We start from the raw sequence: 57671 nt of genomic DNA, 5'->3' as shown, positions 1-57671 counted from the left end.
ATGATCCGCAAGGGCTTCGAGGGGAAGTCCTGCGCGCGCTCGCCCGCCTGCGCCGTCGGCGCGTAGGCGAGCAGCGTGGCGGCCACCCCGGCCAGCATCGTCTTCAGCCATGTCATGGTSTCTCCCCGTGTGTCGTCTGAAGGCTAGGCCGCCGCGGCGGTCAGGTCCGCCCACAGCGCATCGCCGCCGCGCGCAATCGCACGCCGGCCAATCTCGGCCGCCCAGTACGCCTCGGTGCCGCACTCGGCACGCCAGGCCCACACGCGCCGCGTGGATTGGTGCAGCGAATGCTCGTGCGTGAAGCCGATCGCCCCATGCACCTGATGCGCGATGGCCGCCGCGCGGCCGGCGGACTGCCCGCAGATCACCTTGGCGACCATCGCCGCCTGGGTCCAGTCGCCGGCATCGACCGCCGCGCAGGCGGACGCCACGGCCATGCGCGCGGCCACGGTCTCGTTGGCGAGGATGGCCAGTTGCTGCTGCACCGCCTGGAACTTGCCGATCGGGCGGCCGAACTGCGTCCGCTCGTTCGCGTACTGCACGGTCTGGTTCAGGATGCGCTCCAGCAGGCCAGCGATGCCGATCGCCCGCGTCAGCGCGCCGAGTGCCTGTGGCGCCGCTGGCCATCCCGCCGGATCGCCGCGCACGGCCGCGCTGTCCGGCACGCGCTGGAAGGTGAGCCGGTCGCGCGGTTCGTTGGCGAGGTTCACGCCGGTCTCCACCGCAGCGGCGCCGGTCGCGGCGAGCAGCCAGAGCGGCGCCTTGGTCTCGGCATCGATCGCGCGGATCAGCACATGGCCCACGTAGCGGCCCCACGGCACCGCTACCGCGCCATCGAGTGCCCATCCATCGTCATGCAGRCAGGCGCTGACGGGCGCGRCGAGATCGGCAAGGCCGATGGGGCCGCCCGGCATCGCCACGCCAAGCTGGTTCAGGACCCAGCCTGCCACTGCGGTGTCCAGGAACGGCGCCGGGGCGTTGGCGCCGGCCAGCAGCACCGGCAGGCCCTCGGTCCAGCTGGCCTGCGCGCCCTCGTCCGCTTCCGGCACGAAGAGGCGGGTCAGGCCGCTGGCCTCCACCTGGTCCCACAGTTCGGCCGGCCACAGGCCGTGTTCCATCGCGTCGATCCGGGCCGGCGTCACGGCATCGGCAAAGAGACGGCTGGCGCTGTCCGCCAGCATGCGTTCGAGTTCGTTCATCGGACCCCCAGTCCCTTGGCAATGATGCCGCGCAGGATTTCGCGGGTGCCGCCGCGCAGCGAGAAGGACGGCACAACCTGTGTCAGATAACGGTGCGTGGCCGCGAACGGCGACGCGCTCCCCTGCAGGGCATCCCCGAACAGCTGGTGCGCCACCTCGGGAATTCGCTGTTCGAACAGCGCGCCAAGGTCCTTGACGTTGGCGGCGGCCACCTGCGGGTTTTCCCCGCGATTCAGCATGGCCGCAATGCCGCGCGACATCTGCCGCAGGGTGGTCAGTTCCGCCACCAGCAGGCCCAGCTCCGTGGCCTGGCGGCTGTCCGCGGCGTCGGCGTGATCGAGCATCTGGGGCAGCAGCGCGTAGCTGCTCAGGTAGCGCTCGGGGCCGCTGCGCTCGAACGTCAGCTCGGCCGTCACCTGCGCCCAGCCGTCGCCTTCCTTGCCGATCAGCATGCGGTCCGGCACGAAGACGTCGGTAAACACCACCTCGTTGAAGCCCTCCTCGCCGGAGAGGCTGCGGATCGGCCGCACCTGCAGGCCCGGCGAGTTCATGTCGACGAGGAACTGCGACATGCCCTTGTGCTTCTCGTCGGCGCCGCGATCGGTGCGCACCAGCGCAATCATGTAGTGCGAGCGGTGCGCGTTGGAGGTCCAGAGCTTGGTGCCATTGATGACCCAGCCGCCTTCCACGCGGTCGGCGCGGGTGCGGATCGAGGCGAGGTCGGAGCCCGAGTCGGGCTCGCTCATGCCGATGCAGAAGTAGACCTCGCCACGGGTGATGCGCGGCACGATCTCGGCGGCGACGGCCGGATCGGCGTAGCGCATCAGCAGCGGTCCGCTCTGGCGCTCGGCCACCCAGTGGCCGCCGACCGGCGCGCCGGCGGCGAGCAGTTCCTCAAGGACCACGTAGCGTTCGAGCATCGAACGCCCCTGGCCGCCGAACTCGCGCGGCCAGGTCATGCCGATCCAGCCCTGCGCGCCGAGCGCCAGGCTGAACTCGGCATCGAAGCCGCTCCAGCTCTTGGCGCGCAACGGGCGCGGCCGGTCCGGCATGACCCGGGCGAGAAATGCCCGCACCTCGGCCCGCAATGGTGCCAGCGGCCCATCGGGCTCGGCTGGGCGGATCACTATCCTGGCGGCTGTGTCCACGCTGTCTCCTGTCGTTATCATGTGTCGCGTTGCCGGGGGCCCCGCGAAAGTGACGACGAGATTAGCAAGCCGCAGACGCCGCACCTATCGCACGGACGGCATATCCGAAATGCGTGCGATAGGTGCGGCGCGCCCGAGGCATGGTTTTCCCGTAGCCGGACCTATGCCTGCGCGGCGCATACCGGCCCGCGCATAACGGATATGCCCCGCCGAGCCTTGCCTCGGTGCGGCGCGAGCCAGTAGGCTCTTCCTCCATCAAACGACGACGGATCACCGTTGCGGAGGAGACCACCATGAGACACCGACAGGACAAGGTTCGCGCCATCCCTCACCAAACCCGGCGTCGTACGCTGCACACGCTGGCCACCCTGGCGGCGGCCATCGGGCTRGCGCCGCTGGCTGCCCTCCCCGCCCTGGCGCAGGGCGATGCCGCCAGCTTCCCCAACCGGCCCGTGAAGTTCATCGTGCCGTTTCCGCCGGGCAGCGGCACGGACACTGGCGCGCGCATCTTCGCCAAGAAGATCGGCGACCTCACCGGCCAGCCGGTCACGGTGGAGAACAAGCCGGGYGGCAACGGCTTTATCGGCGTGCAGACCGCGCTCAACGCGCCGGCCGATGGCTACACGGTCTTCATCGGCAGCAACTCCACGCTCTCCACCAACGCCGCCACGTTCCGCAAGCTGCCCTATGACCCGCTGACCGACTTCGCGCCGATCAGCCTGCTGACGCGYGGCCCGTGCCTGATCATCGTGCCGCCAAACTCGCCGTACAAGAACGTCGAGGAGCTGGTGGCGGACGGCAAGAAGCGCCCCGGCGCGCTCAACTACGCGAGCGGGTCGATGTCGTACACGCTGTATTCGGAATGGCTCAATGACATGACCGGCATGCGCTCCACCGGCATCAACTACAAGGGGGCGGGCGATGCGATCAACGTGACGCTCTCCGGCACCGTGGACTTCGCGGTGGTGGACGCCAGYGGCGCCATCGAGCTGGTGAAGAGTGGGAAGCTGCGCGCGCTGGCGTACACAGCCCCGCAGCGCACCCACCTGCTGCCCGATGTGCCGAACGCGCAGGAGGCCGGCATTCCGCAGTTCCTGGCCTACAACTGGGTGGCCGCGGCAGTCTCGGCCAAGACGCCGCCGGAGCTGGTGCGCCGCTGGGCCACGCTGTTCCACCAGGCGGCAGAGACACCGGAACTCAAGGACTACTACAAGCGACAGTCCACGACGGTCATCATGTCCAGCCCGGCCGAGATGCGCCAGTACCAGCAGGAGGAAATCCAGCGCTGGAAGCAACTGGCTTCCCGCGCTGGCATCCCCCTGCAGTAAGGGTCGCAGTCAGGGCCGCTGTACGGTCCTTTAGCGCTCCAGGTTCTTGCGCTCCGTGGCGGTGAGCATGCGCAGCTGCGATTCGCCCAGGTCCATCTGCCCCAGCACCTGCACCACGCCTTGCGGATCGTACTTCGGCGGCGTGGCGCTGGCGCCTTCGCGTCCTCGCGGCGCGTAGGCGCCGGCGCTGCCGTCGCCCTCATTGCCGTTGCCGAGCACCCGCACCGTGAACACCGACGGCAAGCCCTGGCGCGCCGCCGCGCGGTCGCGCTGCACGGCATCCTGCGCCGCGCTGGCCGCCTGCGACGCCGCCGCGCTGGCGTTGCTCAACGCCCCCACGTTGATCGCCGCCACCACCGGCATGCCCGCCGCCTTGCCCTGCACCTGGATGTTCTCCGCATTGACCACCCGCAGCGCCGCCAGATTGACGTTGCCCGAGACCCGGATACCGGCCTCGCCCGCGTCGATGGTGCCGAGCGGCGCAATCAGGTCGATATCGCCCGGCGGTACTTCCGGGATCGGGTTCAGCGTGGCGATACCCGCGCCCGTATTCGGCGTGGTCGGTGACAGCGCCACCAGMCCGATRTCGTCATASGTRCGCCGCTGCGGCGTGTAGACCACGGTGGACTTGGARCCGCGCCCSGCGTTGATRTCGCCCTGCGCCGACCAGCCGAGGATATTGCCGCCGAAGGTCGTGAAGATGCGGCTCTGGCCCAGCAGGATRCTGTCGCGGGCATACATCTGGATCTCGCCCGCGCCCTGCGTCAGCACGCCGGAACCCTCGCCCGGCACGAAGCCGCCGTCCACGCCGACCAACGTACGGCCACCCGGCGTGAACACGCTGATGTCGCCGCCGAAGTCGGTGTGGATGCCGGCATCGAGCACGTCGTAGAACGGCACGCTGCCGGGGCTGCCCGCAGCCAGCCACTCGGCCTTGCTCAGGTACTTCGTGCCCGGTTTGGGACGCGTGGTGAAGCGCCCGTCCAGGTTGTCCTGCCCGCTCTGGTAGAACCGCGCGCTGCTGAACATCGTCAGGTCGCCCTGATAGTCACCCTGAGCGTCCGCCGCCTGCCCCGGGAACAGCGTGGCGATGGCCTCGCGGCCMCGCAGGTAGCTGCCCGCGCGCGGACCGGTGGCGTCGTTGAACTCGCGGCCCGAGGCCTTGAGTTCCGCGTAATACACGTTGCGCAGGTAGGCGCGCTGCTGTTCCGGCGGCAGCGCGGCGAGGAACTGCCGCGCGTCCATGGTGGCGGCATCGAAATGCACGCCCAGCCCGTTGCTGCCGCCGAAGCGGTCCGTCAGCCAGTTGACCAGGTGTAGCTGGCCGGCCAGTCCGTATTCGCGCTGCAGGTCGCGGCTGGGCGCCGCGGTGCCGGCGGCCAGCGCCGCCTTGCGCGACTGGTCCAGCTCGGCCTGCCGGGCGGCCAGGAAGGCCGGGGCGCCGGCCTCGTCGCCGGTGTAGCCGAACTCGGCGCGCAGCCAGTCACCCAGCGTCAGCTTGCCGCCGTAGGTGGTCACGGCCTTGCCCGGCTGATCGGCCAGCGGGCGCCCGCTGTCGGCCTGATTGGCCGCATCCAGGTAGCGCGCGGCGAAGGCGTCGAAGCCCAGCCCGTCGAGCCCCTTGGCGCCCACGCCGGCGGCCACGGCAATCGCCGCGCCGTTCGAGCGGTCGTGCTGCGCCGAACCAGCCACCGCGCCGATGCTGCGCAGCTCGCCCTTGTCCGCCAGGTAGAGATCACGCCCGGCGGTCACTTCCAGCAGGCCGGGGCCCGCCACATAGAAGCTGCCGCCCCGGATGTCGCGGCCCGCCGAGATCACCGAGATGTCATCGTCGTTGCCATGCACGATCAGGTTCCCGCGCGTGGTGGCGATCGTGTTCCGGGTGGGCCGCAGCGGCGCGTCGGGCTCGGAGCTGTAGTACTGGCCGAACCAGCCCAGCGCGTCTTCCGGTGCCATCGCAAAGGTACCCAGCGGCGTGCCGGCGTTGACGATATCGCGCCCCGCGCGGATCGCCACCGGCCCGCCCCCCTCGTACAACGGGCTCTGGGTGCCTACCGTGCCCGTCAGGCTGCCCACGTAGATGATGGTGCCGGTGCGCAGGCCGACGATATCGCCCGCGTTCGCATAGAAGCGCGCGGGCGGCTGCCCCTCGCGGGTATAGCCGGATGCGGTGGGCGACGTGAGGCTGAACAGCGGATACGCCTGCTCGCTCTCCACCCCCTTCGAGAACAGCACGCTGGGCGCCAGACCCTGCGGGTCGATATTGCCGACCACGTGCTGGCCGTACCACGCGGTACCGACCACGCCGAGGAAGCCGGGGTTGAACGGGCTCGGCAGCAGCGTGGGATTGGCGCCGGACTGGGTCACCGAGTAGCCGGCGGCGTAGATCGAATCGCCAGCCAGCAGCTCCAGCGCGCCGGTGCCCGTCACCGCGAAATGCGGGCTCACCGGCGAAGGTGCCAGGATCAGGCCGACCGGCGACTGCTCCGGACTGTTGTTGCTGACCCGGCCGGAACTCGCGTTGCCGTAGTACAGGCTGCCGTTGGGCGCCGCCGCGCGCAGGATCGACGGCATCACGAAGCGGCCGTCGGTGGCGCTGTGGTTGCTGCGGTCCCGGTCGTCCGTCCACGACGTGGACGGCGTCAGGTTGCCGCCGGCGCTGAACAGGTCGATGGCGGTGGACGGCGTCCACAGCGAGAACCAGCTCCAGCCCTCGCCATCCTGCGCGGTGCCGTCGAGCGTGAACGGCGTGCCGTTGTGGAACTGGGCCACGCGGCCCGGATCCGCCACGCCGCCGATGACSAGGTCSCCGCGCGACTCGATGCGCACGCCGGCATCGCCCACCACCAGCACCGGCCCGCCGCCCGCGATGGACGAGGTGGCCACATAGGGCTGGTAGGCGCGCGTCTCCATCGGATCGGCACGGTCGTAGCGCAGCTSGATGCCGCCCACGGCSCCGGCTTCCAGCCGCAGCGCGCCGCGCAGGTTGACGAACGTGCTGTTCAGGTCCAGGCGCGGATTCGAGAAGCGGGTCAGCGGCGTGATCTCGCCATTGCTCTCGGGCTGGTTGCGGACTTCCGCCACCGGGTTCAGGCCGCCGCCGATGCGGATGTCGAGGTCGCCCCCGCCGGTCTGCGTCAGCGTGCTGCCATCGGCCGAGACGCGGCCCGTGCTGCCCACGGCCAGCACCAGACCCTGGCTCCGCGAGAGCACCGRCSCGCCATTGCCCATGCGCGATTCCAGCATGCCGGCGTTGCCGCCGGCTTCCATCACCAGRTTGCCGCCGCCGAGCGTGCCGATACCGGTGAAGCCCACCAGGAACGGCAGGGTGCCCTGCACCGCGTACTGGTCGTCCTTGGCCGCCACATAGCTGCCGAAGTTGACCCACCACGCCGTGGGCACGCCCTCGCCGRGCGCTGCCGCGCTGCCGGTGCCCTGGCGCCACAGCCAGCCGCCCACGGCCGAGGTGTCGAAGTGGATGCGCATCTGGCCSAGCGCGTCGTCGKTGCGGATGGTGCCCGGCTTGGTGCCGATGATGTCGCCGCGCACATCGCCCTGCGCGCGCACCAGCACGTTGCCGCCGTGCTCGGGATACCACGCCTGGTACGTGCTCTGCGCGCCGCCGTTGATAAACGGTTCGAGGTAGGCGCCGTYAGCGCCCAGCAGCGTGCCGTCCGCRCCCCTGGCGCGCGCCTGGTTATAGGCSGCACCCACGCCGGCCGCCTGCGTGCCGGCGGTATAGACGCCGAACGGCGAGGTCATGGTGAAGTCGGCCGCGGCCAGCAGGTCGAGGTCGCCGGTGCCGGTGCGCAGCACGCTGAACATYTGCTGGCGCCCCGGCATCATCTTGTCCTCATAGACCGGCGGCGTGCCATCGGCGATCTTCTCGACGAGGATGCCGAGGCCCAGGTCGTTGAGCCCCGCCACTGCTTCCTCACCGCCATACGCCTCGAGGTTGATCGGCGTGCCCGGCACTTCGCCGAACATCCAGGCCTCCGGCCCCCAGATGTACTGGCCCGGGATGCCCGTGCCCGGCTTGAGCACGGTCTGCTGGGCCAGCCCGTAGTGGGTATCGGCCAGCAGGAGCTGCCCGCGCGTGCTGCGCGGCTGCAGCGCGCGGGTGTCGGCCGCCGTGAGGTCGGCGCCGCCTACCAGCCGCATCGACCACGCCTGCGAGCCCTGCTCCAGCATCGGCGCCAGCGCCCAGGTGCGGCCCTGGTTGCCGCTGGCATCCGCGTCGCGCATCAGCACGGTGGTGGCGTCGCCGGGCAGCTTCACCACGGTTTCGGCCGGGATCATGGCGCCCTTGCGCAGCATCAGGTCACCCGCCAGCACCACGCCGTTGACCGGGCCGTAGGTGGGCATGTCCACCACGGCGCCATCGGGGAACGGCAGCGGCACGCCGGCCGGCCACGTCATGGCCGCCACATGCGCGGCGCCCGGCAGGCGGTTGCCCGCGTCGAGCTGCATGCCGGTGGTCAGCGTGAGCGCGGCAGACAGTACCGTGCCGGCCGGATGCACCACATTGCCCGCGCCGTCGCGGATGGCGCCGCCCAGCACGGTGCCGGCCGGCAGCACGAGGTCCGCTGTCAGCGTGGCGCGCGTGGGCAGCTCGGTGCCGGCGCGCAGGCTCATGGCCTGGATCGGCAAGGCGTAGTTGAGCGCGCGGCCCGGCTGGAAGAAGGTGCCATCGGCCAGCGTGACCTTGCCGTCGGTCGGCACCACCACGTCGCCGCCCCAGGGCACGCGGCCCTTGACCAGCATCCASCCGTTGTCGTCCGGCGTGACGGGCAGCGCGGCGCCGTCGAAGCCATCGGACACGCTGCCAAAGATCTTGAAGTCCCCGCCGGCACGCATCACCAGCGCGCCCGCCTCGCCGGAGCCGCGCACGCCGGTCTGCTGCGTATGCGGGTTGACGCTCGCGTAGCGGTAGCCGGACAGGTCGATATCCCCGTCGATATGCAGGTCGCCATCGGGCGTGATCGAGACGATCTCCACGCCCGGGCGCAGGTGGAACGCGTCCGCGTAGGTACGCAGCCCGGCCAGCCTGCGGGTCATCAGGTCGCCGTTGGCCAGCGCGTTGCCCATGAAGGTCAGGCTCTCCGCGTGCTTCTGGTCCAGGTAGCCCTGGGTGATGGACTGGTAGTCGCGCCCATCGGCCGTGCCGCCGGAGACCAGCGGCGCGTCGTTGTAGGTCTGGAASGCGTTGACGGTGATCGCGCGCGCGCCGTCGATGCGCACGCTGCCTGATGCGTCGATGTCGACGTCGTTGCCGGTGGCGCCGCCCAGCCGGCGGGCGCTCAGCTCCACCGTGCCGAGCGACAGCGGCGTGCCGTCGGTGCCGGCGCGCACGTCCATGCGCGCGCCGTCCGCCAGCGTCAGCCGGCCTTGSCCCGCGTTGATGTCGATCAYGGCGCGGTTGGGCGCCTCGATCACCTGCCCGTAGCTGTCCACGCGCAGCACGCGGCCATGGGCGTCCAGCAGCGCGCCGCCGCCRATCGTCACGCCATCGCGCGCGGCCAGGCGGATGCTGCCGACCTGCTCGCCGCTGGCGTCCACGRTGCCGTTSACTACSAGSCGGCCGCCATCCACCGAGACGCTGATCTCGCGCGCCTTCAGTTCGTCGCCCACCGTCAGGTCGCCCTGCTTGATCTGGAAGTTGCGGCCGCCGGTGACCCCGCCCGCCGTCAGGCGCTGGTTGAGGCCSRTGAAGTCGGCCACGTGCTGGCCGCGAATGTCGGCGCCGCCGGCCGCGTACGGCACCCACGTGCCGCCCGCATCGTAGTAGCCGGTGCTGCCGCCGGCGATGGCACCGCGCAGGTCCACCGTGCCCGCGCCAGCCCCCACCGCCACGGCGGTGAGCTTGCCGGCGCGGTTCTCCAGCGCGGAGAGGTCGATGCGCGAACCAGCCGTCTGCAGGATGTTGCCGGACTGGCTTTCCAGCACCACGTCGCCGCCCCAGCTGTACTTGCTGACGTCGAAGAAATCGACCTTGCGGCCGGCGAGGTCCAGCCGGGCGCCATCGCCGAGCACGACATCGCCCTCGGCGGACACCGTGAGCTTGCCGCTGGGCAGCGCCACGGTGGTGTCGAGTGCCACGCTGCGTCCGGCGAGCGAGACTTCCGCGCCCAGCGCGGCAATCAGCKCCGCATTCGTCAGCGCGGGCGCGGTAGCCCCGGCAGGCGCGGCCACGTTCACCGCGCCGCCCGCGCGGATCTTGTTGACCGAGCCTGCCGCGCCGGTCAGCAGCGGCGTATGGATGGTCAGGTCGCCGCCGCTGTAGGCGTAGGCGTTAGTGGCTGCATCCCAGGCGCCGCGCGTCTGGTAGACCGCGAGCGAGCCGGTCTGGTTGGCCGTGACGCGTTCGCTGGCGTTCAACTCCACGCCGCCGAAGCCSAGCACCAGCCGGTCCATATCGTGGATGGTGTCCGGRCGGGTGCCSGGGCCGTAGCCGAATTCGATCTGGCGGGCATCGACGATGAACTGCCCGCTGCCGTTGCCKGCGCCACCGGCCGCCACCTGCCCCGGCGCGGTGTTGGTGCCGTTCCAGACCAGCGTGTCGGTACGGATGCGGGCGCGGGCGTCGGCGTCTCCCAGGCCGTAGATGGCCGGGGTGGTCAGCACCAGCCGTTCCAGCGAGGACTTGCCGGTGGCAGGATCGATGGTGGACAGCTCGATCGAATCGTAGAAATTGACCGCGTCGCGCGCCGTCAGCACCAGATTCTCCAGTGCCGGCGCGCCCGCGCTGGTGTCGCCGCGCAGCAGGCGGTCCAGCACGCCCTGGTTGAGGGTCAGCCCCGGGGTCAGGGCATTGCGCGCGGCCACGGCGGCCAGCGACGCCTCGCTCCCCACGTTGATGCCGCCCACGGCCAGCGTCAGGTTGCGCGTGCCGTAGCGCGCCGTGTCGCGCAGCTCGAAGGTCTGGTCGGTGGCCGCCGCGATGGTGCCTTCCGAATAGAGCTGCGTGGTGCCGTTGCAGACGGCGCCCGCCGCGCAGGCGCCAATGTCGATGCGGCCCGGGCCCTGCGCCGGGTCATTGCCGATGGCAGGCGGCAGCAGGTCCAGCCAGCCGTTGGACACCGCCAGCACGGACAGCCGGGCCGGATCGTAGACGTAGCCGTCCATGGAATCCCACGCGGCCTTGCCCTGGCCGAGCGTGTTGATGCCCGCGCCCTGCTCGATGACGATGSCGCCAGACTTGRSGCCGGTGACGAGGAACACCTCGCCGGCCTTGAGCACCGCGCCTTCGCGCAGCACGATGTTCCGCGCGTTGCCGGTGAAGGTGGCGATGTTGTCGCGCTGCGAGTTGGTGGTGGCGCGCACCACGGCGGGCAGGCCGCCGATGCCGAGGCGGTTGGCGCCGATGGCATTGAGGTCGTCCGCGTRCAGCGAGATCTGGTTCAACAGATCCCCGCCGGGCAGCGCCCGCGGCGTCGCGCCGGCCGCCAGGATCTCGTAGTCGCCGGAGTTGCTGACGACCAGCGCGCTGCCGCCATAGCCGCCCGTCGGCGTGCCGTAGGCGGTGGTGCCGCTGGCAAAGCGCAGCGCGGGCGCGTCACCGATCTTGCCGGCCTGGATATCGGCGATGAATTCGAGCTGAAGGCCCTTGGCGTCGCGCTCGAGCATGGGCCGTGGCACGCCGTTGAGCGCCGCGTTCGCCAGCCCGAATTCGGCGTAGCTCGTCTCGTTGTACTGCGACAGCCGGCGCAGCCTGTCGGCCGAGGTCAGCAAGACCTGCGTCGGCAGCGCATCGCGGAGGGTCGTGTTGGCCGTGCCGAGCTGCGCGGAGGTGGCGTACGAGCCATTGCGCATGGCCAGCGCCGGTCCCTGCCCCAGCCCAGCCTGGCTGGCGCCGTTGAGTTCCACGCGGAACGCGCCCGGTAGCAGCGCGAAGGTCGAGGGCAGCAGCGTGTAGGTGCCGGCAGGCAGCCCCGGCACGCCCGCGCCGATGGTGATCTGGCGGCCGATGGCCGGGTCGCTGGCGCCGTGCTCGGCCACGATCGGCGCATAGCCGGCCTGCGCGCCCGGCACGATGGCGTAGATGGGATTGGTGCCCAGGCCCGGCAGCGTGAAGCCGCCCTTCGGCGACACCTGCACCAGCGGATTCATCCGCGCGTCAGTGGAGCCGCCGCGCCCGGCCAGGAAGGCCGCGCCGGTCAACTCGCCGCCGCCGGTCATGTCCAGCAGCGCGCCCGGCTGCACGTCGATGGCGTGGCCGGTCAGGTTGATGGTCGGCCCCGCGCCCACGCCGGGGAACACCACGTCCGTGCCGTCGTGCATATAGCTCAGGCCGTCCAGCGTGCCGCCGTAGGGCATCACCAGCCCGTTCGCGCTGACCGACGTCACGCTGCCGGGCAGCACGTTGACCACGCCGGTTTCCGTGCCGTTGCCGCTGGTCCCGATCGAGACCGAGCCGAGCGGGGCCCGCACGACGCCGCCCTGGTTGACCGTGGGGCCGGAGAGACTCAGGGTGCCGAAGACCGAATACGGCGTGGCGGGGAGCACGTCACCCACCCGCTCGATGTTCAGCACGCGGGTCGGATCGAAGGTGCGGATGGGGCTGCCCCACTGGTTGACACCGTCGATCTGCCCGACCAGGACCCTGCCGCTGTCCTGCATGGCCGGGTAGATCTGCGAGGCGGCCAGCGTCAGGTCGCCCGGCTGATACAGCAGCGCGGCGCCGGACATGCGGATGTCCGAGGCGCTGCGCAGCGTCATCTGGTCGAAGGCATCGCGCTCCACCTTGAGCGGATCGACGGCGTTCTGGATGATCTCGCCGCGCGCGCCAACGCTCACCTCGCCCACGATGTCGAGGAACTGCGCATCGGCCAGGAAGCTGGTGCCGTCCGCCACCAGCGGCACACCGAGCGTGCCGCCCGCCGCGCCGGAATTTTTGGAGCCGCGCACCGGGTTCGGCATGATGCCGTTTTCGCCCTGGCTGCGCGTGGTGCCGGCGAGGCGCATATAGGGCGCCGCCAGGCTGACACGCGTGCCGGCCGCAGCCTGTTCGGCCAGGCCGACGGCGCTGGCGGTCAGGCTCAGGCTCTGGCCCATGGCCAGGTTCACGTCGCCATCGAAGCTGATCAGGCCGTTGGCGAGCAGCGCCAGGTTGTCGAAGCCACCGGCCGCCACACGGTCCACGCCGATACGGGCGGTGCCGTAGCGCAGCGCGGCGTCACGCATGCCGGGGCGCAGCGCGTCGGAGAGGCCGCTATCGCCCTGCACCTGCGCCACCACCAGTTCACGCGGCACACGCACCGCGTCGTCCACGGCCGCGCCCTTCAGGGTGTTGCGGTCCACGCCGAGGTAGGACGGCGTCTCCAGGTTGATCGCCAGCGTGCCACCGGCCGCGCCCGCGCCACCGGCTGCCGCGCGCAGGTCGCCATCCACGAACAGGCCGCGCATCGAGCTGAGCGCGATCACCCCGCCGTTGCTGGCCACGTTGATCGGGCCGACGCCGGCTACGTCCACCACTGCCGACGCCCCGGAGGCGTCCAGCCGCGCACCGGGCCGCACCACCACGAAGGCATCGGCCGCATCGACCTCCCGTGCGCCGTCCACGTGGCGCGCGCCGATCTCGATGGTGCCGCCGTTGGCGACCTCGCCATAGGCCCGGCCCTGCACGTCACGCGCGGTGACCGCACGGCCTGCCACGTCGATCACGGCATCGCCGCCGATCCAGATCGAGCGGCCATCGGGCGTGCCGCTCGGCGACGCCGCATTGCCCACGCCCAGCGCGGTCTGCAACACGGCGACGCTGCCGCCCCAGGCGTTCAGCGTACCGTCGATGGTGATCTGGCCGTTGCCCTGCAGCGTCAGCGCGTGGCCCGGATCGACCGTGACCGTGGCGCCCTGCCCCACCGTCACCGGCGCCTGGCCGTAGACGTTGCCGCCACCCAGCACGAGGTCGGCGCCGCGCCGCTGCGTCAGCACGCCATGGACCGGATCTTCCTCCCACAGCGGCGGCAGCCAGCGCTCCAGCGCCTGCGAGGGGTCCGCGCCGGTGGGCACCCTGTGCGCCGCCGTGGTGTCGTGGCGCAGCACCGGCATGATGACGTCGACGGTGGCGCCGTTGGCGATCTGCGAGCCCTGCTGGCCCGATACGTCGTACTTCGAAAAGCCGGTCTGGAACAGGTCGGTATCCAGCACCAGCAGCGGCTTGACCGCTACGTCGGTGGAAAGCACCGCGCCAGCCGGCAGGCGGTCTCCGGCGGCCATCGCATGGTCGGTCTGGAACGCCGTGCCCGCCTTGACCGTGGTGCTGTACATCGCCACCGGCATGCCGTTCGGGAACACGTTGCCCGGCACCACGTAACCGGCGCCCATTTCGCCCTGCGTGCGCACCAGCACGGTCCCAGCAGGCACCGTGGTGCCGCTCGCGTACCAGGCGCCGTTCGTGTCGTACACAACGAACTGGTTGAAGCCGACGCCCGGCGGCACCACCCACCCCTGGGTGAGCGTGAGCGGCCGGCTCGGCGCGATGGCGATGGTGCCCGGCGACACCTGGCCCGGCGCAGCGGTGTCGGACGTGAACGTGTAATCCACCGGCAGCACCGTGCCCGCCTTGATCGTGAACGGCTGGTCCAGCGTCAGGTGCACCGGCACCGATTCCCCGGCGCGCAGCACGCCGGATTCGGCCAGCAGGCCGCCGCCGATGGCGACGCCCAGCCCCGAGTCGATGGTCAGCGTACCGCCGCCGTTCACCCCGTAGCCGCGCAGATCGCCATCCATGCGCAGCGTGCCCGAGCCGGTGCCGGCCACGTCATACTGGTTCGAGCGGAGCGTGATATTGCCGCCGCGCCCGCCGCGCAGCGAGCCGTCCGCCATCAGCGCCGCACCGGACGACACGTCGATCAGGCTGCCCGCGCCGAGCGTGACGTCGCCCGAGCTGCTGACCGTGACCGAGCCGCCGTTCACATAGGGCAGGCCGTCGATGTTGCCCGGGTCCTGCTTGAGATTGGTCCACAGGCCGCGCGCATCGAGGGTGACGCCGGGCGCCACGGTCACGGTTGCCGTGCCGGTGGGCGCGTCGGTGACGGGCCGGTCGATCCAGTTGCCCGGGCTGCCCCGGCTGACGATGTCCCCGAGCGCGATGGTGCCGCCACGCGCGGTAAGGTCCGCGCCGATGTCCACCGTGGTGGCATGCAGCCCCAGCGCGCCGCCCGTCGCCACGGCCAGCGGCGCATCCACGGCAATGCCATCCTTGGCGAAGACCGTGAAACCGCCGAGTTCCAGCCCGTTGAGCCAGCCGGCGTCGAGACGGATGTGGCCGCCGCTCTGRTCCGCCGGCAGCGCGTCTTCGAGCGCGATACCCTGCGCGATGCCCTGCACCGCGCCAATGTCGACCTGCCCGGCCACCGCCGTCGGGATTTCCCGGATCGTGTTGGTGGCGGGGTCGAACAGCGGCGTCAACTTGCCGATCACCAGCTGTCCGCGCCGCGGCGCGGCAATCTGGGACTGCTGGTAGCCGTCCAGCCCGGCGTCGCGCGCCTGGCCCTGGCGCSGGCCCTGATAGACGGTGGCGTCGATATCGCCCTCCATCACAGCCGAGGCGGTGGACACCACCACGCGGCCGGCATCGCGGCCCACGGTGTAGCCGTTCTCCAGCCGCTCGCGCGGCGCGATCAACGGGTTGTAGAACTGCTCGGTGGCCTTGGCGCCCCAGCGCTTGTGCGCGGCCTCAAAGCCGCGATACACGCCCTCGTAGGTCATGTCGCCGGGCGCGGTGGCGAGGTTGTAGAGCTGGCCGTCGCTGCCGCGCAGCCAGGTCTGCTTGATCTTGCCGGTCTGCACGTCCAGCGAGCCGCCCGCCACATTGATGGTCGAGCCCGCCCGCGAGACCAGCTCGCCGCCTTCGAACAGCACGGTGCCGCCCAGCGCGGCCCATTCGCCGATGCCGTGGCCGCTCGTGTTCAGGTAGCCGCTGACTTCCAGCAGGCCGCCGCCGGTGTACCAGCGGTCCGTGGTGGCGCCGTTGGTGCCGGCCGGCACGCGCACGAGGTAGCGCCGGTCCACCCACATGGTGGTGTTGTTCAGCTTGCCGGAATCGCGGTTATTCGGGGCGTCGCGCTGCTCGTTGCCCTGGACGTTGATCTCGACGTTGTTGGACTCCATCGCCACGCGCACGCCCACCGCGCCCGACACATCCAGCACGGCGCGATCGGCCAGCAGCGTGCGTCGCGCGGCATTGACCTGGATCTGTCCGCCGGTGGCCAGCGCCAGCGAATCGGCGTCGAACAGCACGTCCCCGCCCGAGGCGATCTGCACCAGCGACTGGTCGCGCCGGTTGTAGCCGCCCTCGCTGGCGGTGGCGGAATCCTTGATCAGCGCGTCGCGCTGCACGTCGAGCGCGGTCTCGTTGCTGTCGGCCAGCAGGATGGCGGTGACGCTCCCCGGGGCCAGCGTCACGCGGCTCTTGTCATCGCCCTCGGCGCGCAGGTGCACCGTGCCGCGCGTGGTGACCGAGCTGCTGGAGAGCAGCACGCCGCGCTGCTCGACCGTATGGCCCTTGAGCGTGATGTCGCCGGTGGCGGCCTGGATCAGGCCGGCGTTGGTGACCAGCCCGGCCGTGCTGCCCGGGTTGCGCAGCACATCCACCTCATTGCCGCGCGTGGTGGACGTCTTGTTCGCGTCGGTGCCCATGCCCCGGCGAATCACAAAGCTGTCGCCGGCGGCCAGCGTAGTCTGGCCGTTCGGCGTGACGATGGTGCCCCGGTTGTGCGCCTCGCGGCCGGCCAGCAGCACATAGCCGCCGCCCTCGGTCACGCTCTGCGGCGTGCGCGTGGCGATGCGGGCGCCCGCTTCCACCACCACGTCGCCGGTGGCGTTGCCGAAAGAGGTAGCGGTCGCCGTCGAGACCAGGTCATTGGCGAAGGTGGGCACGTAGCCGCTGCCCTTGGCCTCGCTGAACAGCCCCTTCTGGAACTGCGAATCGGTCATGCCGGCGGCGGCGGCCACGAGGTTGCGCGTGTCGACCTGGCTGGTGCCCTTGAAGACGATGCCGTTGCGGTTGACGATCATCACCGTGCCATCGGCCTTGATCTGCCCTTGGATCTGGCTGGGCCGCGCCTGCGGATCGTTCACGCGGTTGAGCACCGCCCAGTCGGCCTGCTGGTGGAACTCCACCGTGGTGTTGCGGCCCACGTTGAAGGTTTCCCAGTTCAGGATGGCGCGGTCGCCGGTCTGCTCGATGGAGACCACGGTCCGGCCATCGACAACCTTCTGCCCGGTGGCCTTGTCCAGCGGCCGGGCGTTCTGCCAGCCCGCCGTCAGGCTGTTGGTATCGACCTTGAGGCCGCCCTCGGCCAGCCCGTCGGGGACGGACGGGTCCTGCGCGGCGGCGTTGCGCGCCGCAGCCTGCGCGGCCTGCATGGCGGCGATGGCCTGCGCGGTGGTGGCGAGGTTCTGGATCGAACGCTGAAGCTGCTGGTTGGCCTGCTGTTGCTGCGCGGACGGGTTGGTCAGCGCGGAGGCCGGCATGCCGTTGGGCAGCCGGCCGGTGGCGGCCGCCGTGCCCTGCATCATGTTCTTCTGCGCCATCCAGTCGCGGCTGAAGGCCTGCTGGGCGTGCGCGCCATCGAGCATGCCGCCCGCTGCCACCAGCAGCGCTATCGCATGGGCCAGCGGCCGGCGGCGTGGATTCGGAAGCCGGAAGCCGCCGCCGTGTTGTGGCGAAGGCATGTTCCCGCTGTGAGCGCGCATCTGCATGGTGATCTCAATCCCGTCAAGCAACGTTGGCGGGCCGCCTCTCGCAATCTGCGTGGCGTGGCGGCCCTGTCGTCATGTCCACCGACGGCAAGCGCCGTCGATGCTCCTGGGACCTAGACCATTGGGCCGAAGGGAATCGGCAAGCTTTTCCTTGAAGATTTCGTGACAGCGATCCGGGAAAACCCGGACCACCGTGCCTGCGAAAAACCTAGCTCAGCAGCACCATGCCGCCCGGCAGCGTGCGCGCGTGCAGCCCGAACGAGCGCTGCATCTGGACGATGGCCTTGTCGAGCGCGTGAATCTGAAAACGGCCGGTGACCGGCTTCGCCGCGAGTTGGCGGTCCAGCAGCACGACCTTGCCGGTACGGTAACGATTGATCTCGTCGAGCACCTCGCCCAGCGGCGCATCGGTGAAGCGCAGGTAGCCCTGGCGCCAGCCCGGCATGCGCGCGGCATCGAGCTGTTCGGCGCGGCCCAGCGTGTGGTCGTCGTAGCGCAGGCGCTGGCCGCCCGACAGTTGCACGGTGCCGCTGGCATGGGCCACCTGTACCTGGCCGTCGATGCAGGTCACGCACACCGCGCCGTCCAGGTGCCGGACCTCGAAGCGCGCCGCCTGGCGCTGAAGCGCCTGCGTATGGCCGGCGCCGGCCGCCACCACGAAGGGCGTTTCGGCACGGCTCAGGTCGATGGCGGCTTCCCCGGCGATCAGGTCGATGCCGCGCGTGCCGCCCGCGCCGGGCCACACCGCGATGCTGGTGCGCGTATTGAGTTCGACATCGACGGCGCCGCCCAGCGCCAGCCGCCGCTGTTCGCCGGTGGCGGTGCGGTAGTCGGCACGCCATTCATTGGCGGCGGGCCACAGGCCCAGCGGCGGGTGGACGACGGCTGCTACCGCCGTCGCCGCGGTGGCGCCCAGCGCGCCACCGAGGAACGCACGCCGCTGCCAGCTGGACGGACGCCGTGCCGCCGGCAGGGTGGCGTGTATGGCGGCGGGGTTGCGCGCCTTGACCATCGCGGCGGCCTCGCCGAGCTGGGCCCAACGGGCGCGCGCGGCGGCAAAAGCGGCGGCGTGGGCAGGGTTCGCCTGACACCACTGCCGCAGCGCCGCGCCGTCGGCATGCGTGATCTCGCCCGCCGCGACACGGCGCACCCAGGCGAGCGCCTGCCGCTCGACGGGATCCAGTTCGCGCGGCGGGGGGAACGGAGCATTCATGGTTGGGATCATGGCGTCAGACGAGCCATCCTCGGGTAGCGCCCGGCCAGCAGGCTTACAGACAAGACGGTTGGGCGGACGCGGATCGGCACAATTTCTTCACTCATGCTTCGGCATGTGCGCCATGCAGTACTCATGGGCGCGTTTCAGTTCCAGACCGACCAGTCGCGTGGATACGCCGAAGCGCACCGCCACCTCCTGGTTGGAGCGCTCCTCCACGCGCACCGCGAGGAAGATCGCCCGCCGCCGGGGCGGCATGCTGTCGATCAGCCGCGCCAGCGCCTCCAGCTCGTCGCGGGCGGCCACGGTCTGCGCCGGCCCCGGGGCGGGATCGGCGATTTCGAGCATCAGCGTGTCCACCTCGTCCGCACTCATATAGCGGCGGTCGCGCTGGAGCCGGTCCAGCGCGAGGTTGGTCGCCATCCGCATCAGGTAGGCGGCCGGGCTGCTGACCGGGCCGCTTTCCTCGCTGCGGTCTTCCAGATGGACCCAGGTGTCGTGCAGCGCGTCGCTGGCCAGCTCGGACGAGCCGAGCCGCCACGTCAGGCGGCGCTTGAGGTCTTCGTAGCGCAGCGCGAGGAGGTCGCGCAGGGTGGCGCGGGTGGAATCGCTCATGGCTCAGCCCGCCTGCCGTTCGCACGCCGGGCGGCACGCGCCGGCCTGCGCCGCCCGTGCGTCGCAGTGCACGGGGTGGGCCAGCAGCACGAAGGGCCGCGACGGATCGGTGGGCGACAGGCCCACATCGACCTGTTCGAGGGTCTCAACGATGGCTGCATCGCGTGCCTTGTCGCCGGTGGTGTCCAGCAGCCGCACCTGCCGCACATGGCCGGAGGCATCGACATGCACGCGCAGCGCCAGCCGGTATTCCCCGAACGCCAGCGACGGCCGCGCGCACAGCGCCCGGTAGATGCGCGCCTGCACCGCGCCGTCGACCTGGCGCTGCCGGCTGGCGGTGGCCTCTGGTGCGGGCGCATCCGGCGGGCGGGGTGTGGGGATCAGCACGAAGGCGTCGGACGCMGCGGCCTGCACGGTCAGCCCGGTGCCGTCCACCAGCCTGCGCAGCGCGTCCTCGGGGCGATAGCTGCCATGCACCGGATTCGAAGTGCGGCCCTCCGCGAGTTCSGAAGGGAAGAAGACGGACAGGCTGGTCAGCCTGTCGTACTGCGCCAACGCCTGTTTCAACGGCTGGGCCGGCAGGTCGAAGGCGATCTCGGCCATGCCGTCCGGCGTGGCCTGCTGGGCGCGGAGCTTCTGGCAGGCCATGCAGAGCACGAGCAGCGTCAGGTAACCCACCAGCGCGCGCGCACTGGGCGATGCGACCAGCCTTGCCATCACGATCCAAGATGAGTCGTCCGTTGAGGAATGCCCGACGGCGCCGCTTGCGGGCGCCTTGAGCCGGTCCGCATCGTAGGACTCCTGTGTGACGTAACCGTGACTGCAAGGCGGCGTACTGCCCTCCCCCCTCCGGGAGGGGGGCGTGGCAAGCTTCAGCCGGCAACGGCGTCGGTGGCGGCGGTGACGTCATCGGTGACGGCTGCATCGGTCGCCGCTTCCGTCGCCGCTTCCGTCCCGGCMGCCTGGAAGTTGCGCAGATGCAGGAAGAACTGCCCCATCATCTGCACCCAGAGCTGCATCGCCACGCCGAGATAGGTGGGCGCGACGCCGCCGGAGACCATCACATCCATCTCCAGCACCACAAACTCGCCGTGCTGCGCCACACGCGCGAAGCGCCGGCTGCGGTGCCACTCGGCCACCACGCCCTCCGGCAGCGTGCCGCCCTGCACGCGCAGCGGGCAGCTCAGCGTGAAATCCACATACTCGCCGGGCGCGGCGGCRTTGCCCCACAGCACCTGGAAGCCGACGCCATGGCTGGCGCTATGCAGGCGCGGCACGCCCTCCTGCTCGATAACGGTGACGGCGCAGCCGGCCGCCTTGACGGCGTCCGCGACCTGCTCCGGCGTGACGGTCTGCAGGAGGGTCGGGGTCGGTTGTTCGATGGTTTGTGCGACGGCGTCGAACGGGGTGGCGATGGTGGTCATGAACTGGTCCTGAAATCTGAAATCGGTAGAAGAGGGGTTAGTGCGTCTTTTGCGGCGCGGCGTCCGGCTGGCTCGCCGACTGGGCGGGCGGGGCCGGCGGGGCAGCCTGCGCCGCCGCAGCGGCGGAGAACTGCCCTTCGTARAGCTTGTCGCCAAACTGCTGCGCGATCTGCTCGTAGCGCACGCGGCTCTGCGCGGCAAAGGGCTGGCGTGCGCTCAGCACCGTGCCGAGATCGACGGTCTCGTAGGCCTGCAGCACCTCCTGGCCCACCGCGTACAACTGCGCGTTCTTGGCTTCGCACTGGGTCAGCGCGGTCTTCTGCGCGGTGGTCTCGGCGGCCAGGCGCTGGCGCTCGGCGTCCAGTCCGCGTGCCATCCTGAGCAGTTCGTCGTACGCGCCGCGATACTGGGCGATCTGCGCGCCAGCCTTTTCCACCTGCGCCTGGCCCTGCTGCTGGCTCTGGCGCAGCGCGTCGCGCGACTGGCGCTCGCTGGCCAGCTGCGCGCGGGCAGCCTCCAGCTCCTTCTTCAGGGCATCGACATCGGCCGGTGCCGCGCCAGCCTTGGCGGCGGGCTGGCTGCCGCCGCCTGCCTTGAGCACGGCCAGTTCGTTCTGCGCCTGCTGGAGCTGCGCGGTGGTGTTGCGGAGCTGGTTGCGCAGGCGCTCTTCCATGCTCTGGCCGGCCGGGGCCTGCTGGGCATGGGCGGCGCCGCCGGCCACCAACAGCGCGGCGGCCAGGGCAATGCCGGGGAGGAACGGATGGGACACGGTGTCCTCCTTAGAAACGGGCGTTGACTTCAAGCTGCAGCGTGTCGATCGACAGCGGCGGCCCGAACACTTCCTTGGTCGAGATCCAGCGGCCGGTCACCCAGGCGTTCTTGTCGAACGCATAGGAGCCGCCGAGGTAGTAGCCGCGCGCATTGGTGCCGCCCATGTGGAAGGTCGAATCGTTGTAGCCGTCCGGCATGGCGTCCGGCTCGATGCGCTTGTAGCCGGCCAGCACGTTCCAGTCGCCGCGTGCCGAAGGCGTGGGCTTGCCGAAGGTGGCCTGGAACATGTAGGCGTTGCCGCCACTCTTGAAGTCCGCGCGGCTGGTGCCGCCGCTGGCGCCGAAGTTGTTCACAATGCCGCCGTTGGCGCGCGCGAACATCTCGTCCGGGTCGTAGGCGAGGTTGCGGATGTAGTTGCCGTCCAGCCGCAGCATGTACTTGCCGGCCACCTTGGTGTCCCAGCGCAGGTTGACGTCGAGCAGCTGGAATTGCGAGGCCAGGCCCACGTACTGCGGCTGCGGCGTGTTAGCCGGGTCGAGCGGGTTGAGCGCGATATTGCGCAGCAGCATCAGCGTGTTGCCCTTCTGCATGAAGGCCGGACGGCTCCAGTCGGTGCTGCAGCTGGTGGCGCCCGCGTACAGCGCGCAGGGGTCGGACACCCGGCCGCTGACGTTGTGGAAGTCGTAGTAGGCCAGCGCGCCGCGCAGGCGGTTGTCGTCGTTCACCTTCCAGCTCGCGCCGATCTGCGCGCCCAGCAGCCACTTGTTCTCGCTGCTCATCTTGTCCTGGCTGTTGCCCGGGAAGCCGTCCGACGAGTATTCGAGCGGGATCAGGCCCAGCGAGCCGAACAGCGAGATGTCGCGGTTAGGCAGCGCCTTGTCGAACTGCGCGGCGATGCCGTCGAAATTCAGGTCATTCGAGAACAGCGTGTCCGACGACACGAACGGGTTGCCGAAGCGGCCGCCGGTGAYCTTGACCCATTCGAACGGCTGGTACGACAGCCAGCCCTGGTCGAGCCAGACGTCCTTCTTGGCCAGCCCGCCGCCGAGCGTCTGGTTGGTGGAGACCGGGCTGTTGTCGTTGCCGGTGGCCAGGCGCACGCCGGCCTTCACGCTCTCGGACACATCGGCGAGCACGCCAATCCGCGCGCGGGCCTTCCACTGGAGCGTGCGGTTCTGGCGCGTGTTGAGCAGCGGCGGGAGCGCCAGGTTGGTGTTCGGGTTGACGTCGAAGCCGCCGCCCGAGTTGATGGCGGCCCAGTCGATCTCGATATTGCTGTTGTTGCCCGAGTAGAAGCGCGATTCGTTGCGCAGGCGTACATCGCCCTCGACATGGATGCGCTGGGTCCACTCCGGCGTTTCGTTCGGCGCGGCCCAGCCTTCGGCCTTGGCCTGGGCCATTACCTGCACCTTCACCTCGTCGCGGATCTCGTCCCGCACGGTTTCCGGGATGTACGGCACGCGTACGTCGCCCGGTTGCAGCGCGGCGGCGGTCACGGCACCGGCAGCGGCACCCGTGGCGACACCGGCCCCGGCACCCGTGCCGCTGGACGCCTGCATGGTCGCCAGTTGGCGCTGGGTCTGCTGCGCGGCCATCGCCTCGGTCTGGGCCTGCGCCAGCAGGGCCTCGCCGGCGTCCTTGCGCAGCGCGCCGCTCTCGATCAGGCCACGGATCAGCTTGACCATGGTGCTGTCGCCCTGGGCGGCGGTCTGCGCGTTGGCGCCGCCACCCGCGGCCAGCAGCGCGACGGCCAGGGCAAGCGCCTGCGCGCGGCGCCGGGTGCGTGGAKCGCGCGTGATGGGCGTGGCGCGCGGGTGGATGGCGGAGGGATTCATCGGTGTGTTCTGCATGATGTGTTGGGAATGGGGAGCGCGCGGCATCGTCATGGCCGGCGCCCCTTGATCGACATGCGCAACGGCGAGCGCAGCGTGGCCGGCGGGCGTTCGTCGGCACGGAATTCGCGCACCATGGCGAGGACCGCTTCGTCGGTCTTCGCGTTGCCGGTGCCTTGCGAGAGCTGCACGCGCGTGACGGTGCCGTCCGCATCGAGCCAGACGTCGATGCGGATATCGTCGAACGCCAGCTGGCGGGTGCGCGCGTCACGCGCGAACGCCTGCTGCAGCGCGCTGGACAGCCACGACGCGTAGGARCGGCTGCCGAGCCCGCCCCCGCCGCCGGTCATGCCGCCGCCGCTGCCCGCGCCGATGCCGAACGCATCGGTGCCGGCCTGGGCGGCGCCGTCGATGGTGACCGGGTCGCCCAGGTCCTTCGAGGGGCTGGGCGGGCTGTCGTCCTTGGGCGGATCGAGCGGCTCCATCGGCTTGGGCTCGGGCTCCTTGATTTCCGGCTTGACCTTCTCCGGCTCCGGCTCGGGCAGTTTCTCGGGCTCGGGCGGCGGAGGCGGCGGYGGKGGCAGCACCAGCGTGGGCGTGGCGGCWACYTCGCGCTTGGTGCTGGCCGTGCCGGACAGCAGGTACCAGACCACGGCCGCGAGCACCACGAACGCCAGCGCGCCAATCAGGTGCCCGCCCCAGCGRCGCCAGAGCACCGCAACGCGTGCGCGGAAATCAGGCGGGGGATCGCGACGGTTCACGCTGTCTCCCTTACGCCGGCTTGCCGGTGACGAGGCCGATCTGGTTCAGCTCGATCCGCCGCAGCAGGTCGAGCACCTCCACCACCTTCGCGTATTGCACGGCGGCATCGCCGCGCACGATCACCGGGAAATCCGGCGTCAGCGCCTTCTCGGTGCGCAGGCGCTCCTCCAGCTCCGGCAGYGACACCGGGTAGGCGTCCAGGAACACCTGGCCGGCGTTGTCGATRGTGATCGCCTTGGTCTTGGGCTTCTCCAGCGCCACCGAGGCGCTGGCCTTCGGCAGATCCACCTTGATGCCGGGGATGCTGGCGTTGCTGGTGAGGATGAAGATCACCAGCACCACCAGCAGCACGTCCACGAATGGCGTGATGTTGATGCCGCCGGTGCGCTTCTTCGTGCCGAACTTGGCTGCGTGTGCCATGGTTTCGGTACCCCGTCAGGCGCTGTGCAGCGCGGCGGGCACGCGGCGGCCCTCGCCCTGCTCTTCGGCCAGGCGCGTGGCGAACTCATCCACGAACACCGCCATGTCGGCGCCGATGGCGTCCGAGCGCGAGGCCAGCCAGTTGTAGCCGAACAGCGCCGGAATGGCGACGCCGAGGCCGGCGGCGGTACACAGCAGCGCCGCGGCCATGCCCGGTGCCACCGAGTTGATGTCCACGGCGCCGGCCATGGCCGCCACCACGAACACCAGCATGATGCCGATGACGGTGCCGAACAGGCCCACGTACGGGGCGCCTTCGATGGTGGTGGAGAGCCAGTTCATGCGTTGTGCCATGCGCTCGTTCTCGCGCACCATCACGCCGTCCATCGCCGCGCGGATCGCGCTGATGGTGGCGTCGGACACCGCGTTGAGGTCGTAGCCCATCTGGTGGCGGCGGTGCAGCTCCTCGGTGGCCACCTCGTACAGGCGCCACAGCGACGAGTTCGCCTTCACCTCCGCYGGCACGCGGCCGGTCTTGGCGAGRTGGTCCAGCGARGCCGCGGACGTATCGCGGAAATGCGTCATGAAGGCGGCGTTGGCGCGCGCGTTGGCGCCATAGCTGCGGCCCTTGGTGATCATGATGGCCCACGACGTGGCCATCATCAGGCCCAGCAGCGCCACCACGATCCAGGCGTCCAGCGGCATGGCCGCGAGGATGAAGCCGAAGTGGCTCTTGCCGGCCTGCTGTTCATCGGGGCCGAASGCCGTCAGGCGCGATTCGGCGCCTTGCGACACGGCGTCCGCCAGCAGCAGCGGCGCCGGGCGCGCGATCTTCGACAGGCGCAGTTCGTCGATGGCACCGGCGAACGGCGTGCCGCTGGTTTCGGCGGTACCCCCGGCCACCGGCGCGCCGATGGCGGCRGGCGTGTTCAGCGCCGGCAGCGCCAGCGGCAGCGTTGCGGCAGAGCGGCCACCCACGAAGAGCGTGACGGCCTTGCCATCCGCATTGACCGCCAGGTGCGACCACTGCCCGGCCTGCACCGGCTGGCCCGGGCGGCTGCGCTGGCCGTTGACCTGCACGAACGGCACGCCCTGGTCGATGCCGATCACCAGTTCGCTGGCGCCATCGCGGCGGGCATAGATCACCTGCTGCGCGCCAAGCTGGTCCGGGCGCACCCACGCCGAGAACGTGAAGGGAGCGCCGGCCTGGAGCGCCAGCGACGGCGAGGCGGGCAGCATCAGCGGTGCCGTGCCAAGCTGGGCGCCGCGACCGATGATGGTGCCGTCCTTGCTCACCACRGCGGTCTGGCTGTTGTTGCCGTAGGCGGTGGAATCGCGCGCCGGCACGTTGGCTTCGGCGAAGTGATAGACCAGCGTGTAGTCGGGGTCGAAGCTGCGCTGGCCGTTGCCTGAGGCGGGTGCCTTGGGGTTGCCGTAGTACATCCAGATCTGCTGCGGGCTGCCCGCCGAGACGGCCGGTACATCCACCCAGACCAGTGCGATGCCCAGCAGCGGGTCGAACTGTTCGATCTGGTGGTTCAGCACGGTCTTGTCGTCACCGGCGACAAAGCGCAGGTCGGCGCCGCTCTCGCTGACGCCCTCGAAGGTGAAATTGCCGGTATGCAGGCGCAGCAGCACCGGCGTGCGGCCGGCATCGCCGCCGATGGCGCCGCCCTGCGGGCCGGCATCGATCGTGACCGGCTTGCGATAGGCCCAGTCGGGCTGCCACCAGGCGTGCGCCAGGCCCGGCAGCAGGGTGCTCGCTAGCGCGAGCAGAAGCAAAACGATGCGTCGCATGACAAGGGTTCTCCGTAGATATATGAGKGGCGCCCGCGCTCAGTAGCTCGCGGTGACGCTGAAATTCAGGCGTGGGTCGAAGCGTTCCGTGCGGGGGCCGGCCTTGAGCGGGAAGCCCAGGTCCAGGCGGCCCGTGACCTGCTGGCCGAGGCGGAAGCTGGTGCCCAGGCCCACCGAGGCCAGCGAGAACGTGCTTTCCTGCTCGGGCAGCGGTTCGCGCAGCCGCAGCTGGCCGCCATCGACGAAGGCGTACACGCGCCAGTCCTCGACCACGGTGGGGAAGAACGGCAGCGGCGGCGCGCGCAGTTCGACCGAGCCGACCACGCCGTAGTCGCCGGTGGCTTCAGCCGAGAGGTAGCCGCGCACCGAGTTCATGCCGCCGGCCGCGATCTGYTCGCTCGACACCAGCGGGGAATCGGTGATCTGCCCGGCCAGCCGCCATGCGAGCTGGGTGTTGCCGGGGAAGCTGTAGCTGCCGGTGGTRTCGGCCTTGAGCACRGTGAAGCTCGGCGACGCCTTGTAGCGCTTGTAGTCGAACTGTTCCCAGTTGCTGCCGTAGCCGAGGAAGCTGCGCGTGCCGGATACCAGCGCGATATTCAGGCCGTACTGGCCGCGCTCGCTCTGGGTGAAGCCCGCATAGGACAGCGTGATGGGCGCGTACTTGAGCGGCACGTTGTCGCTGGAGGCGCCGAACCGGGTGGTTTCCTGGTTGTCCTTGAAGTCCACGCCCAGGCTCAGGGCATGCCACCACGCGCCGGTGTCCGGCACGGTGTAGGTGCCCTTGATCCCGACCGAATGGCCCTTGCCGAGCACGCTGGTGCCGCCCACGGTGGCGACATTGCTGTCCGACTTGTAGCCCGAGGCTTCCACGCTCCAGTTCGTGCCCCGGAACGGCGCCACGTAGGAGCCCGAGAACACCTTGGTCTGGTTCATGTCCTGCGGYGCGCCGAAGAARCTCAGCGAGGCGCTGTGGCCGAGCTGCCAGAGGTTGTCGTGCCCCAGCGAGGCGGTGGCGCGCAGGGCCTCGGTATCGGGGCTGTAKTCGTTGTTCAGGCCGACGCTGGCGCGCCACGGGCTGCTGTCGTCCACCTTCAGGTCGACATCCATCGTGCCGGGCAGGCTGCCCTGCCGGACCAGCGGCGCCACCTGGCGCTTGGCGCCGCGATTCACGGCGGTCAGCTCCGCCTGCACCTGCGTGAAGTCGGGCACGGCGCCTTCCTTCAGCGCCGGTACCTGCTCGCGCACCTCGCGCGGCGAGTTGTACTCGGTGCCCACCACGCGCACGCGGCCCACGCGCGTCTCGCTGACCTGCAGGAACACGATGCCGCCGCTGACCTGCTGCTCGGGCAGTTCGACATAGACCGACTGGTATCCCTTGGCCTGGTAGGCCGCCGTGAGCGCGTCCCGCGCGCCCTCGATGTCCTGCATGGTGCGGTCCGGGCCCAGGAACGGGCGGACCGCCCGCTCGATCGAGCGGACGTCGAGCACGGTATTGCCGCGCACGATGTACTCGTTGACGTTGACACGCCGCGCCGTCTCGGCCTTGCCCGGCGCGGGCGCAGTGGCCTCAGCTGCGGTAGCGGCCGTGGCGCTGGCGGCCGGCGCCTCTGCCGTTGCCGCCTGCTGCGCCCCTGCCAAACCCGAGGTTCCCAGTCCAATGACCGCCAGCCACACCGCACTCCAGCTCGAAGGCGGGCCGTTCTTCTTCACGTCATGCATTGTTGACTCAATTGCTCTTGTTCGATTCGGTGCCGTGGCGCGCCCGCGGCCTCGACCAAGGCCCGTGATGCGGATGCATTCGGCAGCGGGAGACATGATGGAAAGCCTTCATGTCAGCGTTGCGCTCGGTTGCCTAGACGGCCGGCACGGGCGCCGACTGTCGTTTGTCACAAAAGCTTCATTGAGAAAAAATGGTGCGCGGCCGCGCGGCACGGCTGGCTATACTCGGGCGAGGCAGAGCGCCCACACGAACGACAGGAACGACACGAACGACACGAACGGAGGCATCGACATGGGCATGCAGAACTGGCTGGTGGCGATAGCCGCCATCGCGGCGGGTAGCGCGGCGCCCATGGCGTCGGCCTGGGCGGCGCCGTGCGTGGAAGTGGAGGTGAACGGCGAACGCGCGCCTTCGTACGACTGCCTGACCGAAAAGCTGAAACCCACGGGCGGCGGCCCGGCCGGCAAGGGAGAGTCGACGATGTCGTCCGAGTCGATCGTGCAACGGCCATCGAACCAGCTGGGGCTCTATAACAACGCCGCCACCAGCCATCGCATGGGGAACACCTTCGGTACGTCGGTCTATCCCCAGCGGCCGGCCACCCCGCCGCCGGCTGCGCCGGTGGTGCCGCGCGGGCAGCCCTGACGGCTGCCGTTTTTCTCGGGCGGCGCACCCCCTGCGCCGGCCCATGTCACCGCCTTCTACCCGCGTCCCCTCTCCTCTCGCTGCCCGCAATCGGCGCCTTCGACCTGCCCAAATGTATCTAAATGTTTCCAAACGTATCATGTTGTACAAATCAATACGAATCATTATCATTCGTACTTCCTTTCGTATTGACCTCTCAATTCATGCGTCTCACACGTATCGCGCTCGTTACCGGCTCCCTGCTTTCGACGTGGCCGGCGGCCCATGCCCTCGCTGCCGACGGCCAGGAATTGCCGGCCGTGGTGGTCACCGGCACCCGCTCGGAGAAGTCGATCGATGAGACGCCCATCCGTACCGAGGTGGTGGATCGCCAGGAAATCGAGCGCACCCACGCCCGCACGCTGAAAGACGCGCTGGAGAACGTGCCCGGCCTGCAACTGCGGGAAATCCACGGCAAGTCGGGCTACGARGTGACGCTGCAGGGCATGACCAGCGACCAGGTGCTGGTGCTGATCGACGGCCTGCCGATTACGGCCAGCACCGGCTCCACGGTGGATGTCTCCCAGTACTTGCTGACCGACGTGGACCGGGTGGAGGTGGTGAAGGGGGCCAGTTCGGCGCAATACGGCAGTTCGGCCATGGGCGGCGTGATCAACGTCATCACGCGCCCCATCCGCAAGGGCTTTTCGGGCGCGATGACGGCCGATGGCGGCAGCTACGGCGGCCAGAACGCCGATGGCTCGCCCGGCCTGCTGCACGGCAACGTGCGCGTGGAAGGCGGCACCGAGCAGTTCCGYGGCCGGCTTTCCGCCGATGGCCTGGACAACAAGGGCTTCGCGGTGGACCCCGATGGCTGGACCCGCCACGGCGACGCCGTGCGCCGCCAGCAGTACGCGGGCCGGCTGGAGTGGCTGCCCACGCAGGCCGGCAGCTTCTGGTTCGACGCCAGCGCCTATCGGGAGACCGACGAGCAGCGCTACCAGTACTACGCCCCGCCCAACTACGTGCCGCAGCGCAAGACCGAGGATATCGACCGCAACCGCTATACCTACGGCGGGCAATGGCGCTTCGACAACGGCGTGCGGGCCCGGCTGGCGGGCGTGGCCGAGACCTACGACACCACCACGCGCGAGTTCTCCAACAGCTTCCAGACCGCCACGCGCAACAGTTCGCAGCGCACCGACCATGTGTCGACCCAGTTCGACCTGCCGGCTTGGTACTCGCAACTCTGGCAGTTCGGCGCCGATTTCCACCGMGAGCGGCTGGACCAGACCGTCAACGGCGCCTCCGAGCTGGCCGGGAATGCCGAGCGCCGCGCCGGCGAGCTCTACTTCCAGAACGACATCCTGTTCAGCGAGACCTGGGAGATGATCGTCGGCCTGCGCGGCCAGCAGGATTCGGACTTCGGCAGCCACTTCGCGCCCAAGATCGGCGTGCGCGGCAACCTGCTCGCCACCGAGGACTGGAAGGGCGTGCTGCGCGCCAACTACGGCCAGGGCTATCGCGTGCCGAACCTCAAGGAGCGGCACTACCTGTTCGACCACAGCTCGCTGGGCTACATGGTGCTGGGCAACCCGGACCTCAAGCCCGAGTCGTCGCACAGCTTCCAGCTCGGCGGCCAGTTGAGCTGGCGCGACCGCGTGACGGTGGATGCCAACCTGTTCTACAACCGCGTCTCGGACCTGATCCAGACCGACATGGCCAACTTCACGCTGGTCAACGGCATTGCCACCTACACCTACCGCAACGTGGCACGGGCACGCACCCAGGGCGCGGAAACCTCGCTGCGCTGGCGCGCCACCGGGGCGCTGGGCCTGACCGCCGCCTACACCTACACCGACGCAGACGACCTCGACACCGGCGCGCAGCTGACCCGCCGTCCGCGCCATATGGGCCGGCTCGGCGCGGACTGGCGCGTGCTGCCATCCACCGAGATCACCGCWCGGGCGCGCTTCCAGAGCAGCGAAGTGGCGGATTCCACCACCGGCGCGCGCTCGCCGGGCTGGGGCACGCTCGATCTGGTCGTCAACCAGCGCATCGGCCGCAATGCCGCCGTCTTCGCGGGCGTGAACAACCTGTTCGGCCGCCAGCGCGATTTTTCGAATGCCAGTGATTTCGGGCCCGTGGCGGGGCGCTTTGTCTATCTGGGCGCGCGATTCAATGTCGACGTCGTCCGCTGATTCCAACAAGCAACCAGGGGAGCGAACTACCATGAACAATACCCAACCCACCACTCGCCGCGCGCTGGGCGCGCTCAGTATCATCGCGCTCGCCGCGACCCTTGCCGCCTGCGGCGGCGGCGGCGACGACGGCGGTACCGCCACCACGCCGCCCACCAGCGGCGGTGGCGGCGTGGTCGCGCCGCCGACCGTCACGCCCACGTCGAGCTTCACGCAGACGGCCGAATGGACGTTCACGCTGCCGGCCGCCGGCACGTCGCTGTGCTACGACTTCAACACCAAGGCCGAAGTGGCCGGCTGCACGGGCACCGGCTGGGACCTGAAGGTCACCAGCAGCGGGCTCACCGGCACGCTCTGGAGCAATAGCGGCACGAGCGGTACCGGCGGCGGCGGCGTGTTCGGCAGCCCCCTCGCGAACACCTGGGCTGACCTGTCCACCTGGAAGAACGCCACCATCGATCCGGTCAATGGCACGCTGCCTGCCGCCGTGTTCCTGAAGGACTCCGCTGCCGGCGTGTTCGCGAACAGCAACTCGATCAGCTCGGCAGCCTTCGAGTACGGCGTGGCCAGCGCCACCGACCACCTGCTCTACCCCACCTATCGCACCTTCATCGTCACCAGCAACAGCGCCAGCGCGGACACCACGGGCACCGTGGGGGCGCCGGTCTTCGCGCTGCAGGTCACTGGCTACTACGGCGGCTCGGGCGGTACCACGTCCGGCTATCCGTCGTTCCGCTGGATCGACCGCACTGCGCCGGGCGTGGTGCGCACGGCCCAGGTCAATGCCTCGGCGGACTGGGTCTACTACGACCTGGTGGCGGGTGCCGTCAGCACGGCCAGCGGCACGTGGCATATCGCGTTCAACCGCTACAACGTGAAGCTGAACGGCGGCCAGTCCGGCAGCGGCACCGTGGCGGGCTTCCTGGGCAAGACGCCGGCGGGCTTCTATGACGGCACTGGTGCGCCGGTGGCGTCGAAGTTCGCCGATGCCTCGAACCTCACTGCCACGCTGGCCGACCTCACCGCGCCGGACCTGACGCTGCCCACGGCCGCCAACCAGTGGATCAAGGACGCCAACGCGTCCGCGCTGAACCCGAAGTACACCGGCGCCTACCCGAACGCGCTGAACTACGGCTGGCTCTCCTACTTCCCGACCGCCGCCGCATCGGCCGCGAACGGCCTGCCCGCCGTGGCCCACCTGATCGCCGCCAATCCGCAAGGCGCCGTGATGCTGCGCGGTGGCGAAGGTTCCACCTACGCCCGCTTCCACCTGACCAAGATCCAGTACGCGGATCCGAACGTCAACAGCAGCGCACAGACGTGGACCATCAACTTCGACGTGCAGCCCTGATACCCGACACCCAAGAACCCTATGGCACAAGATAGTTTTGAAGCCCTGCGCCAGCGCCACGCCGCGCTGGTGGCCGCCACACCCGACCTGCGCATCCGCGAGCGCGCCAGCCGCCTCGGCGCCACCGAAGCCGAACTGGTGGCCGCCGGCTGCGGCGTGWCCTCGCGCCAGCTGGGCGRCACCGCGCAGGCGCTGTTCCGCGACCTCGGCTCGCTCGGGTCGGTCATGGCGCTGTCCCGCAACGACGCCGCCGTGCACGAGCGGCACGGCCACTACGACAACATCCAGGCCGATGATGGCCCGGTCGGCATCGTGCTCGGGCCGGACATCGACCTGCGCATGTTCTTCAGCGCGTGGCAGTACTTCTACGCGGTGACCGAGAACGGCCGGGACAGCATCCAGTTCTTCGACAAAGCCGGCGAGGCGGTGCACAAGATCTACCGCACCGACCACACCGACGCGGCAGCCTGGCAGGCGTACATCGACMGGCACGCCCTGCCGGCGGGGACGCCGGTGACGCCGGTGGTGGTGGYGCCGTTCGCGGCGTCCACCGAGGCCGCCCAGCCCGCCGACCCCGAAGCGCTGCGTGCCGACTGGCGCGGCCTGAAGGACACGCACGACTTCTTCAGCATGCTGCGCCAGCACAAGGTGTCGCGCATCGGCGCGCTGCGCACGGCCGGCCAGGACCTCGCGCAGCAGGTGGCCGACGGCGCGGTGGAAACGATGCTGCAGCAGGCGGCGGAGATGGGGCTGTCGATCATGTGCTTTGTCGCCAATCGCGGCATCGTGCAGATCCACACCGGCCCGGTGCAGARGCTGGTCCGGACCGGCCCGTGGTTCAACGTGCTGGATCCGGCCTTCAACCTGCACCTGAACACCACGGCGGTGACGTCGAGCTGGGTGGTCAACAAGCCCACGGTCGATGGCTGGGTCACGTCGCTCGAGCTGTACAGCGCGGAGGGCGAGCTGATCGTCCAGTTCTTCGGCGAGCGCAAGCCCGGCAAGCCGGAGTTGCCGGCGTGGCGCGCCCTGCTGGAGTCCTTGTGCCCGACGGCGCTGGCGGCGTAAGCCGTCTTTTCAGGAAGGAGTTTTCATCATGACTTTGCTGCGCCTGGCGCTGCTTTCGCTGCTGTGCGCAGCCGGCATGACCCACGCGGCGCCGCCGGCCCGCGTGGTCGGGCTGGGCGGCGCCATCACCGAGATTGTCTATGCGCTCGACGCCGGCGGCACGCTGGTCGGCGCCGATTCGTCGAGCATCTACCCGCCCGAGGCGCTCAAGCTGCCCAAGGTGGGCTACTACCGCACGTTCTCTGTGGAGGGCGTTGCCAGCCTGAAGCCGAACCTCGTGCTGGCGTCCGACCAGAGCGGCCCGCCGCAGGCCTTCGAGCAACTGCAGCGCCTGGGCAGCAAGGTGGTGGTGCTGCCCTCCGCGCCCACGCTGGCGGCGCTGGACCAGCGCATCCTCGGCGTGGCCGCCGCGCTGGATATGCAGGCCCGGGGCACCGCCATGGTGGAACGCCTCCATGCCGAACTGCGCGAGATCAAGCCGCCGGCGCAGCGTCCGCGCGTGCTGCTGGTGAGCAGCCATACCGGCAAGATGCAGGCCGCCGGCGAGGACACCGCCGCCGACGCGATGCTGGCGCTGGCCGGCGCGACCAACGTGCTGGCCGGCCAGACCGGCTACAAGCCGTTCTCGGCCGAGGCCGCCGCCGCGCTCAAACCCGATGTCATCGTCACCACGACGATGTCCGTCAGTGCCAGCGGCAGCGTGGACAAGTTCCTGGCGCAGCCCGGCCTGAACGCCACGCCGGCCGCGCGACAGAAACGCGTGGTTGTCATGGATGACCTGCTGCTGCTCGGCTTCGGCCCGCGCCTGCCGGACGCGCTGCGCCAGCTGCAGGCCGGCTTTGCGGCCCGCCCGGTGGCCGCCGCACGCTGATGCCGCGTCCGCCGCTTGCCGTATTCACGGCCCTGTGCGCCGTGCTGGTGGTCTCCGCGCTTTGGGCATCCGCCAGCGGCGCGCTGTCGATCCCGCACGCCAAGCTGCTGCCGCTGCTGTGGTCCGGCGCCACCGACGGTGACGATGTGATCTGGCGCAATGTCCTGATCGAAGTGCGCCTCCCGCGCATTGTGCTGGCCGTGACCGTGGGCGCCGCACTGGCGCTCTCGGGCGCGGTGATGCAGGCGCTGTTCCGCAACCCGCTGGCGGAGCCGGGCCTGATCGGCATCTCGCTGGGCGGTGCCGCCGGTGCGGTAGCGGCCATCGTGCTGGGCGCCGAGGGGCTGTTCGGCATCGCGCCGGCAGCGTTCGGCGGCAGCCTGATCGCCACCGCACTGGCCTATCGCCTCGGCTCGCAGCGGCCCGGCGTGGCCAACCTGTTGCTGGCCGGCGTGGCCATCAACGCCATCTGCGCCAGCATCGTCGGCTTCTTTACCTATCAGGCCAGCGATGTGCAGCTGCGCAACCTCACTTTCTGGAACATGGGCAGTCTGGCCGGGGCCACCTGGAGCATGCTGGCCTGGCTGGTACCGCTCGTGGTGGTGATCTGCGCGCTGATGCTGCGCGACTGGCGCGCCATGAACGCGCTGCTGCTGGGCGAGCGGGAAGCGCAGCACCTCGGCTTCGACCTCGCGCGCCTGCGCCGGCGCCTGATCGTGCTGACGGCGCTGCTGGTGGGACCGATCGTCGCCGTGACCGGCACCATCACCTTTGTCGGGCTGGTGGTACCGCATCTGATCCGCCTGCCGCTGGKGGCCGATCACCGCTGGCTGCTGCCGAATACGCTGGCTGGTGGCGCGATTGCCTTGACGCTGGCCGACTGGCTGGCGCGCACGGTGGTGATTCCCGCCGAGCTGCCGATCGGCATCGTCACGAGCCTCGTGGGCGGCCCTTTCCTGTTGTGGATGCTGACGCGCCGGAGCGCCTGACATGCTGACTGCACGCAACCTGCAATGCAGCCGTGGCCGCCGCCGCGTGCTGGACGCCATCGATATCGACCTGCCCGCCGGCGAAGTGCTTGGCGTGCTGGGCGCCAACGGCGCCGGCAAGAGCACGCTGCTCGGCACGCTGGCCGGCGAACTGAAGCCGGAACTGAGCCCGGAGCCGGGCCTGTTGCTCAACGGGCGCGAGATGGCGGCGTGGTCGGTGGCGTCGCTGGCGCGCTGCCGCGCCGTGCTGCCGCAATCGCCGGGGCTCGGCTTCGACCTGCCCGCGCACGAGGTGGTGGCGATGGGTGCCTACCCGTTTCCCGAACTGACGCCGCGTGCGCTCGCGACGCTGATCGACCGCGCCTTGGAGATTGCCGACGTGAGCGCCCTGGCGCCGCGCGCCTACCAGAGCCTGTCCGGCGGCGAGCAGCAGCGCGTACAGTTCGCCCGCACGCTGGTGCAGGTGCTGGCCTGCCGGGCGGCAGAGGAGTACCGCGTGCTGTTTCTCGACGAACCCACTTCCAGCCTGGACCCGCGCCACCAGTTGCTGCTGCTCCAGGCCGTGCGGACGCTGAGCCGCACCGATGGCCTCGCGGTGCTGGTCGTGCTCCACGACGTCAACCTCGCCGCCCGCTGGTGTGACCGCCTGCTGTTGCTGGCCGACGGGCGCACCGTCGCGCTCGGCACGCCAGCGAACGTGCTGTCCCCGGCCCATCTGGCTACGGTCTACGGCATGGACGCCGCCGTCATCGACTCCCCGGTGCAGCCGGGTACGCCGATGGTGGTGTTCGGCTGAGCGCTACGCCCAGCCGGGGGCCGCTCAGATCGGCAGGCCCTTCTCGCGCAGCACTGCGTCGAACCGTTCCGGGTCCGCCGTGCCGAGCCGGTTCGTTTCGCGGATCTTGGCCTCACGCTCCAGGTGCAGCCGCGTGCGGCGCAAGACATCGGCGGCATCGGCCGCCGGTACCGCGATGACGCCATCGGCATCCCCGACGATCAGGTCGCCCGGCATGACGGCCATGCCTGCGCACGACACCGGCACGTTGATCTCGCCGGGACCATCCTTGCTCGGGCCGCGATGGGTATGGCCTCTCGCAAAAATCGGCATGCCGTCCTCGGCCCACTCCAGCAGGTCGCGGATCGCCCCGTCGATCACCAGCCCGCCGAGGCGCTTGGCCACGCAGGTGGTGCGCATCAGGCCACCAACGAGGGCCTGCGTGACGTCGGCRCCGCCGTCGATCACGAGCACGTCGCCGGGCTGCACCATCATCAGCGCCTTGTGGATCATGAGGTTGTCACCGGGCCGCACGCGCACGGTCACGGCCGGCCCGCAGAGCACCGTTTCGAGCCGCGCGTGATACTGCCGCAGGCCGTAGGTGCCGACGTTGCGGCTCATGGCATCGCCGATGGCRGCCACRGGCATCTCGCGGAACGCRTCGACGATGGCTTTCGCGGGCCCCTCGGCGCGCGGGTTGATGCGATAGCCGGCCGGCCACTGCACCGGTTGGTTGGTATCGGTCATATTCAGGACGCTCCCTTGTCAGCGGTGATTCAGCGCAGTTGTTCGCAGGCCGTGCGCAGACGCGCCAGGCCGGCCTCGAGCCGTTGCATCGACGTGGCGAACGAGATGCGGAAGAACGGCGACACGCCATAGGCGCCGCCCTGCAGCACCGCCAGGTTCTGCGCATCGAGCAGGTACATCACGAAATCCTCGTCCGTCTCGATCCGCTTGCCATCGGGCGTGGTCTTGCCCAGCAAGGCCGCGCACGAGGGAAACACGTAGAACGCGCCTTCGGGCGCATGGCAGGTGATGCCGGGCATGGTGTTCAGCGCGCTCACCACCGCATCCCGGCGCGACTGGAACACGCGGGTGCGTTCGGCGATGAAGTCCTGCGGCCCATTCAGCGCCTCCAGCGCGGCGGCCTGGCTGATCGATGACGGATTCGACGTGCTTTGCGACTGCAGCTTGACCATCGCCTTGACCAGTTCCGCCGGGGCACCGCCGTAGCCAATGCGCCAGCCGGTCATGGCGTAGGCCTTCGAGACGCCGTTGATGGTCAGCGTGCGTTCCTTGAGCGCCGGCTCCACCTGGGCGATGGTCGCGAACTCGCGGCCGTCGTAGAGGATGTGCTCGTAGATGTCATCCGTCATCACCCAGACGTGCGGATGCCGCAGCAGCACCTCGGCCAGGCCCTTCAGCTCCGCATACGAATAAGTGGCGCCGCTCGGGTTGTTCGGCGCATTCAGCACCAACCAGCGCGTGCGCGGCGTGATGGCCGCCTCGAGCTGGGCGGGCGTGAGCTTGAACGCGTTCTGGGGCAGGCAGTTGACGAAGACCGGCTTGCCTTCGGCCAGCAGCACGATGTCCGGATACGAGACCCAGTACGGCGCCGGCACGATGACTTCGTCACCGGCCTGCAGGGTGCACATGAAGGCGTTGAAGATGATCTGCTTGCCACCCGTGCCGACGATCAGCTCGTTGGGCGCGTAGTCGAGCCTATTGTCSCGGCGGAACTTGTCGGCAACGGCCGCGCGSAGCTCCGGCGTGCCGCCGACGTCGGTGTACTTGGTCTGCGACGCCGACATGGCGCGCGTGRCGGCCTCGCAGATGTTCTGCGGGGTGTCGAAGTCAGGCTCGCCGGAGGTCAGTCCGATGATGTCGCGGCCAGCGGCGCGCAACTCCCGGGCGCGCTGGCCCGCCATGGAACTGGGCGACGGCTTGATACGGTTCAGGCGTTCAGCAATGAGGGGCATGATCAGAGCGGTTGKGGGKTGATGGGACCGGGTACGGAACCCGGCCGGGATGGCTTGAGGAACTGGCGGTGCTGCCGCAGGTACGGCACCAGGCCGCCAGCTTCGCGGATGGTCAGGACGACATCGGGCACAGGCTCGCACGCAATCACATGCGCGCCCTCGGCGCCGACGTGCAACGTGGCCTGCGCGCCGGCAAGCCGCAGCGAGAGCGGCGCGCCTTCCGGCACGGCCTCGGTATCGGCGGTATCGGCGGTAATCAGCAGCAGGCCGTTATTCACGGCATTGCGCCAGTACGTGCGGGCAAAACTCTTCGCCACGACCACGCGGATGCCGGCGGCCAGCACCACCGTGACGGCCACCTCCATGGCGGAGCCACAGCCGAAGTTGTGCCCTGCCACGAGGATGTCGCCATCGCGGACGCTTCCCGCGAAGTCGGGGTCGAGGTCTTCCAGCAGGAACTGCCGCAACACGTGCGGATCGACACTGTGCTTCTTGCGGCTGGAGGCAATGATGTAGTCGGTGTTGATATCGTCCCCCAGACGACGGGCGCGGCCTTCGATGACAAGGGAACGGGGACTGGCGACGGCGGGCAACGGCGAATTCATGGCGTGACGACGAGGTCTCGGGGGTCCGCCAGATGGCCACTCGCTGCGGCGGTGGCGCAGGCAAGCGGCGAGGCGAGGAAGATCTGCGCATGGCGATTGCCCATGCGCCCCTTGAAATTGCGGTTGGCGGTCGAGATCACGCGTTGGCCGTCCGCTGGAATGCTGCCGCAGGTGCCGCAGCAGCTGCCGCATCCGGGCGGCTGCAACTCGGCGCCCAGGGCGACGAATTCGGCGAGCATGCCGTTGCGCTCCATCTCGGCCCGCACGGGTTCGGACGCCGGCGTGACGATCAGCCGCACGCCCGGCGCCACGCCGCCGCGTGCGTGCAGCACGGACAGCGCCTCGCGGTAGTCCTTCACGCGGCCACCGGTACAGGTGCCGAGGTAGACGATGTCGATCTTGGTATCGCCCGCGTCGGCCAGATCGACCACGTTGTCCACGCGGTGCGGCAACGCCACCTGCGGCGCGACCACCGAGAGGTCGAAGGTCATCGTATCGACATAGCTGGCATCGGCGTCGGCCGAGACCGGCGTGTAGCGGCCCGGGTCGACGGACGCGTTGGCCGACAGCCAGTCCGCCGTGCATGCATCGAACGGAAACAGCCCGGCCTTGGCGCCCATTTCCACTGACATGTTGGCGAGCACGATCCGGTCGTCCATATCGAGCGTCGCCACGCCGGGGCCGGCGAACTCCAGTGCCAGATAGTTGGCCCCGCCCACGCCGAGCCGCCGGGCCATGGTCAGGGCGACATCTTTCGCCGAAGCGTAGGCCGGCAGCGTGCCCGTCAGCCAGATGCGMAGCGTGCCGGGGACCTTCAGCCAGAGCTGTCCGCACTGGAAGATGCCGGCGAGATCGGACGAGCCGATACCGGAGCCAAACGCGTTGAGCGCGCCATAGCTGACCGCATGCGAATCGGCACCGACCACGAGCTGGCCCGGCAGCACGCGGCCACGTTCCAGCATCAATTGATGGCCGATGCCCTCGCCTACCTCGAACACGCACAGGCCGTGGGTCTGGGCATAACTGCGCGCCCGGTCCTGCAGCCGCAGCGCCTGCTCGCCCGACGGGGCGCCATAGTGGTCCAGCGCGAACACCAGCCGCTCCGGAAAGGCTGGCGGCGGCAAGTCGCCCTCGGGCTGCATGTCGCGGAAGTAGTCGAGCGCCATCGGGATCGACCCGTCGGTGCCCATCGCGCCATGCGGCACGCAGATCGCCAGGTCGTCGGCATAGACCGCTTCGCCTGCGGCGCGCGACAACAACTTCTCGGCAAGGGTCTGGCCACGCGTGGCGGCCGGCTGGAGAGACGTCATAACGATCAGGGCGTGACTCAGTTGAGCTTGATCTGGGCGGTCTTGATGACCTTGCCCCACTTGTCGTGCTCGGCCTGGATCAGGCGCGCGAAGTCCTCGGGCGAGCCGCCGACCGGTTCCACGCCCAGATTCAGGAGCTTCGCCTTGACGTCATCGGACTTCAGGATCGCATCGATCGCACGGTTGAGCTTCAACACGATGGCGCGCGGCGTGGCGGCTGGCGCCACGACCCCACTCCACGACAGCGATTCGTAGCCCTTGACGCCGGCTTCGTCGAGCGTCGGCACATTGGGCAGGCCGGGAAGGCGCTTGCGGCTGGTCACGGCCAGCGCCTTGAGCTTGCCTTGCTGCACGAAGCCGATSGACGACGGCGCGTTGTCGAACAGCATCGTGACATTGCCGCCCAGCAGGTCGGTCAGCGCCTGCGAACTACCCTTGTAGGGCACGTGCAGCATGTTCACGCCGGTCATCGACTTGAACAGTTCGCCCGACAGGTGCGTGGAACTGCCGGGGCCGGACGACGCGAAGCTCAGCGCGCCGGGGCGCGTCTTGGCCAGTTGCACGAGGTCCGCCACGTTGGTAGCCGGCATGCCCGGCGACACCACGAGGATGTTGGCATTCTGCGTGGCATAGCTCACAGGCACGAAGTCCTTGGCCGCGTTGTAGTTGAGCTTGCCGTACAGGTGGTCGTTGATCGACAGGATGCCGGTGGCCCCCATCAGCAGCGTGTAGCCGTCAGCGGGAGACTTGGCCACCAGTTCGGCGCCGATATTGCCGCTGGCGCCGGCGCGATTGTCCACCACGAACGGCTGCTTGAACTGCTCCTGCAGCTTCTCSGCGAGAATGCGCGCCACCACGTCGGTGGAGCCACCRGCGGCGAACGGCACGACGATGCGGACCGCCTTGTCGGGATAGGTATCTTCCGGGCCGGCAAAGGCGAAGGTGGGCAAACAGGCAAGCAGGACTGCGGCGCGACCAAACAGGTTCTTCATGGGGGGATCCTGGGCAGAGGGGGATAGTTTTGGCTTGGCCACGTATGCAGCCCCGTGGTTGCGAACAGAGTCTAGAGACGGCCATTACCGTGGACAATCGACTTTTTTGCGCCCACTATTACCAAATTCTGATAAATCGCCCCTTCGCACCCGCCTGATGCGTCACAACGTCACCCTCAAGCAGTTCCGCTGTTTCCTGGCCGTGGCCGAGACCGGTTCGTTCACCGCCGCGGCGTTGCGGCTCCACATCACCCAGTCCGCGCTGACCGCGACCATCCAGCAACTCGAGGAGGTGCTCGGTCTCCGGCTGTTCGACCGCACCACCCGCCGGGTGACGCTGACCGGGCATGCGGAGCGCTTCCGGCCCGAGGCGGAACGGCTGGTCAACGGTATCGACGGCGCCGTCTCGGACCTCGTGGCGCTGGCCCAGGGCGAGCGCGGGCATATCCGCATCGGCGCGGCGTCGTCGGTCATCAGCCAGTTCCTGGTGCCGGCGCTGCCGCGCTTTCGCGACGCGTATCCGGGCATCACGGTCTCGCTGCGCAACCCCGCCGCGCAGCAGACCGAGCGGCTGGTGCTTGAGGGGGAGGTCGACTTCGCCATCGACAGCAAATTTCGGGGCGCCGAAGAACTCGACTACACGCCGCTGGTGAGCGACTGCTATGGCGCGGTCTGCCACCGGGACTCGCCGCTCGCCACCCTCGATCGGCCGATCGATTGGACCGACCTGCCCACGGGCGGCTATGTCGGCTTCAGCGCAGACACCGGCATCGGCCACTTCCTGCGCACGCACGCCGCCCACTGGTCCATGCTGCAAGGCGAACACGATGAGGTAGAAAGCACCACCTACCTCTTCGCCATGCTGGCGCGCGGCAACTACTACTCGGTGCTGCCGGCGCTGGCGTATCAGCGCAACGAGTTTCCGGAACTCGTGTTCCGGGAGCTGCACGGCCCGCGCCTGTCGCGCGAGCTTTGCGTGATGACCCGGCCGCTGCGCTCGCTGGCGCCCAGCGCGCAACGGCTGCTGGCCCTGCTGACCGATACGTTGACCGAGAYGCCCATGCCGCCGGGCGTGACGCTGCTGGCCAGACGGCAGCCGGCATAGCGSCCGACGRCGATATATCGCCAGCACTGATCAATCGATCTTTATTTTTCATTGGTCATCATCAATCGGTATTCCTATCATCGTCTGACGACTTCATGACGACGGGAGTGCCTTGTGACGATGTGGGCAATTGGGATTGATATTGGCGGCACCTTTACGGATGTCGTCGCACTGGACTACGGGGCGGGCAGGCTCGTCAGCCTGAAGGTCCTCACCACCCACGGYGACCCGGCGCAGGGCGTGGCCGATGGCGTCAGCCGGCTGATGCACACCCACCACATCGACCCGCAGCGGGTCACGCGCGTGGTCCATGCCACCACGCTGTTCACCAACGCGCTGATTGAACGCCGCGGCAGCACCACCGGCCTGCTGACRACCCGGGGCTTCCGGGACGTGCTGGAGATYGGCCACGAGCGCAAGTACGACCTGTATGACCTGACGATCGAGCCAGCGCCGGCGCTGGTGCCGCGCCGGCTGCGCGCCGAGATTGGCGGGCGCATGGATGCGCAAGGCCATGAGATCGAGGCGCCGGACGCCCAGGAAGTGCGCGCGGTGGTGGGGCAGTTGGTGGAGCAAGGCGTCGATTCGCTCGCCGTGTGCCTGCTGCACGCCTACGGCGCGCCGGCGCACGAGCGGCTGGTGCGCGACTGGATCGARCGCGAYTTCCCCACCCTGCACGTCACGCTGTCATCGGATGTCGCGCCCGTCATCCGCGAATTCGAGCGCAATTCCACCACCGTCGCCAATGCCTATATCAAGCCGCTGGCGACGCGCTACCTGGACGCACTCGAAGGTCGCCTGCAAGCGCTCGGCCTGCACGCCGGCGTGCTGATGATGCTGTCCAACGGCGGTCTGGCSCATATCGGCGAGGCCAAGCGCAATCCGATCGAGCTGCTCGAGTCCGGCCCCGCGGCCGGCGCGATCTCGGCGGCCCACTACAGCCTGCGCGATGCGCAGCCAGACCTGCTGGCCTTCGACATGGGCGGCACCACGGCCAAGCTGTGTTTGGTRGAGGATGGCAAGCCGGCCATCACGTTCGGCTTCGAGGCGGCACGGCGCAAGCGTTTTGCCGAAGGCAGCGGCCTACCGATCCGCATTACCACCATCGACCTGATCGAGATCGGCGCCGGCGGCGGCAGCATCGCCCATCAGGACGCCCTGGGCCTCCTCAAGGTGGGGCCGCAGAGCGCCGGCTCCGAGCCGGGGCCAGCCTGCTATGGGCTGGGCGGCACTGATCCGACCGTGACGGATGCGAATCTCGTGCTCGGCTACCTCAATCCCGATTACTTCGCCGGCGGCACGATGGCCATCAGCGTGGCGCGCGCCGCCGAGGCGCTTGGCCGCGCGGGCGAGCGGCTGGCGCGTGACGTGACCGGCGTGGCCTGGGGCATCCATGACATCGTCGCCGAGAACATGGCGGGCGCCGCGCGCGTGCACGTGGCCGAGCGTGGGCGCGATCCGCGCGGCTTCGTGCTGCTGTGCACCGGTGGCGGGGGGCCATTGCATGCGTATTACGTTGCCCAGAAGATTGGTGTGCGGACGATTTTGTGTCCGCCCGCCGCAGGCGTGGCGTCTGCATACGGCCTGCTGGTGTCACCGGCACGCGCCGACCGCTCGCGCACGGTGAGCGTGCGGCCCGCCACGGATTCGCTGGAGCGGCTGGAAACCGCCTTTGCCGAACTGGAATCGCAATCGCGCGAAGCGCTGGCGCCGCTGGACGAGAGCTTCGGCCCGATACGGCTGACGCGCCATGCCGACGGGCGCTTCGCCGGACAGGGCTTCAACCTGTCGGTGCGCCTGCCCGATGGCCCCTACACCGGCAAACAGCCGGCGGAGATCGTGCGCGCCGCCTTGATCGCCGCGTTCGAATCCGGCTATCGCGAGAAATTTGGCCGTACCCCGCCCGATGTGCCCGTCGAACTGGTGACCTTGCGCGTGACGGGCGAGGCCCCGCCGCGACAGGCCTTCGTCGCCGAAACGCTGCCTGAAGGCGTGGCCGTCGCGCCCGGCAGCCGGCGCAAGGTCTATTTCAGGGAGGCCGATGGCTACCTGGACACCCCGGTCTTCGACCGCGCCGCGCTGCCAGCGGGATTCCGCGCGCAGGGGCCGCTGCTGATCGAGGATGCCGGTTCCACGCTGGTCGTGGGGCCGAAGGGCCGCGTCACGCAAGGGGCAAGCGGCAAYCTCGTCATCGAACTGGAGGAGCACGCAGCATGACCCGCCAACCCATGCCCGGCGCGGCTTCCGCCGCCGACCCCATCTTCCTGGAAGTGTTCTGGACGCGCGTGCGCGCCGTGGTGAACGAGGCCGCCAAGCTTATCGTGCGCACGTCCTTCTCCACCCTCTCCACCGAGGCCAACGACTTCGCGGTGGTCGTCACCGATTCGGCGGGTCGCGCGTTGGCGGAGAACAGCGGCAGCATTCCCTCCTTCATCGGCACCCTGCCACGCACCGTGCGCGCCGCCATCGCGCAGATCGGTGCGGACAATATGCGGCCGGGGGACATCTTCATCACCAATAACCCGTGGATCGGCACGGGGCACCTTAACGACGTGTGCCTGGTCAAGCCGATATTCCACGGCAATCGCCTGGTGGGCTTCGCCGCGACGGCGGGCCACGTGCCCGACATCGGCGGCAAGATCCGTTCGGTGGATGCGCGCGAGCTGTTCGAGGAAGGGTTCCACATCCCGATGATGCCGCTCATGCGCGAGGGGCACGTGGACGACACGCTGCTGCAACTGATTCGCACCAATGTGCGCACGCCGGAGCAGACCGTGGGCGATATCTGGTCGCAGGTCGGCGCGGTGGAACTGATCGCGGCGCGGCTCCATGACATCCTGACCGAGTACGCCTTGCCCGGCATCGACGATCTGGCGCAGGCGCTGTTCGACCGCAGCGAGGCCGCCATGCGCCACGCCATTGCGCAGCTGCCGGAGGGCGAATATCGCTACACGATGCAAACCGACGGCTTTGGCGAGCGCTTCACCTATGCCGTGACGGCGCGCATCGGCAACGGCGAGATCGAGTGCGATTTCGCGGGCACGTCTCCGCAGCAGCCGCGCGGCATCAACTGCGTGCTGGCCTATACGAGCGCGATGACGGCCTATGCGATCAAGTGCCTGCTACTGCCCGACCTGCCGAACAACGACGGACTGTTCCGTCCGATCCGCGCCGTGGCGCCGGAGGGCTCGCTGCTCAATCCGCGCTCACCCGCGCCCGTAGGGGGGCGCGCTTGCACGGGCCACTACGTGCCCACCGTCATCTTCGGCGCCATGCAGCAGGTGCTGCCCGAGCGCGTGATGGCCGGCGCCGGCTCGCCGCTGTGGATCGCCAACCTCAGCGGCACCCGCGAGGATGGCCGCCCCTTCGCCACGGTGCTCTTCTATAACGGCGGTCTGGGCGCCACGGCCGGGAAGGACGGCGCATCCGTCATGTCCTGGCCGAGCAATATTTCGCCGACGCCGGTGGAAGTGGCGGAACGCGACGCGCCGCTGTTCTTCCGCTACAAGGCACTGCGCCCGGGCACCGGCGGTGCCGGCCGGCAGCGGGGCGGGCTTGGCGAGGAGGTGTGCTTCGTCAGCCGTCATCCCACGCCCCTGTCGATTGTCTTCCTGACGGAACGGCTGATCGTGCCGGCGCCGGGTTTTGCCGGCGGCGAGGCCGGCGCCTGCGGGGAAGTGCTGATCAACGGGCAAGCGGTGGATGCACGTCAGCCGCAGACGCTGCAGCCCGGCGACGAAGTGATCCTGCGTACCCCGGGCGGCGGCGGCTTCGGTCCGGCCACCGAACGGGACTTCGAGCGCATCGCGTACGATCGGGAACAGGGCTACGCCACCTGAATCGGCACGCATCATGCATGCGGAGGAGACAAGAGCCGGCACCTGAGGGTGCCTTTACCACACAACATCCGGGCGGACCCACGCCGCACCGGTGGAGAGGTAGTCATGCATTGCATCTTCAAGACGCTGTCCCTGCCCGTCGCGCTGTGGTTGCTGGCGCCCCTTGCCCACGCGGCCGATGCCACGCCGGCAGAGGTTGCCGCGTATCCCAACAAGCCAGTACGCATCATCGTGCCGTATCCAGCCGGTGGCTCCACCGACGTGCTCGCGCGCGTGCTCGGCCAGAAGATCGGCGAGGAAATGGGCCAGCCAGTGGTGGTGGAGAATCGCCCCGGCGCCAGCGGCAATATCGGCGCGAGCTATGTCGCCAAGTCGCCGGCGGATGGCTACACGCTGTTCCTCGGCACCTCCACTGCGCTAGCGGCCAACCCCGGCCTGTACAAGACGCTCCCTTACGATCCGCAGAAGGATTTCGCGCCGATCATCCTGGCCACGACGCTCGCCAGCCTGGTCGTCGTCAATCCATCGGTGCCGGTGAAGACCATGCAGGAGCTGAGCGCCTACCTGAAGGCGCATCCCGGCACGAGCTACGCGTCATCCGGCAACGGCACGCCGGCCCACCTCGGTGGCGAGCTATACAAGAAGATGGCGGGCGTGCAGATGAATCATGTGCCCTACAAGGGTGGAGCGCCGGCGCTGACGGATCTCATCGGCGGGCAGACGTCGCTGATGTTCGCGATCCTGCCCGAGGCGATGCCGTTCGTGAAGGAAGGCAAGCTGCGCGCACTGGCCGTGACCACGGCCAAGCCCACCCCCAACGCCCCGCAGATGCCGACGGTGGCCGAAGCCGGCGTGCCGGGCTATGAGCTGGTCGGCTGGTATGCCTTCCTGGCGCCGCGCGCCACGCCGCAGCCCATCGTTTCCAAGTTGAACAAGGCGTTCGACGAGGCGCTGCAGGACAAGGCGGTGCGCGAGCGGCTCACCAGTCTCGGCTTCGACGTTGCCGGCGGCCCGCCGGAGCGCCTGGCCAGCACGATTCGCAGCGAGACGAAGAAGTGGAAGCAGGTCATCGACGAGGCGCACATCAACCTCGACTGACGATTGCAACGCCGGAAGGGCTGGGGCGGCGCGGGCGCGGGGCCGGCCGCTTCAGCCCGCCTTCCGGCGCGTGGTGCGGCGCGTGGCGCGACGCGGGGCGGCTTCCTCGCCGATGATCGACACGCCATCGGGCAGCGCCTGCGCACGGATGGTGTCCATGATGATGTCGAGCATGCGTTGCGAACTCGGCGACAACGAGCGCAGCCGCCGCGTGATCAGGCAGATCTCGCGTGACAGCACCGGCGCGGCCAGCTCACGGTAGGCCAGGTCGGTGAAGCCCGCCGCCTTGGCCGCCAGGGCCGGGATGATCGAGAATCGCCCGCCTTCGTTGAGCACCGCGAACAACGACGTCGTGCTCGAAATCTCGTCATGTTCCCCGCCGAACACCGGCCAGTGGCCCGCGTTCTCGTGCAGGAAGGTGCCGATGCCCGTGTCGGCCGTGAAGGCGACGAAATCCTCTGGCGCAAGGTCCGCCCAGCGCAACGGACCGGCGCGCTTGGCTAGCGGATAGTCCGCGCGGCAGACCACGCCGTAGCGGTCTTCCAGCAGCGGCACGTAGGAGAGTTCGTCGATGCCCTTGTGGCGGCTGGTAATGGCGAAGTCGAGTTCCCCATCCATCACCATCTGTTCGACCTGCTCCGCGCCGGCATCGCGCAGCGTGAACGTCACGCCCGGATACTGCTGGCGAAACTTGCCCACGGCCGTGACCAGGAACTGGTAGATCACCGACGCCGCCGCCGCGATGCGGATATGCCCTTTCTGGCTGTCCGCGAACGATTGCAGGTCGGAGATGGCGCTGTCGAAATCCCGCAGGATCCTGTCGGCCTCGGCCTTGAAGCGGACCGCCTCCTGCGTCATGACCACGCGCCGCGTGTTGCGGTCGAACAGCTTGAGCCCGACCGATTCCTCGAACTGCTGGATGGTCGCCGTCAGCGCCGACTGCGTAACAAACAGGCGCGCCGCCGCCGTGGTGAACGATCCGGCGTTGGCCACCTCGACAAACGAGCGTAGGTGACGCAGGGAGATATTGCGGTTCATGGCGCGCGCTGTGCGGCGTGGGGAGGGATGCCTGCAGCATATATTCGAAGCCGTGAATGATCAACGACGACTCATCGCGCGTAGCGAAAAGCCGTGCGCTGCTCACCCAACGCCAGCCCCGCGTCACTAGCCGCGGTCGAAGGCGGTCACCTTGGGTAGCACCTCCGCGAGGTAGTCCACCATCGTGCGCACCGCCGGCAGCAGGCCGATACGGTAGGGAATCAGGGCGGTGATGCGCGCGTCAGCGGCGATCCATTGCGGCAAGATCTGCCGCAACGCGCCGGCCTTCAGCTCCGTCTGGCAGATGTACCCTGGCAGCGCCGCGATGCCGATGTTTGCGCAGGCGGCTTCCTTCAGTGAAATCAGGCTGTTGCTCTGGAACCTCGGATCGATCGGCACCGTAATGGTGCGTTTGTCGGGGCCCTGCAAATGCCATTGCAGCGGTCCCTTGCTGACCATGCCGATGAGCGAATGGGTCATCAGGTCTTCCGGCTCCGCCGGCACGGACATACGCTCAAGGTATTCCGGACCCGCGAACAGGTACCAGGGCGCCTTGGCCAGCGGATGCTGGATCAGGTTGGAGTCCTGCAATTGCCCGGTATGGCCCCGGATCGCSAGGTCGAAGCCCTCCCCCACGATATCCACCAGCCGGTCCGTGGCSGTCTCGACGATCTTGACCTTGGGATTCTCTGACAGGAAGGTAGGCAGCACGTGCCGCAGCGCAAACTGCGCGATCTCGGCGGCGGTGGTCACGCGGATCACGCCGCTGGGTTCGGCCAGCCGCTGGCGCATCGCCTCCTCGGCCACCTCCGCGCTGCGSAGCAGGTTCATCGCGTACTGGTAGAACTCCTGGCCCACCTCGGTCATGGCGAACTGCCGCGAGGTGCGATTGATGAGCCGCACGCCCAGCGACGCTTCCAGCTCCTTGACCCGATGGCTCAGCGTCGACTTCGGCAGGCGCAGCACCTCGCCGGCCGAGGTGAAGCCACCGCGGTCAACGACCTGCACGAAGAAATASACGTCCTTCAGATCGAGCATTGGATGGGGGCGCGCAGTCCGCTGTCGCGATGGCAACGGCTGTCATATCGGTATGGTATCGAGGTCCGATCATACTGCACCGCGCGCGCCCAGTGGCATCCGGGCAAACCTTGGTACTTCCTGCCCCCGCCGTACGACCATCGTTCGGTTTTGCCGAACCTTGCGTACACGATCTGACCGCTGCCCAATCGATATTGAACGCTTAAGCTGTTGCACATGAGCGGCTCCGCGCTGTCTCGTGACCGTCAATACTCAAGTGGAGAGGACAATGTCGATGATCAAGGGATTTCATCATCTGACCGCCGGCGTAAGACACGCGCAGGAGGATGTGGATTTTTACGTCAAGCTGCTGGGGCAAAGCCTCGTCAAGAAGACCGTTCTTCTCGACGGCGAGGACCCGATCTATCACCTCTACTACGGCAACGCCAACGGTGACCCGGGCACGCTGGTGACCTCGTTCCCGTTCCGGCAGAAAGGGGTTGCGGCGCGCCCCGGCTCGGGCCAGGTCCGGGTCATCAACTATTCGGTGCCCACCGGCTCGCTCGACTTCTGGCGCGCCCGCTTCGACGCGATGGGCATTGCCTACGACAGCGCCATCACCGCGCGCTTCGACGAGCGGCGCCAGCGTTTTCATCACCCCTGCGGCATCGAGTTCGATCTGGTCGAGACGGATCTGGACAAGCGCCCGGCSTGCGTGGCCAGCGATATCCCCGAGGCGTTCGCGATCCGCGGCGTGCACAGCATCACGCTGTCCCTGCGCGAGGTGGCCGAATCGATCCGCTTCATGAGCGAGGCGATCGGTTTCCGCCAGGTCGGCCAGACCGGGCCGTACTACCGCTTCGAGACGCACACGGGCGGCCCCGGCATGGTTGTCGAATTCCTGCATGAGCCGGATCGTCACCAGGGCTCCTCGGTCTATGGCGAAGGCACGATCCACCATGTGGCGTTCGCCGTCGACACCATGGACCAGCAGATGGCCCTCAAGGAAAAGTTCATGGCGCTGGGCTACATCGATACCTCGGAGTCGGTGAACCGCAACTACTTCCGCTCCATGTATTTCAAGATGCCGGGCGGTGTGATGTTCGAAGCGGCCACGACCGATATCGGCTTCGCCATCGACGAAGAACCCGGCCACTTCGGCGAGGAATTCCAGTTGCCGCCCTGGCTGGCCGACCGCAAGGACGAGTTGCTCGGGCGACTCGAACCCATTTCCGTTTGACCGACTTCACCCTGTCTGGACCTGACATGCAGAAACCCAAAGTACTGATCGCCTTCTATTCCCGCAACAGCTCGACCGAACTGCTGGCCAAGGCCGTGGCAGCCGGCGCCATCGAGGCCGGCGCGGAAGTCCGCCTGCGCCGCGCGCGCGAGGTGGTCGGCCCCGACGTCATGCGCCAGGCGCCGGGCTGGCTCGAGAACGCCACCGCCATGAACGACCGCTACGAAGCGCCGACCGAGGCCGACGCCGAGTGGGCCGATGCCATCGTCTTCGGCACGCCGACGCGCTTCGGCTCGATCTCGACGGAACTCAAGGCCTATATCGACGGCCTCGGCGGCCTGTGGTTCCAGGGCAAGCTCAACGGCAAGGTCGGCTCGGTGTTCGGCTCGACCTCGTCGCGCCACGGCGGCAATGAATCGACGCTGCTGTCGATCTACACGCCGATGGCCCACCTGGGCCTGATCATCGTGCCGCTGGGCTACGCCGACGCCGTGATGTTCAAGGCCGGCACGCCCTACGGTGCGACCCATGTCTCACACCTCGACGCCGACAAGCCCGACGAGGACCACCTGGCCGTGGCCCGCTTCCAGGGCCGCCGCGTGACCGCCGTGGCACGTTCGCTGCATTGCGAGCAGGAACCCGTGGCCGCTTGAGGTCGTTCCAGGTCGCTTGAGGTAAGAGAAAGGGCGGGGACTTATGGTCCCCGCCCTTCTTTATGCCCCCTCCGTCTGGTTCCTGTTACTGCTTCTACCCCAAACCTAAGCCGCCACGGCCTCGCCGCAGCACGCCACCGTTTCCATGTACCGCGAAGGCGGCATCGCGCCGAGCGTGGCCTGGATCGCCTCCTTGCAGAGCGACGGGCGCCTGGCGAGCAGCTCCACGTAACGCGTGACGTTCGGCAGTTCCTCCCACAGCGACGCCAGCCCGAGGTAGGCCATCCGCACCAGGTTCACGCCCCACAGCACATCGCCCAGCGTGAACGGGCCGCCCTTGAGATAGGTTTCCGACGACGAGGACAGCGTGTTTTCGAGATCCTTCAACAGGCTGGCCACGTGCTGGCGCGCGGCCCGCTGGAACGCCGCGTCGTGGCGGACGGACTTGCCACCGCGCTCCTTGGCGATCTTGGCGCGATAGGCGGCCACCAGCACCGCATCGTCCGCATTGGCGGCGATCATCGCCTCGAGCGCCATGATCTTGTAGTCGTAGACCCGTTCCATGCCAGCCTTGAGCACATCGGGCCGCGCATCCGCATCGGGATGAAAGCCATAGAGCAGCGTGCCGTTCGGGATCCTGTCGACGATATCGACCTGCCGCATCACCGCCGCGCGCGCGACCGCGTCCTCTGGCACCAGTTGCACCGGGTCATGGGACACCGCGTCCAGGTAGCAGCAGATCCGCTTCGAATCGGCGATGACCCGGCCGGCCTCGTAGTCCACCAGCAGCGGCACCACGCACGGATCGAAGCCTTCGGTCTCGACCGAGGTGCGCCCGCTGTAGCCGCTGACGAATGCCCTGTCCACCTCTCGCCCGGCGATCAGGCGCAGCCGGACATAGGGCGGATGGTAGTGCTCGGCGGCGACGACACCCGCCGGCCCCATCGAACCGAGGATCATCATGTCGTTCGAGCGGTACGACAGGCGCTTCTCGGCCAAGACCGTACGCACCTTCTGCGAGCAGAGCGAACTCGCCGCATGAAAGAGCTCGAAACGCGGCGCGGCGTCGTCCCCGACGATGGTGATCCGCGCGGGGTCGGCCACGGCGGCACGGGCATCGGCCGCCTGACTCTTCAATCTCGTATGGTCCATTGCTGTGTTCTCCTTACTTGTGCATGTGCGGGCATGCCGCCGGCGGGTCGCCGATGAAACCGCGCGCCGACCAGAGTTCCGGGAACGGGATCTCCGCCATGGACGGCAGCAGCCAGGCAACGCCCTCCGTGCCGAAGTAGGCCGGGCGGGCGCCGAACGTGCGGCGCGTGGCCATCAGGTGCAGGTGCTTCCAGGCGGAGAAGCCCTCGGCGACATCGGCCAAGGTCTCGCCAAGACGCTGGAGTTCGACATGCTGGTTCGGGTTGGCATACACAACGCGCCAGGCTTTCTCGACATCCTTGCTGGGTGCATAGGCCTGGCTGAAGTCGCGCTTGAGTACCGTGGCCGGCACCGCGAAGCCGTGGCGGTCCAGGTAGCCGAGCACGTCGTCGTAGACGCTCGGCTGGTGCAGCGTCGTGTTGAGCTGGTCCCAGCGCGCGGGTTGCGGTTCGAAATGCTGCAGGTGCTCCGCCTGCTTGATGCCGAGCAGGTAGACCATCTGCCGGTAGGTCCAGCCCTGGAGCGCGGTGTCCTTGCCGAACGTCGCTACCGCGCGGGACAGGATAGCCAGCAGGTCGTTGGGCGTCATCCACGCCAGCGAGCGCCACGTCGCGTTAAGCGGCTCATGATGGGCGACCACGCGTTGCAGGGTCTTGATGGCCTGCGTCAGGTCATTGGCGCGCAACTGCGCCTGGGCGATCCGCAGCTCCTTGATGATCAGCATCCAGTACAACTCGGACACCTGCACCGACGTGATCCACGCATGCTCGCCCGGATGATCGCTGACCGGGTGTTGCAGCGAGTGCAGCACGTCGGTGCGCATCCACGCGCTGTAGGGCGTTTGCCCGGGGGAAGCGCTGGCCGGGGCGGCGCGCTCTGGCTTGACGGTTTCGTCCATCGTCGTCTCCTGGTTGTGGGGGGTCAAATCTCGTGGGCCGTGCCTGCCCGMAGCAGCAACTCCATCTGCTGCGCGATCTGGAGCAGCGCGCCGTCGTCGCCCGGCTTGGCCACGACCTGCAACGCCGCGGGAAGGCCGCAGTCGCCGGTGGGCAATGGAATCGAGATGGCGGGAAACCCGGCGATGTTGAATGGCGCGGTGTAAGTCATCAGCGCCTCGCGGACCGTGCCGGACCACGCGCCGATCTCGACGTTTGCAGCGCCAAGATGGGGGGCGACGCACGGGCAGGTCGGCAGCACGAGGTAGTCGACCGTCGACATTGCCTCGTGCAGCCTGGCCGTGAACCGGCGCCGCGTCTGCTGGGCCGCCGCATAGCCGCGCAGGTCCATCGTCTCCGCACGCCGCAATCGGTCGACGGTTTCCGGGTTGTAGTGCGTGGCGATGCGGTCCCAATCGTTGCGCCGGAAGTGCTCGATGCCGCCTTCGATCAGCACGATGGTCGCGAAGGCATCGAATACGGCATCGAACAGGCCGGACGTGTCGACGTCCACGCAGGCGAAGACCTGCCCCAGTCGGCCGATCGCCCCCTTGAATGCCGTGGCGACTGCCGGGCTCGTCGGCACCGGCGCGATCTCCGGGATCACGCCGAGGCGCGCGGACAGCCACGCATCGCTTTCGGGTACCTCGATATGAAGGGCATCGGCCAGCAACAGCACATCGTCGACCTGCGCCCCGAGCAGGCCGACGTGGTCGCACGTGGGTGCCAGCGGAAACACGCCGCGCGTGGAGAACGTATCGAACGTCGGCTTGTAWCCGACCACGCCGCACAGCGCGGCGGGAATGCGCACCGAGCCACCCGTATCGGTGCCCACGCCGGCCATGACGGCCCCATCGGCAATTGCCGCCGCCGCGCCGCCGCTGGAACCGCCCGGGATGCGCGTGCGGTCGAGCGGGTTCAGCGTATCGCCAAACTTTGTACTGGCGGTKGTCACGCCCCACGCGAACTCATGCGTCGTGGTCTTGCCGATGAGGATCGCGCCGCGCTCCGTCAGCGCTTTCACGATGTCGGCATCGGCGGCGGGCAGGTGCCCGAGGTAGGCCGCCGAGCCGTAGCGGGTCTCCAAGCCTTTGGTGTCGATGAGGTCCTTGATCGCGATGGGCAACCCTTCCAGCGGACGCTGCCGATTGTCGGCGTAACGGCGGTCACTCTCTGCCGCCGCCTTGAGCGCGCGGTCCCAGTCGATGGTCGAAAAGGCGTTGATGGATCGCTGGCTCGCTTCCGCCGCGTGGAGCGCCTGCTCCGCCAGCGCGGTTGCGGATATCTGCCGCGTCGCCAGGGCATCGAGCGTCTTGCGCAGGCCGGCCGGTTGCGTGGCCGCGCGGGCCGACTGCAGCAGATCACGGTGGTGATGGTCGGGATGGAGATCAGGATGGACGTCGAGATGGGTCATCACCACATGCTCTCCAGCAGTGCATCGAGCTTCTGGCCGGCGTGGGCGCCCAGGTCGCCGACCTCGGCGGGATAGTTCTGCTTCAGGAGCGCCGCCACCTCGGGCAGCTTCGCGCGGTCGAAATCGAACGCGGCGAGCCGGCTGGGCAGTTGCAGCGYGTCCACGACATCCGCAATGCGGTTGGCCAGTGCCGTGGCAGCGGTGACGTCCCCCTTGCCGGAAGCGAAGATGCCGAACTTGTCGCCATAGGCTTCGGCGCAGGCGCGAATGACGGGCGCCAGCGTGATGCACGAGGTCATGCTGTGCGGCAGCCCGAACGTGCCGCCGAGGATGTGCCCGATGCGATGGCTCAACCCGTAGATGACCGATGCGGGATAGAAGTAGCACTGCCAGGCGCCAAGCTGGAGTTGCAGCAGGTCTTCGGTCGAGACCAGCCCGCGCGCGATGGCTTCCCGTGTCTCAAGCTGCTGCGGCCACTTCTCCARCACGGCGAGGAAACGCTCGACGCCCCGCGCGGCCAGGATCGCGTGCGGATGATCCACGCCCACCTTGCGCATCCCTTCCACCGCGTGGTCGATGCCCTTGATGGCCGAGCTCAGCAACAGCGCGCGCGGGGTATCGATGACCAGCCGGGGGTCGATGGCAACGATCTTGGGCGCCGTTTCGCGCACGGCGTAGCTGCGCTTGAATTTCTGCGGACCGTCCGTCTCCGTCACACCGAAGTAGTGGGAGAACTCGGAACCGGACAAGGTCGTCGGGAAGGCCGCGATGGGCAGGTAGCGCCCGGTCTGCTTGAAGTGCGCGTAGGAGACCGCCTTCGCTGCGTCGAGCACCGAGCCCCCGCCCAGCGCGACAATCGACTGCGCGTCACGCGTGAGGCACGCTTGCAGGCCGTCGCGCACGGCGAAGTCCGGCACATGCGGTGGCAGGTCGATAAAGGCCCCCACGCCATCCCGGATGCCGGGCTGCAGGACGTTACGATGCAAGGATTCGAGGAACCCGACCGTGAACGTGATCGGGCGGCGGATGCCGCGGTCTCCCAGCGACGCGGCAACGTCCTCCAGGATGTCGTGTCCCCAGACAATTTCTTCTTGCGGCAGGCATTTCAACTGGTTCATCCACTCACTCCAACGTGTGTCGCATGCAATCGATGCATCGATCCCGAGTAAGAAGATAGGCGATCCGGATTCAGCCGTGCGCGCGGCTTTCAGGAACATTGCGTCCATGAATATGGACGCCGGAATGCGTGCCTTGGCGCGCGCCTGCCAACGGTGCATCGCGGCCACGCAGCGGTGCAAGCGGCACGTTTTTCACCTCCGCTCACACAGGTAAACCCTCGGACTTCGGCACCGTCTTCACGCATGACGCGCCGGTGCGGTGCATCGTTCATCGTTCTCGGACGAAGCATGCAAGCATCRCCATCTTTTCACCGTCCACCACGCGGCTATGATTTTTTCACCACGACCCCACCACGGAGAAAGAGCGATGGAAATGGAATTGGAGGCTGAGATGGAGACGGCGATGAACATGGCGATGGACATGGCGATGGACACGGAGATGAGCACGGCGGCCACGCGGTTCACCGAGACACTGATTCGCGGGCGCCGCAGCAAGCGCGCGTTCCTGGACCGGCCGGTGCCGCTGCGGGCGGTCAGGGACATCCTGTCGGTGGCGAAGTACGCGCCGAGTTCAAGCAACACCCAGCCCTGGAAATGCTATGTGCTGACCGGCAGCGCACGCGAGCGAATCACCGATGCCGCGGTCGACGCCTACCGCGCCGGCCCCGACACGCTGGCCCACGAGTATCCGTTCTTCCCCAAGGATCTGCCGGCGCCGTATTCGTCACGCTTCAACATGTTCCGCGGCATGCTCGGTGACGCGCAGGGCGTGGCCAGGAGCGATATCGTCGGGCGGCGGCGCGACGTGGAACGCCAGTTCCGCTTCTTCGACGCGCCGGTCGGCCTGATCTTCACGATGGACCGCTGCCTGGAGTGGGCCAGCTTCCTCTGCTACGGCTGCTTCCTGCAGAACGTCATGCTGGCTGCGCGCGCGGAGGGGCTGGATACCTGCCCGCAACAGATCTGGTCGCTGCAGTCCGATGTGCTCCGCAAGGGCCTCGGCATTCCCGACTGCGAGATGGTGGTGGCCGGCATGTCACTGGGTTATGCGGACAACAGCGTGCCCGAGAACAACATGGCGATTCAGCGGCTGGAACTCGACGCTTTCGTCTCTTTCATCGACAACTGAGGCCCGGCGAGTCACGCCAGGCTGCCGCCCGCTACCATCATCACCAGCACCAGGGCGAGCAGCGCGACATACGTGACGGCGTGAACGCGGTCCGGGATGCGGCCGATCCAGCGTGCCGCCAGCCGGATCCCCACCCAGGAGCCGGCCGCCAGCACGACAAAGGCCAGCAGGTCGACATAGCCGGCGTGACCAGGCCCGAAGGTCGCGCCGTGCTGCCAGGCCAGCGCGACGTAGGTGACGGTGGCCGCAATCGCCATCGGCAATGACAGCGGATTGGCCATCGCCGTCGCCTGCGTCATGGTGGCCCCGCGCCGGCGCATCAGCGGCACGGTCATCACGCTGCCGCCGACGCCCAGGAAAGCGGCAATCGCCCCGATGCCGATGCCGATGGCGGCCGTCGCGCCTGCGGTCATCGGCCGCGCGGTGCCCGGGCCGGCATGCATGAATCCGGGGCGCAGCGTGCTGTCCACGATGGTCACGGCCAGATAGGCGACGAACGCCCACCGCACCCAGTCGCCATTGAGCCAGCTCGCGGCGGCGGCGCCAACGACCGCACCGACGGCGATATAGGCACCCATCGCCCGGATGCGCGGCCAGTCGACATTGCCGGCGCGATGGTGGCGCCACGTCGCCATGGAAGCGCCAAAGATCATCACGCACGACGAGGTGGCCACGGCGATCTGCATGGCCGCCTGCGCCACGGCGCTGCCGGCGGCGTGCGTCATCGTCAGCATCGTATAAAGCAGCGGCACCACGACAAAACCGCCGCCAAACCCGAACAGCACCGTCGTCACGCCGGCCAGGCCGCCGCAGAGCATGAGTACCGCGTACATCGACATCGTTARCCCTCGTTTCCCATCGAACGGATGATCACGATACGGCGGATGCGGCTGGCAAACTTGCGATGTTTGGACAATAATCTTCGAGATCCTGCCAACGTCTCTCGTGTCCCCGATGATCAATGTTCCGCTCGACAGYGTCGATGCCAGCCCGTGTGCCGCRCTGGCCATCGGCACCGACTACACCTTCGGCACGCTGCTCGACACGCACAGCCACCGCCGCGCCCAGTTCCTGTATGGCATGACGGGATTGATGGAGGTGGGCACCGAGGAAGGCGCGTGGGTGGTGCCGCCCTATACGGGTGTGTGGATTCCGGCGCAGAAGCCGCATCGGGTGCGCATGAACGGGGTCAGCACGCGCAGCGTCTACGTGCTGCCGGAGTCGGCGCCGCG

General features: G+C 68.8%; 42 protein-coding genes (1 of these 42 running past the window's edge). 16 read left to right on the top strand and 26 right to left on the bottom strand.

The features are described 5' to 3' along the window. The 3 genes in view from AB4Z27_RS20140 to AB4Z27_RS20130 are tightly spaced (at most 27 nt apart) and all read right to left on the bottom strand, a layout consistent with a single transcriptional unit that may run on beyond the window. A protein-coding gene (locus AB4Z27_RS20140; RefSeq protein WP_441645082.1) for a Bug family tripartite tricarboxylate transporter substrate binding protein crosses the window boundary here: on the bottom strand, positions 1 to 116 show its beginning. 865 nt of this gene lie to the left of the window's left edge; the window shows 116 of its 981 coding nt (coding positions 1–116); it begins with the start codon at positions 114 to 116; its stop codon lies beyond the left edge, outside the window. A gap of 27 nt (positions 117 to 143) precedes the next feature. Next, positions 144 to 1199 (bottom strand): acyl-CoA dehydrogenase family protein, encoded by a 1056-nt coding sequence (locus AB4Z27_RS20135; RefSeq protein WP_441645081.1) that lies wholly within the window; start codon positions 1197 to 1199, stop codon positions 144 to 146. After that, positions 1196 to 2368 (bottom strand): acyl-CoA dehydrogenase family protein, encoded by a 1173-nt coding sequence (locus AB4Z27_RS20130; RefSeq protein ID WP_441592501.1) that lies wholly within the window; start codon positions 2366 to 2368, stop codon positions 1196 to 1198. Before AB4Z27_RS20130 ends, AB4Z27_RS20135 begins: the two co-directional genes overlap by 4 nt. 272 nt (positions 2369 to 2640) lie before the next feature. On the opposite strand from AB4Z27_RS20130, the gene AB4Z27_RS20125 reads away from it, so the two are divergent. Then, a complete protein-coding gene (locus AB4Z27_RS20125; protein ID WP_092295215.1) occupies positions 2641 to 3675 on the top strand; it encodes a Bug family tripartite tricarboxylate transporter substrate binding protein in 1035 nt (344 codons plus the stop codon). Between the two features lie 30 nt (positions 3676 to 3705). Here AB4Z27_RS20125 and AB4Z27_RS20120 read toward each other — a convergent pair whose 3' ends face one another. From AB4Z27_RS20120 to AB4Z27_RS20070, 11 genes are all read right to left on the bottom strand, one after another. Then, positions 3706 to 17355 (bottom strand): filamentous haemagglutinin family protein, encoded by a 13650-nt coding sequence (locus AB4Z27_RS20120; RefSeq protein WP_441645080.1) that lies wholly within the window; start codon positions 17353 to 17355, stop codon positions 3706 to 3708. Between the two features lie 235 nt (positions 17356 to 17590). Further along, positions 17591 to 18595, bottom strand: a complete 1005-nt coding sequence (locus tag AB4Z27_RS20115) for a FecR family protein (protein ID WP_177219930.1) — start codon at positions 18593 to 18595, stop codon at positions 17591 to 17593. Positions 18596 to 18694: 99 nt separating this feature from the next. Continuing rightward, positions 18695 to 19210 carry an RNA polymerase sigma factor gene (locus tag AB4Z27_RS20110; RefSeq protein ID WP_092295224.1) on the bottom strand — a complete coding sequence of 172 codons (516 nt, stop codon included), beginning with the start codon at positions 19208 to 19210 and terminating at the stop codon, positions 18695 to 18697. Between the two features lie 3 nt (positions 19211 to 19213). Next, positions 19214 to 19927 (bottom strand): STN domain-containing protein, encoded by a 714-nt coding sequence (locus tag AB4Z27_RS20105; protein WP_092295227.1) that lies wholly within the window; start codon positions 19925 to 19927, stop codon positions 19214 to 19216. A gap of 155 nt (positions 19928 to 20082) precedes the next feature. Continuing rightward, positions 20083 to 20634, bottom strand: a complete 552-nt coding sequence (locus AB4Z27_RS20100) for a YbjN domain-containing protein (protein ID WP_441645079.1) — start codon at positions 20632 to 20634, stop codon at positions 20083 to 20085. 37 nt (positions 20635 to 20671) lie between these two features. Further along, positions 20672 to 21403 carry a hypothetical protein gene (locus AB4Z27_RS20095; protein WP_441645078.1) on the bottom strand — a complete coding sequence of 244 codons (732 nt, stop codon included), beginning with the start codon at positions 21401 to 21403 and terminating at the stop codon, positions 20672 to 20674. Positions 21404 to 21413: 10 nt separating this feature from the next. Beyond that, positions 21414 to 23240, bottom strand: coding sequence for a putative porin (locus tag AB4Z27_RS20090; protein WP_441645077.1), 1827 nt, complete (start codon positions 23238 to 23240; stop codon positions 21414 to 21416). A 47-nt stretch (positions 23241 to 23287) separates the two neighbouring features. Then, positions 23288 to 23998, bottom strand: a complete 711-nt coding sequence (locus AB4Z27_RS20085) for an energy transducer TonB family protein (protein ID WP_177219931.1) — start codon at positions 23996 to 23998, stop codon at positions 23288 to 23290. A 10-nt stretch (positions 23999 to 24008) separates the two neighbouring features. Next, entirely contained in the window at positions 24009 to 24419 is a 411-nt protein-coding gene (locus AB4Z27_RS20080) for an ExbD/TolR family protein (RefSeq protein ID WP_092295239.1), read from the bottom strand. A gap of 15 nt (positions 24420 to 24434) precedes the next feature. Next, positions 24435 to 26216 carry a DUF2341 domain-containing protein gene (locus AB4Z27_RS20075; protein ID WP_441645076.1) on the bottom strand — a complete coding sequence of 594 codons (1782 nt, stop codon included), beginning with the start codon at positions 26214 to 26216 and terminating at the stop codon, positions 24435 to 24437. 39 nt (positions 26217 to 26255) lie between these two features. Continuing rightward, positions 26256 to 27935, bottom strand: a complete 1680-nt coding sequence (locus AB4Z27_RS20070) for a ShlB/FhaC/HecB family hemolysin secretion/activation protein (protein ID WP_441645075.1) — start codon at positions 27933 to 27935, stop codon at positions 26256 to 26258. Between the two features lie 292 nt (positions 27936 to 28227). Here AB4Z27_RS20070 and AB4Z27_RS20065 point away from each other — a divergent pair, with 292 nt between their 5' ends. From AB4Z27_RS20065 to AB4Z27_RS20035, 7 genes are all read left to right on the top strand, one after another. After that, the gene (locus tag AB4Z27_RS20065) at positions 28228 to 28581 is read left to right on the top strand and encodes a hypothetical protein (protein ID WP_441592491.1); all 354 of its coding nucleotides are present in this window, start codon (positions 28228 to 28230) and stop codon (positions 28579 to 28581) included. Between the two features lie 203 nt (positions 28582 to 28784). Next, on the top strand, positions 28785 to 30761 hold the full coding sequence (locus AB4Z27_RS20060) for a TonB-dependent receptor plug domain-containing protein (protein ID WP_441645074.1): 1977 nt from the start codon (positions 28785 to 28787) through the stop codon (positions 30759 to 30761). Positions 30762 to 30792: 31 nt separating this feature from the next. Beyond that, complete coding sequence (locus tag AB4Z27_RS20055) at positions 30793 to 32112, top strand: HmuY family protein (RefSeq protein WP_092295254.1); 1320 nt, start codon at positions 30793 to 30795, stop codon at positions 32110 to 32112. Positions 32113 to 32133: 21 nt separating this feature from the next. Continuing rightward, the gene (locus AB4Z27_RS20050; RefSeq protein ID WP_441645073.1) at positions 32134 to 33180 is read left to right on the top strand and encodes a hemin-degrading factor; all 1047 of its coding nucleotides are present in this window, start codon (positions 32134 to 32136) and stop codon (positions 33178 to 33180) included. A 28-nt stretch (positions 33181 to 33208) separates the two neighbouring features. Then, positions 33209 to 34051, top strand: a complete 843-nt coding sequence (locus tag AB4Z27_RS20045) for a heme/hemin ABC transporter substrate-binding protein (protein ID WP_092295260.1) — start codon at positions 33209 to 33211, stop codon at positions 34049 to 34051. Continuing rightward, positions 34051 to 35040 carry a FecCD family ABC transporter permease gene (locus tag AB4Z27_RS20040; protein WP_441645072.1) on the top strand — a complete coding sequence of 330 codons (990 nt, stop codon included), beginning with the start codon at positions 34051 to 34053 and terminating at the stop codon, positions 35038 to 35040. The genes AB4Z27_RS20045 and AB4Z27_RS20040 overlap by 1 nt, the downstream gene beginning before the upstream one ends. A gap of 1 nt (position 35041) precedes the next feature. Continuing rightward, on the top strand, positions 35042 to 35836 hold the full coding sequence (locus tag AB4Z27_RS20035) for a heme ABC transporter ATP-binding protein (protein ID WP_441645071.1): 795 nt from the start codon (positions 35042 to 35044) through the stop codon (positions 35834 to 35836). Positions 35837 to 35860: 24 nt separating this feature from the next. Here the strand turns inward: AB4Z27_RS20035 and AB4Z27_RS20030 are convergent, their stop codons facing one another. Genes AB4Z27_RS20030 through AB4Z27_RS20010 form a run of 5 tightly spaced genes read right to left on the bottom strand, consistent with a single transcriptional unit; the run spans position 35861 to position 40701 of the window. Then, positions 35861 to 36562, bottom strand: coding sequence for an RraA family protein (locus AB4Z27_RS20030; protein WP_441592481.1), 702 nt, complete (start codon positions 36560 to 36562; stop codon positions 35861 to 35863). Positions 36563 to 36591: 29 nt separating this feature from the next. Next, positions 36592 to 37794, bottom strand: coding sequence for a pyridoxal phosphate-dependent aminotransferase (locus AB4Z27_RS20025; protein WP_441645070.1), 1203 nt, complete (start codon positions 37792 to 37794; stop codon positions 36592 to 36594). Between the two features lie 2 nt (positions 37795 to 37796). Further along, a complete protein-coding gene (locus AB4Z27_RS20020) occupies positions 37797 to 38399 on the bottom strand; it encodes a LeuD/DmdB family oxidoreductase small subunit (RefSeq protein ID WP_441645069.1) in 603 nt (200 codons plus the stop codon). Next, on the bottom strand, positions 38396 to 39709 hold the full coding sequence (locus AB4Z27_RS20015; RefSeq protein WP_092295278.1) for a 3-isopropylmalate dehydratase large subunit: 1314 nt from the start codon (positions 39707 to 39709) through the stop codon (positions 38396 to 38398). The genes AB4Z27_RS20020 and AB4Z27_RS20015 overlap by 4 nt, the downstream gene beginning before the upstream one ends. Before the next feature lie 17 nt (positions 39710 to 39726). Further along, a complete protein-coding gene (locus AB4Z27_RS20010) occupies positions 39727 to 40701 on the bottom strand; it encodes a Bug family tripartite tricarboxylate transporter substrate binding protein (protein WP_092295281.1) in 975 nt (324 codons plus the stop codon). Positions 40702 to 40858: 157 nt separating this feature from the next. Between AB4Z27_RS20010 and AB4Z27_RS20005 the strand changes: the two genes are divergently transcribed. The 4 genes from AB4Z27_RS20005 to AB4Z27_RS19990 all read left to right on the top strand — a co-directional run bounded on the left by AB4Z27_RS20005 (position 40859) and on the right by AB4Z27_RS19990 (position 46743). Next, a complete protein-coding gene (locus AB4Z27_RS20005) occupies positions 40859 to 41806 on the top strand; it encodes a LysR family transcriptional regulator (protein ID WP_441645068.1) in 948 nt (315 codons plus the stop codon). A gap of 120 nt (positions 41807 to 41926) precedes the next feature. Continuing rightward, entirely contained in the window at positions 41927 to 44023 is a 2097-nt protein-coding gene (locus AB4Z27_RS20000; RefSeq protein WP_092295287.1) for a hydantoinase/oxoprolinase family protein, read from the top strand. Further along, entirely contained in the window at positions 44020 to 45645 is a 1626-nt protein-coding gene (locus AB4Z27_RS19995) for a hydantoinase B/oxoprolinase family protein (protein ID WP_092295289.1), read from the top strand. Before AB4Z27_RS20000 ends, AB4Z27_RS19995 begins: the two co-directional genes overlap by 4 nt. 105 nt (positions 45646 to 45750) lie before the next feature. Continuing rightward, a complete protein-coding gene (locus tag AB4Z27_RS19990) occupies positions 45751 to 46743 on the top strand; it encodes a Bug family tripartite tricarboxylate transporter substrate binding protein (protein WP_177219932.1) in 993 nt (330 codons plus the stop codon). 51 nt (positions 46744 to 46794) lie between these two features. Here the strand turns inward: AB4Z27_RS19990 and AB4Z27_RS19985 are convergent, their stop codons facing one another. Together AB4Z27_RS19985 and AB4Z27_RS19980 are read right to left on the bottom strand one after the other, a co-directional pair. After that, a complete protein-coding gene (locus AB4Z27_RS19985; protein ID WP_092295292.1) occupies positions 46795 to 47781 on the bottom strand; it encodes a LysR family transcriptional regulator in 987 nt (328 codons plus the stop codon). 126 nt (positions 47782 to 47907) lie between these two features. Then, on the bottom strand, positions 47908 to 48819 hold the full coding sequence (locus tag AB4Z27_RS19980) for a LysR substrate-binding domain-containing protein (RefSeq protein WP_441592470.1): 912 nt from the start codon (positions 48817 to 48819) through the stop codon (positions 47908 to 47910). A 268-nt stretch (positions 48820 to 49087) separates the two neighbouring features. Between AB4Z27_RS19980 and AB4Z27_RS19975 the strand changes: the two genes are divergently transcribed. Beyond that, positions 49088 to 50038 (top strand): ring-cleaving dioxygenase, encoded by a 951-nt coding sequence (locus AB4Z27_RS19975; RefSeq protein ID WP_092295298.1) that lies wholly within the window; start codon positions 49088 to 49090, stop codon positions 50036 to 50038. Positions 50039 to 50064: 26 nt separating this feature from the next. Continuing rightward, on the top strand, positions 50065 to 50691 hold the full coding sequence (gene wrbA, locus AB4Z27_RS19970) for an NAD(P)H:quinone oxidoreductase (RefSeq protein WP_092295301.1): 627 nt from the start codon (positions 50065 to 50067) through the stop codon (positions 50689 to 50691). 105 nt (positions 50692 to 50796) lie between these two features. On the opposite strand, the gene AB4Z27_RS19965 is transcribed toward wrbA, so the two are convergent. From AB4Z27_RS19965 to AB4Z27_RS19950, 4 genes are read right to left on the bottom strand one after another with little or no spacing between them, the layout of a single operon-like run. Beyond that, positions 50797 to 51843, bottom strand: coding sequence for a glutathione S-transferase family protein (locus AB4Z27_RS19965; RefSeq protein ID WP_441592467.1), 1047 nt, complete (start codon positions 51841 to 51843; stop codon positions 50797 to 50799). A gap of 13 nt (positions 51844 to 51856) precedes the next feature. Then, positions 51857 to 52741, bottom strand: a complete 885-nt coding sequence (locus AB4Z27_RS19960; RefSeq protein ID WP_092295306.1) for a tryptophan 2,3-dioxygenase — start codon at positions 52739 to 52741, stop codon at positions 51857 to 51859. Positions 52742 to 52764: 23 nt separating this feature from the next. Further along, positions 52765 to 54192 carry an amidase gene (locus tag AB4Z27_RS19955; protein ID WP_441645067.1) on the bottom strand — a complete coding sequence of 476 codons (1428 nt, stop codon included), beginning with the start codon at positions 54190 to 54192 and terminating at the stop codon, positions 52765 to 52767. Then, the gene (locus tag AB4Z27_RS19950) at positions 54192 to 55310 is read right to left on the bottom strand and encodes an iron-containing alcohol dehydrogenase (RefSeq protein WP_441645066.1); all 1119 of its coding nucleotides are present in this window, start codon (positions 55308 to 55310) and stop codon (positions 54192 to 54194) included. The genes AB4Z27_RS19955 and AB4Z27_RS19950 overlap by 1 nt, the downstream gene beginning before the upstream one ends. A gap of 439 nt (positions 55311 to 55749) precedes the next feature. Between AB4Z27_RS19950 and AB4Z27_RS19945 the strand changes: the two genes are divergently transcribed. Next, on the top strand, positions 55750 to 56439 hold the full coding sequence (locus AB4Z27_RS19945; RefSeq protein ID WP_369823446.1) for a nitroreductase: 690 nt from the start codon (positions 55750 to 55752) through the stop codon (positions 56437 to 56439). An 11-nt stretch (positions 56440 to 56450) separates the two neighbouring features. Here AB4Z27_RS19945 and AB4Z27_RS19940 read toward each other — a convergent pair whose 3' ends face one another. Beyond that, on the bottom strand, positions 56451 to 57272 hold the full coding sequence (locus AB4Z27_RS19940) for a sulfite exporter TauE/SafE family protein (protein ID WP_092296145.1): 822 nt from the start codon (positions 57270 to 57272) through the stop codon (positions 56451 to 56453). A 121-nt stretch (positions 57273 to 57393) separates the two neighbouring features. Between AB4Z27_RS19940 and AB4Z27_RS19935 the strand changes: the two genes are divergently transcribed. Then, positions 57394 to 57671: AraC family ligand binding domain-containing protein (locus AB4Z27_RS19935; protein ID WP_441645065.1), on the top strand; the 278-nt coding region annotated here is incomplete at its 3' end.

Origin of the sequence: Cupriavidus sp. KB_39, assembly GCF_052114485.1 — a bacterium.
In the GTDB taxonomy this organism is placed as follows: Bacteria; Pseudomonadota; Gammaproteobacteria; order Burkholderiales; family Burkholderiaceae; genus Cupriavidus.
The sequence above is the reverse complement of the archived record's forward strand: the minus strand, read 5'-3'. Positions and strand labels throughout refer to the sequence as shown.

Coding starts and splice junctions, on each gene's coding strand:
- AB4Z27_RS19990 (WP_177219932.1), top strand. CDS start 45,751: ATGCATTGCATCTTCAAGACGCTGTCCCTGCCCGTCGCGCTGTGGTTG.
- AB4Z27_RS20065 (WP_441592491.1), top strand. CDS start 28,228: ATGGGCATGCAGAACTGGCTGGTGGCGATAGCCGCCATCGCGGCGGGT.
- AB4Z27_RS19960 (WP_092295306.1), bottom strand. CDS start 52,741: ATGGACGAAACCGTCAAGCCAGAGCGCGCCGCCCCGGCCAGCGCTTCC.
- AB4Z27_RS20130 (WP_441592501.1), bottom strand. CDS start 2,368: ATGATAACGACAGGAGACAGCGTGGACACAGCCGCCAGGATAGTGATC.
- AB4Z27_RS20055 (WP_092295254.1), top strand. CDS start 30,793: ATGAACAATACCCAACCCACCACTCGCCGCGCGCTGGGCGCGCTCAGT.
- AB4Z27_RS19995 (WP_092295289.1), top strand. CDS start 44,020: ATGACCCGCCAACCCATGCCCGGCGCGGCTTCCGCCGCCGACCCCATC.
- AB4Z27_RS20110 (WP_092295224.1), bottom strand. CDS start 19,210: ATGAGCGATTCCACCCGCGCCACCCTGCGCGACCTCCTCGCGCTGCGC.
- AB4Z27_RS20035 (WP_441645071.1), top strand. CDS start 35,042: ATGCTGACTGCACGCAACCTGCAATGCAGCCGTGGCCGCCGCCGCGTG.
- AB4Z27_RS20045 (WP_092295260.1), top strand. CDS start 33,209: ATGACTTTGCTGCGCCTGGCGCTGCTTTCGCTGCTGTGCGCAGCCGGC.
- AB4Z27_RS19965 (WP_441592467.1), bottom strand. CDS start 51,843: ATGGACCATACGAGATTGAAGAGTCAGGCGGCCGATGCCCGTGCCGCC.
- AB4Z27_RS19985 (WP_092295292.1), bottom strand. CDS start 47,781: ATGAACCGCAATATCTCCCTGCGTCACCTACGCTCGTTTGTCGAGGTG.
- AB4Z27_RS20115 (WP_177219930.1), bottom strand. CDS start 18,595: ATGAATGCTCCGTTCCCCCCGCCGCGCGAACTGGATCCCGTCGAGCGG.
- wrbA (WP_092295301.1), top strand. CDS start 50,065: ATGCAGAAACCCAAAGTACTGATCGCCTTCTATTCCCGCAACAGCTCG.
- AB4Z27_RS19940 (WP_092296145.1), bottom strand. CDS start 57,272: ATGTACGCGGTACTCATGCTCTGCGGCGGCCTGGCCGGCGTGACGACG.
- AB4Z27_RS19945 (WP_369823446.1), top strand. CDS start 55,750: ATGAGCACGGCGGCCACGCGGTTCACCGAGACACTGATTCGCGGGCGC.